A 48139-nucleotide genomic window follows, 5' to 3' on the forward strand; every position below is an offset into this window, starting at 1 on the left:
TGGGCCTCTGGCGTGAGGGTCATAACGACGCTCCTTCGATGCTCGTGGTGTCGCGACGCGGGCTGGGCGCCGGGGTCAGTGGTACGTGGGTGGTGCAGGCGCAGTCCCCGTTGACGATGGTCGCCAACCGCTGCACGTGGGTCCCGAGCACCTCGGCCATGGCCTGCTGCTCGGCCTCGCACAGCTCCGGGAATTCCTCGGCGACGTGCGAAACGGGGCAGTGGTGCTGGCAGATCTGCACGCCGTGGATCGGTCCCCCGACCCGTGTCGTGGTGGCGACGTAGCCGGCTTTGGTCAGCGCGCCGGCAACCCGTTCGGCGGCCGCCTCGACCTCGGCGTCGTCGTCGCTGTCCGCCGCGGGCACGCCGGCCAGGATCGCGTCGATCCGCTGCCGGGCGAAGGTGCGGACGGCGTCCTCCCCGCCGATCTCCCGTAGCTGGCGCATGGCCGCCGACGCGAGGTCGTCGTAGGCGTGCTCGAGCTTGGCGCGGCCCGCCGCGGTGAGCCGGAAGCGCTTGGCGGGGCGCCCGCGCCCCACCTGCTGCCAGGACGCGGCGGGCACCGACTCGGCGTCGCCCGCCTCGATCAGGGCGTCGAGATGGCGCCGCACACCGGCGGCCGCCAACCCGAGCCGGTCGCCGATCTCGCCGGCGGTGATCGATCCGGACTCCACCAGCAGGCGCACGATGGCGCGCCGCGTGTGGCCGTCCCGAACCGCGGCGGCCGCTGCACCCACGGCAGCGTCGTCGAGATCGGTTCGGATTTTCACAACACCAGTGTGACGCAATTCCAGGGATCGGTCTACCAAGGGTGCCCTGAGCGGGCGTTGCGCTGGTCACACTCGCGCATTGGGCGGCACATCCCCCGCAAGCGGGTGGGGTGCCGGGACGCCCCGGCGGCTACGCTGCTCTGATGGCAGCCCGCCACCACGTGCTGAGCTCGTCGATCGCCAGCTTGCATGGCGACGAGCAGGCGGTGGGCACGCCGCTGAACGATACCGAGCTCACCGCGCTGCAGCGCACCCGCCTGTTCGGGGCCACCGGCACCGTCCTGATGGCGATCGGCGCGCTGGGCGCCGGGGCCCGGCCCGTCGTGCAGGACCCCACGTTCGGGGTGCGGTTGCTCAACCTGCCGTCGCGGATCCAGACGGTGTCGTTGACGATGACGACGACCGGCGCGGTGATGATGGCGCTGGCCTGGCTGATGCTCGGCCGGTTCGCGCTGGGCAGCAGGCGGATGTCGCGCGGCGACCTGGACCGCACCTTGCTGCTGTGGACGCTGCCACTGCTGATCGCGCCGCCGATGTACAGCAAGGACGTCTACTCCTACCTGGCCCAGAGCCAGATCTCCCTGGAAGGACTCGACCCCTACCGGGTCGGTCCGGCGTCCGGACTCGGCCTGTCCCACGTCTTCACGCTGTCGGTCCCCACCCTGTGGCGGGAGACCCCGGCGCCCTACGGCCCGCTCTTCCTGTGGATCGGGCGCGGCATCTCGGCGATCACCGGCGAGAACATCGTCGCCGCCGTGCTGTGTCACCGGCTGGTGGAGCTGATCGGCGTGGGCTTGATCGTGTGGGCGACCCCGCGGCTGGCCCGGCGCTGCGGCGTCGCCGAGGTCAGCGCGCTGTGGCTGGGCGCGGCCAATCCGCTGCTGATCATGCATCTGGTCGCCGGCGTGCACAACGAGGCGTTGATGCTCGGGCTGATGCTCGCGGGGGCCGAGTTCGCCCTGCGGGGCATCGATTCTCCGCGACTGTTCCCGGCCTCATGGCGGCCCGGCCCCGACTGGGAACCGTTGGGCATGCTGCTGGCGGGCGCCATCCTGATCACCTTGTCGTCGCAGGTGAAATTGCCGTCGCTGCTGGCGCTCGGGTTCGTCACGATGGCGCTGGCCTACCGCTGCGGGGGCAACCTGCGGGCGCTGCTGCTCGCGGGCGGCGCGATGACGACGTTGTCGCTGGCGGTGATGGCGGCGGTCGGCTGGGCCAGCGGCCTCGGGTTCGGCTGGATCTACACGCTCGGCACCGCCAACGTCGTGCGCAGCTGGATGTCGCCGCCCACCCTGCTCGCACTGGGCACCGGGCAGGTGGGGATCCTGTTGGGACTCGGCGATCACACCACCGCGGTGCTGGGGCTCACCCGCGCCATCGGCGTGCTGATCATCATGGTGATGGTGGGCTGGCTGCTACTGGCCGTCTTCCGCGGCCGGTTGCACCCGATCGGTGGCCTGGGCGTGGCGCTGGGCGTCACTGTGCTGCTGTTTCCCGTCGTGCAGCCCTGGTATCTGTTGTGGGCGATCATTCCGCTGGCCGCCTGGGCGACCCGCAGCGGATTCCGGGTGGCGGTCATCGTCATCACCCTCGTCGTCGGCATCTTCGGCCCGACGGCCAACGGGGACCGCTTCGCGCTGTTCCAGATCGTGGACGCCACCCTCGCCAGCACCGTCATCGTGGCGGCGCTCATCGCGCTGACGTACACCCGCCTGCCCTGGCGGCGGCTCCCGGGCGAGGACGCCGGAACGCCCGAGGCGGTCGTTGAAACCGCACCCACACCGGAGACGCCCCAGACCCCCCTGGCCACCCCGCGTTCCGAGGCGGTGCCCGACGCCTACGCTGATTCCACGTGAGCTCGGACGTTCCTGAAACAGTCGTGCGACTTCGCGGGGTGAGCAAGCACTACGGATCCACCACGGCCGTCGCCGATCTCGACCTCGAGGTGCACGCCGCCGAAGTGCTCGCCCTGCTGGGCCCCAACGGCGCCGGCAAGACCACGACGGTCGAAATGTGCGAGGGTTTCGTGCGCCCGGACGCCGGCACCATCGAGGTGCTCGGGCTGGACCCGATCGCCGACAACGCCCGCCTGCGCACCCGCATCGGGGTGATGTTGCAGGGTGGCGGCGGCTATCCCAGCGCCCGCGCGGGGGAAATGCTCAACCTGGTCGCCTCCTACGCCGCCGACCCGCTGGACCCGGCGTGGCTGCTGGACACCCTGGGCCTCACCGATGCTGCCCGCACCACCTACCGACGGCTGTCCGGTGGGCAGCAGCAGCGGCTCGCGCTGGCGTGCGCGCTGGTCGGCCGCCCGGAACTGGTCTTCCTCGACGAACCGACCGCGGGCATGGACGCGCACGCCCGGCTGCTGGTGTGGGAACTGATCGACGCGTTGCGCCGCGACGGCGTGACGGTGCTGCTGACCACCCACCAACTCAAGGAGGCCGAGGAGCTGGCCGATCGGCTGGTCATCATCGACCACGGCGCGACCGTCGCCGCGGGCACGCCGACCGAGCTGATGCGCGCCGGCGCGAAGGACGAGCTGCGGTTCACCGCGCCGCCGCGGCTCGACCTGTCGCTGCTGACCGCCGCCCTGCCCGAGGAGTACAAGGCATCCGAGGTGACGCCGGGCGAGTATCTGGTCGAGGGCCCGGTCGACCCTCAAGTGCTGGCCACCGTGACAGCGTGGTGCGCGCGGATCGACGTGCTGGCCACCGACATGCGCGTCGAGCAGCGCAGCCTCGAGGACGTGTTCCTCGACCTCACCGGCAGGAAGTTGCGGCCTTGAATCTGGACAAGACCCAATCGAACGTCTTTCCCGCGGGGACGTTCAGCCCCGACCCGCGGCCCAGCACCGTGCCGCGGATGCTGGCCGCGCAGTTCGGCCTCGAGCTCAAGCTGCTGCTGCGCAACGGCGAGCAGCTGCTGCTGACCATGTTCATCCCGATCACGCTGCTAGTCGGGTTGACGCTCTTGCCGTTTGGCTCCTTCGGGCACAACCGCGCCGCCACCTTCGTTCCGGCCATCATGGCCCTCGCGGTCATCTCGACCGCCTTCACCGGGCAGGCCATCGCGGTCGCCTTCGACCGCCGCTACGGCGCGCTCAAGCGGCTGGGGGCGACCCCGCTGCCGGTCTGGGGCATCATCGCCGGCAAGTCGCTGGCCGTGGTCACCGTGGTGTTCCTGCAGGCAATCCTGTTGGGCGCCATCGGGTTTGCGCTGGGCTGGCGACCCGCCCCCGCCGCGTTGGCGTTGGGTGCGGCGGTCATCGCGCTGGGCACCGCGGGCTTCACCGCCCTCGGGCTGTTGCTGGGCGGGACGCTGCGGGCCGAGATCGTGCTCGCGGTCGCCAACCTGCTGTGGTTCGTCTTCGCCGGCCTCGGTGCGCTGACGGTGGAATCCGGGATGATCCCGACCGGCGTCAAGTGGGCGGCCCGGCTCACCCCTTCGGGCGCGCTGACCGAGGCCCTGTCGCGGGCGATGGTCCTGTCGGTGGACTGGTTCGGCGTCGTCGTCCTGGCGGTGTGGGGCGCGGTGGCGGCGCTGGCGGCGCTGCGCTGGTTCCGGTTCACCTGACGGGCGGCCCGAGGGCTTACTACAGGACGTAGTTTTCCTTGGCCTACCATCGGGCCATGCCCGTGGGACGCACGCTGATGCGGTTGGTCGACCTGCTCCCCAACCCGAGCGTGCGCGTCCAGCGCCTCGTCGCCGCGGCCGTCATCCTCACCCAGGGCGGCATCGCCGTCACCGGCGCGATCGTCCGGGTCACGGCGTCGGGGCTCGGTTGTCCCACCTGGCCGCAGTGCTTTCCGGGTAGCTTCGTCCCGGTCGCGCACGCCGAGGTGCCGCGCGTCCACCAGGCGGTCGAGTTCGGCAATCGCATGATCACCTTCGCGGTGGTCGTCGCCGCGGCGCTCGCCGTGCTGGCCGTGACCCGGGCGCGCCGCCGCCGGGAAGTGCTGGTGTACGCGTGGCTGATGCCGGTGTCGACGGTGGTCCAGGCGGTCATCGGCGGCATCACCGTGCGCACCGGGCTGCTGTGGTGGACGGTGGCCATCCACCTGCTCACCTCGATGACGATGGTGTGGCTGTCGGTGCTGCTCTACGTCAAGATCGGCGAGCCCGACGACGGAGTGGTGCACCGGCGCGTGCCCCGGCCGCTACGCGCCCTGACCGCGCTGATCGGCCTGGACCTGGCCGTGGTGCTGGTCACCGGCACGCTGGTGACGGCCGCCGGCCCGCACGCGGGAGACCGCAGCCCCACCCGAACCGTCCCCCGGCTCAAGGTCGCCGTGGACACCCTGGTCCACGCCCACTCCTCGCTGCTGATCGCCTACCTCGCCCTGCTGGTCGGGCTGGGCTTCGGGCTGTTGGCGGTGGGCGCCGCCCGGCCCATCCTGCGGCGGCTGATCGTCCTGCTCGCCCTGGTGTGCGCGCAGGCCGCGGTCGGCACCGCCCAGTACTTCACTGGAGTGCCCGCCGCGCTGGTCGCCCTGCACGTGGCCGGGGCCGCGGCGTGCACCGCCGCGACCGCCGCGCTATGGGCGTCGATGCGAGAGCGGGCCGAGCCCGAGCCGCTCGCAGGCTGACTCCACGGCCAGCGCGAACTCGCGCTGTGCGCGCTCGCGGGTGGTGGCGTCCAGGTGCCGCCAGCCCAGCGAGGGCGCGACGAGGTCGAGCCGCACCAGCCGATCCCCGGCCACGTCGGCGCGTGCGTAGAGCAGGTCGCGCGCCGCGATTCCGGCGCGATCCGCGGCCGCCGCGAGCGCGGTGTAGCCGAGATCCCAAGTTTCGAACTCCGGCTCGTCCGGCCAGGCGTGCGACTGCTTGCCGGCCAGGAAGATCAACGCCGCCCCCGCCGTCCCGCCCGCCAGCGTCGGCACCCCGTCGTTCTCCAGGTCGCGCAGATACCGCTCACCGAGGTTCCAAACGACCGCGTCGGGGGGGTTGAGCAGGTGGCGCACCCGCCGCGTCCAGGCCAGGAATTCGTCGCGCCATTCCGGATCGTCCGCGGTCGCACGCAGGATGACCAGGTCGGCGCGCAGGGTCTCGGGGTCGTCCCAGGACCGCCAGCGGGCGTGCAGCCCACGAGTTCGCAACGCGGGCACCAGGCCGGCGTCGTCGGGGTCGCCGCCCGCGCGCCCGGGAGGACCCGCCAGCACGAGGCGGGGATGGAAGATGTCCGGACGGGCGAGTTTCATGCCCGGGCATGATAAGCACATGCACGCAATCGAAGTCAGCGAAACCGGCGGCCCCGAGGTGCTGCGCTACATCGACGCGCCCCAACCCACACCGGGGTCCGGCGAGGTCTTGATCAAAGCCGAGGCGATCGGCGTCAACTACATCGACACCTACTTCCGCTCGGGCCAGTACCCGCGTGAGCTGCCGTTCATCCTCGGTTCGGAACTGTGCGGCACCGTCGCCGCGGCGGGCGACGGCGTCGACGGGTTCCGCGTCGGCGACCGGGTGGTCAGCGCGTCGGCGTCGGGCGGTTACGCCGAATACGCCACAGCCCCAGCGACTTTGACGGCACACGTGCCGGACGGCGTGGGCTCCGACGTGGCGGCGTCGGTGCTGCTGAAAGGCTTGACCGCGCACTACCTGCTCAAGTCCGTGTATCCGGTGCAGGCCGGCGACACCATCCTGGTGCACGCCGGCGCGGGCGGGGTCGGATTGATCCTGACGCAGTGGGCCCATCTGCTGGGCGCCCGGGTCATCACCACGGTCTCCACGCCGGAGAAGGCCCGGCTGTCCCGGCGGGCGGGTGCCGACGAGGTGCTGCCCTACCCCGACGACGCTGACGAATTCGGCCGGCAGATTCGCGGGCTCACCGACGGCGCCGGCGTCGAGGCGGTGTACGACGGCGTGGGCGCCACGACGTTCGACGCCAGCCTGGCCAGCCTGGCGGTGCGGGGAACGCTGGCGCTGTTCGGAGCGGCCAGCGGACCCGTTCCGCCGTTCGACCCGCAGCGCCTCAACGCCGCCGGCTCGGTGTTCCTGACCCGGCCGTCGCTGGCGCACTTCATCCGCACCGGCCAGGAATTCAGTTGGCGGGCCGAGGAATTGTTCGACGCGATCGCCGGCGGGGCCATCACCGTCGAGGTCGGCGGGCGCTATCCGCTGTCGGAAGCCACGCGCGCCCATCAGGACCTGCAGGGCCGCAAGACCGCCGGCTCCATCGTGCTGCTGCCCTGAGAGCGCAGCCGCGACGCGGCGCGTCAGAACAAATGCGGCAGCGCGATCACCGAGTCGACCGCCAACGCGCAGAACACCACTGCGAGGTAGTTGTTCGATTGCAGGAACAACCGCAGCGGCTTGACGGGCTCGCCGGCGCGAACCCCGGCGTGGAGCTGGTGGGCCATCGCCAGGAACCACACCCCGGCGACCACGGCGACCGCCGCGTAGAGCCAGCCGGTGGCCAGCGCCAGCGCCAGTGTCGCCGCGACCGTCAGCCAGGTGTAGATCAGGATCTGCTTGGTGACCTGACGCTCGGTCGCGACGGCGGGCAGCATCGGGACGCCGGCCGCTTTGTAGTCGTCCTTGTAACGCATCGCCAGCGCCCAGGTGTGTGGCGGCGTCCAGAAGAAGATGATCGCGAACATCACCAGCGCCGGCCAGCCGATGGTGCCGGTGACGGCCGACCAGCCGATCATCACCGGCATGCAGCCGGCGGCGCCGCCCCACACGACGTTCTGCGACGTACGCCGCTTGAGCAGCAGCGTGTAGACCAGCACATAGAAGGCGATGGTGGCGCCGGCCAGGTGTGCCGACAGCATGTTCGTCGTCCACCACAGCCAAAAGAACGACGCCACCGACAGCGCCAATCCGAACACCAGCGCGTGGCTGCGCGGGACCCTGGCGCTGGCCAGTGGCCGGCGCGCCGTGCGCTTCATCACCTTGTCGATGTCGGCGTCGGCCACGCAGTTCAGGGTGTTGGCTCCCCCGGCGGCCAGCATCCCGCCGACCAACGTGTTGAGGATCAGCAGCGGATTCACGGCGCCGCGGTGGGCAAGCAGCATGGCCGGAATGGTGGTGACGAGCAGCAGCTCGATCACCCGCGGCTTGGTCAGTGCCAGATACGCCAGCACCGTGCCCTGTATTCGGCTCGGTGCCCCTCGACTCGGGGCGACGCGCCCGCGAACGCTCACGCAATCACTCCTTGGGGTCGCAGCAGCGCGCAGCATCTACTACACACGATGGTAGACCGCGGCCCGCTTATGGCCCGCCCGCAGGGTCCATTCACCCAGACTTCTCCCAGATTTCCGAACTGAATGTTACGGGTCGACGGCCACCGCGTAATTTTCACACGGGCCGGCTGCGGGTACCCAAAACCTGCACTGCAAGAGCCGGCCCTCCCGCACTAGGGTGGGATTGATCAGCTTGATGACCCCAAGGACTGAGTCTGTGACCACACTCGAAGAGATCTCGACGCTGACCCAACCGCATCTCCCCGACGACTGGTCCGAGCTCGACTCGGCTGCCGTCGACACCGTTCGGGTGCTGGCCGCCGACGCGGTCCAGAAGGTTGGCAACGGACATCCCGGAACGGCGATGAGCCTGGCCCCGCTGGCGTACACCCTGTTCCAGCGCACGATGAAACACGATCCCAGCGACACCTATTGGCTCGGTCGCGACCGGTTCGTGTTGTCCTGCGGGCACAGCAGCCTGACGCTGTACATCCAGCTCTACCTGGGTGGGTTCGGCCTGGAGCTGTCCGACATCGAGTCGTTGCGCACATGGGGTTCCAAGACGCCCGGGCACCCGGAGTTCCGGCACACCAAGGGCGTTGAGATCACCACCGGTCCGCTCGGCCAGGGCCTGGCCTCAGCGGTGGGCATGGCCATGGCCGCGCGCTACGAGCGCGGGTTGTTCGACCCCGACGCCGCCGAGGGCACCAGCCCGTTCGACCACTTCATCTACGTGATCGCCTCCGACGGCGACATCGAGGAGGGCGTCACCTCGGAAGCCTCGTCGCTGGCCGCGGTCCAGCAGCTGGGCAACCTCATCGTGTTCTACGACCACAACCAGATCTCGATCGAGGACGACACCAACATCGCGCTGTGCGAGGACACCGCCGCGCGCTACGAGGCCTACGGCTGGCACGTGCAAAGGGTCGAAGGCGGCGAGAACGTCGTCGGCATCGAGGAGGCCATCGCCAACGCCAGGGCGGTCACCGACCGGCCGTCGTTCATCGAGTTGCGCACCATCATCGGCTTCCCGGCGCCGAAGTTGATGAACACCGGCAAGGCGCACGGCGCGGCGCTGGGCGACGAGGAAGTCGCGGCCGTCAAGGAGATTTTGGGCTTCGATCCCGAGAAGAAGTTCGAGGTGCGCGACGAGGTCATCGCCCACACCCGCAAGCTGGTGGACCGGGGCAAGGAAGCACACGAGAAGTGGCAGGCGGACTTCGACGCGTGGGCGGAGCGCGAACCCGACCGCAAGGCACTGCTGGACCGGTTGACCGCCGAGGAATTGCCCGACGGCTGGGAAGCCGACATCCCGCGCTGGGAACCCGGCGACAAGGCGCTGGCGACCCGTGCGGCGTCCGGCAAGGTGCTCAATGCCGTGGGTCCGAAGCTTCCGGAGTTGTGGGGCGGCTCGGCCGACCTGGCGGGCAGCAACAACACCACCATGGACAACGTCAAATCCTTTGGTCCGCCGTCGATTTCGACCAAGGACTACACGGCGGACTGGTACGGCCGCACGCTGCACTTCGGTGTGCGCGAGCACGCGATGGGCGCCATCCTGTCCGGCATCGTGCTGCACGGCCCGACCAGGGCTTACGGCGGCACGTTCCTGCAGTTCTCCGACTACATGCGCCCGGCGGTGCGGCTGGCCGCGCTGATGGACATCGACACCATCTACGTGTGGACGCACGACTCGATCGGGCTCGGCGAGGACGGACCGACACACCAGCCGATCGAGCACCTCGCGGCGCTGCGCGCCATCCCCAAGCTGTCGGTGGTGCGGCCCGCCGACGCCAACGAGACGGCGTACGCCTGGCGCACAATCCTCGCCCGCGGCAACGGCAGCGGTCCGGTCGGGCTGATCCTGACCCGCCAGGGCGTGCCGATCCTCGAAGGCACCAACGTCGAGGGCGTGGCGAAGGGCGGCTACATCCTCGGTGATCCCGGCGGCGACGAGCCGGACGTCGTCTTGATCGCCACCGGCTCAGAGGTTCAGCTTGCGGTTGAGGCCCAGAAGCTGTTGGCGGACAAGGACATTGTCGCGCGGGTGGTGTCCATGCCGTGCGTGGAGTGGTTCGAATCCCAGCCCGAGGACTACCGCGACAGCGTGCTGCCCCCGTCGGTGTCGGCCCGGGTGGCCGTCGAGGCGGGCGTCGCGCAGCCCTGGCACAAGCTCGTCGGCGACACCGGCAAGATCGTGTCGATCGAGCACTACGGCGAATCCGCCGACTACGAAACTTTGTTCCGTGAATTCGGTTTCACCGCAGACGCCGTCGCGGCCGCTGCGGAACAAGTCGTGGATAACTGAGAAAGGGTGATTCACATGACTCAGAACCCAAACCTCGCGGCGCTGTCCGCCGCGGGCGTTTCCGTTTGGCTTGATGACCTGTCGCGCCAGCGGCTGCAGTCGGGCAATCTGCAGGAGCTGATCGACACGAAAAGCGTTGTGGGGGTGACCACGAACCCGTCGATCTTCCAGAAGGCGTTCGCTGAGGGCGACACCTACAACGATCAGATCGCCGAGCTCGCCGAGCGGGGCGCCGACGTCGACGCCACCGTCCGCACCGTCACCACCGACGATGTCCGCAACGCGTGCGACGTGCTGCGGCCGCAGTGGGAAGCTTCCGACGGCGTCGACGGCCGGGTATCCATCGAGGTGGACCCGCGCCTGGCGGCCGAGACCGACAAGACCACGGCGCAGGCCGTCGAGCTGTGGAAGATCGTCGACCGGCCGAACGCGTACATCAAGATCCCTGCGACCAAGGCCGGCATCCCGGCTATCACGGCCGTCCTGGCGGAAGGGATTTCGGTCAACGTCACGCTCATCTTCTCGGTGGAGCGGCACCGCCAGGTGATGGACGCCTACCTGGCCGGCCTGGAGAAGGCGCGCGAGGCGGGACACGACCTGTCCAAGATCCATTCCGTCGCATCGTTTTTCGTCTCCCGGGTGGACACCGAGGTCGACAAGCGGCTGGAGAAGATCGGTTCCGAGGAGGCGCTGGCGTTGCGCGGTCAGGCCGGGGTGGCGAATGCCCGGCTGGCCTACGCCGCCTACCAGGAGGTGTTCGAGGGCGGCGATCGCTACGAGGCGCTCAAGGGCGACGGCGCCCGAGTGCAGCGCCCGCTGTGGGCGTCCACCGGGGTCAAGAACCCCGACTACTCCGACACCCTCTACGTCACGGAGCTGGTCGCTCCGAACACGGTGAACACCATGCCGGAGAAGACGATTGACGCGGTCGCCGAGCACGGCGAGATCAAGGGTGACACCGTCACCGGCACCGCTTCGGGCGCCCAGGAGGTGTTCGACAAGCTGAGCTCGATCGGGATCGACTTGACCGACGTCTTCCAGGTGCTGGAGAACGAGGGCGTGGAGAAGTTCGTGGACTCGTGGACCGAGCTGCTGGAGGAGACGCAGAAACAGCTGGATTCCGCCTCGAAATGAGCCCGGCTCGTAACGCTGCACAATGGCATAACCCGTTACGGGACAAGCGCGACAAGCGGCTGCCGAGGATCGCCGGCCCATGCGGCATGGTCATTTTCGGTGTCACCGGCGACCTCGCCCGCAAGAAGGTGATGCCGGCCATCTACGACCTGGCCAACCGCGGGCTGCTGCCGCCGAGCTTCTCCCTGGTGGGCTTCGCCCGTCGGGACTGGGAAACCCAGGATTTCCGCAAGGTGGTCTATCAGGCCGTCAAGGATCACTGCCGGACGCCGTTCCGGGAGGAGAACTGGGAGCGGCTGGCCGAGGGATTCCGTTTCGTGCCAGGGTCTTTCGATGACGACACGTCGTTCGCCCGGCTGGCCGAAACCCTGGACAAACTGGACGCCGAGCGCGGTACCGGCGGCAACCACGCCTTCTACCTGGCCATCCCGCCGAAGTCCTTCCCGGTGGTGTGCGAACAGCTGCACAAGTCCGGGCTGGCCCGCCCGCAGGGCGATCGATGGAGCCGGGTGGTCATCGAGAAGCCGTTCGGGCACGACCTGGAGAGCGCGCAGGCGCTCAACCATGCGGTCAATGCCGTCTTCCCCGAGGAGGCGGTGTTCCGCATCGACCACTACCTGGGCAAGGAGACGGTCCGCAACATCCTGGCGCTGCGGTTCGCCAATCAGTTGTTCGACCCGATCTGGAACGCGCACTACGTCGATCACGTGCAGATCACCATGGCCGAGGACATCGGATTGGGCGGGCGCGCCGGCTATTACGACGGTATCGGCGCCGCCCGCGATGTCATCCAGAACCACCTGATGCAGCTGCTGGCGCTCACCGCGATGGAAGAGCCGGTCAGCTTCAATCCCGCGGCGTTGCAGACCGAGAAGATCAAGGTGCTCTCGGCGACCCAGCTGGCCGAACCGCTCGACGAGACCACCAGCCGCGGCCAGTACGCCGGCGGCTGGCAGGGCGGCGAGAAGGTCGTCGGGCTGCTCGACGAGGAGGGGTTCGCTAAGGACTCCACCACCGAGACGTTCGCCGCCATCACGCTGGAGGTCGACACCCGCCGCTGGGCCGGTGTGCCGTTCTATCTGCGGACCGGAAAACGCCTGGGCCGCAGGGTGACCGAGATCGCGCTCGTCTTCAAACGCGCGCCGCACCTGCCGTTCGACGCCACCATGACCGACGAACTGGGCACCAACGCCATGGTCATCCGGGTGCAGCCCGACGAGGGCATCACGCTGCGGTTCGGCTCCAAGGTGCCGGGAACCGCGATGGAGGTCCGCGATGTCAACATGGACTTCTCCTACGGCTCGGCGTTCGCCGAGGAGTCACCGGAAGCCTACGAACAGCTGATCCTCGACGTGCTGCTGGGCGAACCGTCCCTGTTTCCGGTCAACGAAGAGGTCGAATTGGCCTGGCAGATATTGGATCCCGTCCTCGATAATTGGGCGGCCGACGGCAAGCCCGAGCCCTACGAGGCGGGCACCTGGGGTCCGGATTCGGCCTTCGAGATGCTGCGCCGGACCGGCCGGGAATGGCGGCGGCCCTGATGATCATCGACATGCCCGACACCACCACCACCGCGGTCAACAAGAAACTCGAGGAACTGCGGGAGAAGGTCGGCGCCGTGACGATGGGCCGGGTGCTGACGCTGATCATCGCGCCCGACAGCGACGCCATCCTGGAAGAGTCGCTGGAGGCCGCCAACAACGCCAGCCACGAGCACCCCAGCCGGATCATCGTCACGATGCGGGGCGACCCGTACGCCGACGAGCCGCGCCTGGACGCGCAGCTACGCGCGGGCGGAGACACCGGGGCCACCGAGGTGGTGATCCTGAATCTGTCCGGGGCGCTTGCCGGGCACCCCGCCAGCGTGGTCACCCCGTTCCTGCTCCCCGACATCCCCGTGGTGGCATGGTGGCCCGACGTCGCGCCGGCGGTTCCGGCGCAGGACCCGTTGGGCAAGTTGGCGATTCGGCGCATCACCGATGCCACCAATGGAACCGATCCGTTATCGGCCATCAAGGGTCGACTGCCCGGTTACACGGCCGGCGACACCGATCTGGCCTGGGCCCGCATCACCTACTGGCGGGCACTGTTGACCTCCGCGGTCGACCTGGCGCCCCACGAACCGATCGAGTCGGCCCTGGTGTCCGGATTGAAAACCGAACCGGCGCTTGACATCCTGGCGGGCTGGCTGGCCAGCTGCATCGACGGCCCGGTACGCCGCGCGGTCGGCGAGCTCAAGGTGGAACTCGTACGCAAGAGCGAGACCATCGTCCTGAGCCGGCCCCAAGAGGGTAGAACGGCGACCCTGAGTCGCACCGCCAAGCCGGAGGCCCTGCTTCCCTTGGCCCGCAGGGAAACCGGCGAATGCCTCGCCGAAGACCTGCGGCGGCTGGATCCCGATGAGATTTATCAATTAGCGCTAGAGGGCATTGAGAAAGTGCAGTACGTGTGAGCACCATCATCGAAGTTTTTCCGGAAGCTCAGGCGCTGGTCGAGGCCGCGGCGAACCGACTGGCCGATAACATCCGCAACGCCGTGGCCGCCCGGGACCGAGCGCTCATCGTCCTGACCGGCGGTGGCAACGGCATCGGGTTGCTCAAGTCGCTGGCCGGGCACGAGATCGCCTGGCCCAAGGTGCACCTGTTCTGGGGCGACGAGCGCTACGTCCCCGAGGACGACGACGAGCGCAACGACAAGCAGGCCCGGGAGGCGTTGCTGGACCGGATCGACATTCCGTCCAGCCACGTGCACACGATGCCGGCCAGCGACGGCGAATTCGGCACCGACCTCGCCGCCGCCGCGCTGGCCTACGAACAGCTGCTGGCGGCTAACGCCGCACCCGGCCAGCCCGTGCCGAATTTCGACGTGCACCTGTTGGGCATGGGGCCGGAGGGCCATATCAACTCGCTGTTCCCCGACACCCCCGCCGTGCTGGAAACGAGCCGCATGGTGGTCCCGGTGGAGGACTCCCCCAAGCCGCCTCCCCAACGAATCACTCTGACGCTGCCCGCGATCCAGCGTTCACGCGAGGTCTGGCTGATGGTGTCCGGCGCATCCAAGGCCGACGCGGTGGCCGCGGCCGTCGGCGGCGCCCCGCCGGTCTCGGTGCCGGCCGCCGGGGCGATCGGGCAGGAAACCACGCTGTGGCTGCTCGACGAGGAGGCCGCGGCCAAACTGCCCGCTCGCCCGGGTCAGCCAGGCTAACCCCCGCCCGGTTTGATCCGGGTGATAATGACGGTCATGGCAGACAGAACCGTGCGCGGTGGGCAAGAGCGAAGCCGGATCAAGACCCTCACCCAGGCTGCGCTGAACGCCGACAAGACGGTGGAGCAGGTCGAAGACGTCCTCGACGGCCTCAGCACGACCATGAAAGAGCTCAACACGTCCCTTTCCAACCTGAACGCCACGGTCGAGCGCATGGAAAGCGGCCTGGACCACCTGGACGGCACCTTGTCGCGGCTGGACGATCTGGCCAGGCGACTGATCGTGCTGGTCGAGCCCGTGGAGGCGATCGTCGGGCGGATCGACGGCATGGTGAAGGTGGGCGAGACGATGATGACGCCGGTCGCGATGACCGAACACGTCGTGCGCGGGGCACTGGACCGGCTGCGCAACCGCTGAGCTACATCTTCGTCGAGCGGGCCATCACGAAGCTGTACAGCCCGTAGGTGATGAGTCCCACGCCGGCCGCGATCAACAGTGCCGCCCCAAAGTGCTGAGCCCCGAGTGTCTTCAGTGCCCCATCGAGCCCGGTGGCCTTCTTCGGTTCCGAGCGACACGCGGCGATGATCACCAGCGCGCCCGTCAGGGTGATGACGACGCCCTTGCCGACATATCCGGCCACGCCGAGCCGTCGCACCCAGCCGCCCGACTTTCCCCGGAGGTCGTCGACGAAGTTGCGGCTGGCACCCTTGTAGATGTGGTAGCAACCGACCACGACAATGATCAGCCCGCCCGCGATGAGCGCGATGGTGCCGGCGGTCGTCGCCATCAGGTGCGCGCTGATGCTCGAATTCTGTTGATCCGCAGCCCTTCCGGCCCCCCGGGCGAAGCCGAACGCCGAGTACGCGAACGCGAGGTAGACCGCCGCCAGCCCAAGTGCCTTCGCCCGCGAGGCTGCATCCGACGACGAGCCCTCCGGCCCACGGTCGCATGATCGGCCAAGGGCGGTTTCGACCAGCCGCCACAGGCCCATCGCCAGCAGGGCGCCCGTAGCGATCCAGAGTGCCAGCGGTCCGCCCGGCTTGGACGCCAGCGTCGCCAGGGCGCCGGTTTGATCGGCGGTTCCTCCTTCGCCGCACGCGACCCGGATGGCGAGATAGCCGACGATCAGGTGCAGCACCCCGTTGACGACGTACCCGACGCGCGCGAGTCGTTCGAAGACGCCGTTCTGGGCCACTTGTGCCGCGGTGACGGGCGAAGCGGTATCGGACATGGCTTACTAATGCCCATCACCCGCTGTTACGTAACGCGCTGGCCAATCCATTCATCGTCAGCAGGATGCCGCGCTGCACCAGTTCGTCCTCATCGCCGGAGCGGTAGCGGCGCAGCAACTCCACCTGCAGGTGGTTCAGCGGCTCCAGGTAGGGGAAGCGGTTGAACACCGAGCGGGCCAGCGCGGGGTTGTCGGCGAGCAGGTCTTCGTGACCGGTGATGAGCTTGTGCATCGCGATGGTCCGCCGGTGCTCGTCCACGATCTTGTCGAACACCCGGTTCCGCAGTTCTTCGTCCTCGACCAGCTCCGAGTAGTGCGCCGCCAGGCCGAGGTCGCTCTTGGCGAGCACCTGAGCCATGTTGGAGAGTGCGCCCCGGAAGAACGGCCAGCGCTCGTACAGCTCGTGCAGGATCGCCACCCGCTCGGTTTCGCTTTCGGGCCCGGCCGCGATCCACTGCTCGAACGCCGACCCGGTGCCGTACCAGCCCGGAAGCATCACCCGGGACTGGCTCCACGCCAGCACCCATGGGATGGCGCGCAGGTCCGAGATCGATGAAGTGGGTTTGCGTGACGTCGGGCGGCTGCCGATGTTGAGCGAACCGATCTCGCTGACCGGCGTCGAGGCCATGAAGTAGTCGACGAAACCCGGTGTTTCGTGCACCAATTCGGCGTAGGCGCGCTGCGCCAGGGTGGCCACTTCGTCGAGCACCGCGTAGGCCGGCTCCGCAGCATCTCCCAGGCCCTCTACGTCGAGCAGCGTCGACTCCAGCGTCGCGGCCACCAAGCTCTCCAGGTTGCGCCGCGCCGCCTGCGGTTCGGCGTACTTGGCGGCGATCACCTCGCCCTGCTCGGTGAGCCGCAGCGAGCCGTTCACCGCGCCCGGGGGTTGCGCCAGGATGGCCTGATAGCTCGGCCCACCGCCGCGGCCGACGGTACCGCCGCGACCGTGGAAGAGCCGCAAGCGAATTCCGGCCTTGCGGGCCACCTCGACCAGCGCCAGCTCGGCGCGGTAGACGGCCCAGCTGGAGGCGAGGTAACCGCCGTCCTTGTTCGAGTCGGAGTAGCCGAGCATCACCTCCTGGCGCCCGTCCTGCGCGTCGACGACCGCCCGGTACAGCGGAAGCTGCAGCATCGCGTCCAGGATGGCCGCGCCGTTGTGCAGATCGTCGATCGTCTCGAAGAGCGGCGAGATGGCAACCGGGCAATACGGTTCCGGCCCGGAGGCGTCCAGCAGCCCGCCCTCTTTCAGCAGGATCGCCACCTCCAAGACGTCGGACACCGAGCGGCACATGGAGATGACGTAGTTGGGTACCGCCGCCGGGCCGTAGCGTCCGACGGCGTCCGCCGCGGCGCCGACGACCTCGAGCTCCTTGCGGGCCAACTCGGACAGGCCCCCACGGTCGCCGACCAGCGGGCGGCGGGTACTCAGTTCACCGGCCAGCAGCTCGACCCGCTCGTCCTCGGGCAGCGAAGCGTAATCTTGGTGCACCCCGGCCCAGGCCAACAGCTCCCCCACCACCTCTTCGTGGACGTCGGAGTTTTGCCGCATGTCCAGCCCGGACAAGTGAAACCCGAAGACGCTCACGCCTTCTCGCAGCAGGGCCAGGCGGTCGTCGGCCAACAGCGCACTGCCGTGTGCGCGCAGCGACTCGTCGATGGTGTCCAGGTCCGCCTGCAGTTCGGCCGGGCCGGAATACGGCGTCAGGCCGAGGTCCAGCTCGTGCTGCGGTCGGCTGTCCAGAATCTTCGCGCCCGTCGCGGTGAGCCGGGCGCGGATCACCCGCAGCGCCCGCCGGTATGGCTCGTCGGCGCGGGCCTGCTCCCCGCAGCCCTCGGCCAGCTCGGCCAGCGCCGCGGTGACGGGGACGAGCCGCGCCGACATCGACAGATCCTGCTCGAGGGCGGTGAGCTCGGCCAGGTAATGCGACAGCGCGGTGAACGCGGCGCTGCCGGTGGCCTGGCGTACCACCTCGCCGGTCACGTTCGGATTGCCGTCGCGGTCGCCGCCGATCCAGGAGCCGGGCCGCAGGATCGGTGCGGCGAGCAGGTCGGTGTCGGGCCACCGCGCCCGCAACGCATCCCGGACCTCGGCGTTGACCTGCGGAATGACCTGGAAGAACGCCGCGGAGTAATAACGCAGCCCGACCTCGATCTCGTCGGTGATCTGCAAGCGGGACAACCGGATCAGCGCGGTCTGCCACAGGGTGAGGACCTGGCGGCGCAACTCGCGCTCGATGTTGCGCCCGTCGTCGGTTTCGGTGTGCCCCTCGGCGTGCAACCGCATCAGCTGGGTGATGCGGTGCTGGGTGACGAAGACGGTGCGCCGCCGGGTTTCGGTGGGGTGGGCGGTGATCACCGGGGAGATCAAGGCACCTCGCAGCGCGTCGGCCACCGTGGCCGAATCAAGTTCGGCCCCATCGAGTTTGGCGTAGGTCGCGGCTAGGCTGCTGTCCTGCGGCGGCTCGCCGGCGGAGACGTGGATGGCGCGGCGACGCTCCCGGTGGATGTCCTCGGCCACGTTGGCCAGCAGCGCGAAGTGGCTGAACGCCCGGATGACCGGGATCGCTTGGTGAATGTCGATGCCGTCGAACATGCGCGCCAGGTCGACCCGGTCGATCTCGGAGCGGCGCACCCGAAACGACTCCACCCGCGCGCGCTCGACGAGGTCGAAAACCTCGTCCCCGCTCTGCTCGCGCACGGTGTCGCCGAGGATGGCGCCCAGCAGCCGGATGTCGGCGCGCATCGGCTCTGTCGCCTCGCGACCGACGAGCGTGCGTTGCACGGCGCCGATGGGTTCGAGCGCGATGTCGGAAACGTCAACCATGCGTCCCAGTATCGGTGCGGATCACGCGCTCCGCCCGCCGACGGGTCACCGATACTTGATCAGCAGGGCCACCCCGATGATGGAGACCAGCCAGATGCCGGTGATGAACAGCGTCAACCGGTCCAGGTTCTTCTCCACCACGGTCGAGCCGGAGAGGCTGGACTGCACACCGCCGCCGAACAGTGTCGACAGGCCCCCACCCTTGGCGCGGTGCAGCAGCACCAGCAACACCACGAGCACGCTTGTGACCACCAGGGTGATCTGCAGGGCCAGCTCCATGACGCTAAAGCCTACCGGGTGGCGCTCGATGTGCCGCAAATGGCCCGCCGCGTGCTAGGGCAACCTTCCTCGCACTTTTTCAACATGCGTGTAACGATCAGCAATTAGATGCTCGGTGGAGAAATTCAACGTCGGCATCGAGCGATTTCTCGCAACCGTCGCTGTTTACCCTTTTGCACCTTTGCTACGTGCCAGACATTCGGACGTGGCGATGATTGCTGATTTCAGCGAAGTAAAAGACGACGATGCGGTTGTTCGGGCGTTGGCGGCCGGTTCGCCGCAGCGGATGGGAACATTCCGCTTCTATTTCGACGGGCAACGCTGGGAGTGGTGTGAGCAAGTAGCACGGCTTCATGGCTACGAACCGGGCACGGTGACGCCGACAACCGAGCTGGTGCTCGCGCACAAGCATCCCGACGATCGCAGGCAGATCGCGGCGACCCTGGATGACATCCGCCGCGACCACGGTCCGTTCAGCACGCGACATCGGATCATCGATGTGCAGGGCAACGTCCACCACGTTGTCGTGATCGGCAACCAACTCGTCGATGCGGTGGGCGAGGTCGTTGGAACTGAAGGCTTTTACATCGACGTCACGCCCACTGACGACGTCGTTCAGGATGCCTTGACCGCCGAAGTGGAGAAGTTCAGCAAGAACCGTGCCATCATCGAGCGGGCCAAGGGCATGTTGATGGTGATCTACGGGATCGATGAAACGACCGCTTTCGCGCTGCTGAGATGGCGATCTCAGGAGAACAACGTCAGGTTGCGACCATTGGCGCGGCGAATCGTTGCCGAGTTTCTCGCGCTTTCGCGCAGAGAGGTCCACCCGCTCCGATCCGCGTACGACGACATCGTCCTAACCGTCCACCTGCGGATCGTCTCGCGCGACGGCTGACGCCCTACGGCAGGGGCCCGCCGGCGGCGATCGCCGCCAGCGTCGCGAACTGCTCACCGTCCAGGGACGCGCCGCCGACCAGGGCCCCGTCGATGTCGTCGCGGGCGATGAGGTCACCGATGTTCTTGGCGTTCACCGAGCCGCCGTAGAGCACCCGCATGGTGTCGGCGACCTGTGCCGAGGCGAGGGACCCCAGCGTCGCCCGGATCGCGGCGCACACCTCCTGGGCGTCGGCGGCGCTGGCCACCCGCCCGGTGCCGATGGCCCACACGGGCTCGTAGGCGATGACGACCTTGCCGATCTGCTCGGCGGACAGCCCGGCCAGCGAGCCGCGCAGCTGCTCCTCGCAGTGGGCGACGTGCGCGCCGGCCTCGCGGACGTCCAGGTGCTCGCCGATGCACACGATCGGGGTCAGCTCGTGCTTGAGGGCCGCGGCGGCCTTGGCGGCCACCAGCGCGTCGTCCTCGTTGTGGTAGGTGCGCCGTTCGGAGTGCCCGACCACGACGAAGCTGCAGCCCAGCTTGGCCAGAAAGGCCCCGCTGATGTCACCGGTGTAGGCGCCCGAGTCGTGCTGAGACAGATCCTGGCCGCCGTAGGTGAGCCGCAGCTTGTCGCCGTCGACCAGGGTCTGCACGCTGCGCAGGTCGGTGAACGGCGGCAAGACCGTGACGTCGACCTTGTCGTAGTACTTGTCCGGCAGCGCGAACGCGATCTTCTGCACCAGCGCGATCGCCTCGAAGTGATTGAGATTCATCTTCCAGTTGCCGGCGATCAGCGGCTTGCGGCTCACGCGTCTCCTCCACTTGGTTGCGGCCGCCCGAGAACCTCGATGCCCGGCAGCGTCTTGCCCTCAAGGTATTCCAGCGACGCGCCACCGCCGGTGGAAATGTGCGAGAAGTCGCCCTCCGGGATGCCCAGGGCACGCACCGCGGCCGCGGAGTCACCGCCGCCCACCACACTGAACGCGCCCTTGCCGGTCGCCGCGGCGATGGCCTCAGCGACGCCCCGGGTGCCCGTGGCGAATGCCGGGAACTCGAACACGCCCATGGGGCCGTTCCAGAAGACCGTGCGGGCGTTGGACAGCAGGGCCGCGAAGCGCTTCACCGATTCCGGGCCGATGTCCAGCCCGATCATGTCGTCCGGGATGGCGTCGGCGGCCACCGTCTGCGGTGGCGAGTCGGCGGCGAACTGCTGGGCGACCACGACGTCCCTGGGCAGCCGCAGCACGTCGACGTAGGCGTCCAGCAGCCGGCGGCAGGTGTCGACCATCTCCTCTTCCAGCAGCGACTTCCCCACCGAAAAGCCTTGTGCCGCAAGGAAGGTGAAGCACATCCCGCCGCCGATCACGATGCTGTCGGCCTTGGTCGCCAGCGACTCGATGACGCCGAGCTTGTCGGACACCTTCGACCCGCCGAGCACCACCGCGTAGGGGCGGGTGGTCGAGCTCGTCAACTGCTCCAGCACCCGGATCTCGTCGGCCACCAGCGTGCCGGCGTAGTGCGGCAGCAGCGTGGCCACGTCGTAAACCGAGGCCTGCTTGCGGTGCACCACCCCGAACCCGTCGGAGACGAAAGCCCCTCCGGGCGAGACCAATTCGGCGAGTTCGCGGGCGAGCGCGAGTCGCTCGCCGTCGTCCTTGCTGGTTTCGCGCGGATCGAAGCGGATGTTCTCCAGCAGCAGGACGTCGCCGTCCGTGAGTCCCTCGGCCCGGGCCAGCGCGTCGCCGCCGACTACATCACCGGCCAGCTGCACGTGCCGACCGAGCTGCTCACCGAGCGCCGCGGCGACCGGCGCCAGCGACAACTTCGGGTTCGGCCCGTCTTTCGGCCGCCCCAGGTGCGCGGTGACCACCACCTTGGCGCCGGCGTCGACGAGCGCCTGCAACGTCGGCACCGACGCGGTGATGCGGCCCGGGTCGGTGATGGCGCCTTCGTCGTCGAGTGGGACGTTGAGGTCGGAGCGCACCAGCACGCCCCGACCCGAAACACCCTCGGCCAGTAGGTTTTCGAGTGTAGGAACGGCCACGGCTACAGCGACTTGCCGACCAGTGCGACGAGGTCGATGAGGCGGTTGGAGTAGCCCCACTCGTTGTCGTACCAGGACACCACCTTCGCCTGGTTGTCGATCACCTTGGTCAGGCCAGAGTCGAAGATCGAGCTGTGCGGGTCGGTGACGATATCGCTGGAGACGATCGGGGCGTCGTAATACTTCAGGATGCCCTTCAGCTTGCCCTCCGCCGCGGCTTTGAAGGCGGCGTTGATGTCTTCGGCGCTGGCGGATTTGGACAGCTCGGCGGTGAGGTCGGTCACCGAGCCGGTGGGGATCGGCACGCGCAACGCGTAACCGTCGAGCTTGCCCTTCAGCTCCGGGAGCACCAGCCCGATGGCCTTCGCCGCGCCGGTGGAGGTCGGCACGATGTTCAGCGCGGCGGCACGCGCCCGGCGCAGGTCCTTGTGCGGCCCGTCCTGCAGGTTCTGGTCCTGGGTGTAGGCGTGGATGGTGGTCATCAGCCCCTTGACGATGCCGAACTCGTCGTTGAGGACCTTGGCCAGCGGCCCGAGGCAGTTCGTGGTGCACGACGCGTTGGAGATGATGTTCTGGCTGCCGTCGTACTTGTCGTCGTTGACGCCCAGGACGATGGTGATGTCCTCGTCGGTGGCGGGCGCCGAGATGATCACCTTCTTGGCGCCGGCGTCCAGGTGGCCCTTGGCCTTGGCGGCGTTGGTGAACAGGCCGGTGGATTCCACCACGACGTCGACGCCCAGGTCGCCCCACGGCAACGCTGCCGGACCCTCCCGGACCTCGAGCGCCTTGATCTTGTGCGGGCCCACCACGATGGTGTCCTGGCCTTCCAGGCTGACGTCGTAGGGCAGCCGGCCCAGGATCGAGTCGAATTTGAGCAGGTGCGCCAGAGTGTGGTTGTCGGTGATGTCGTTGACCGCCACCACCTCGATGTCGGCGGTGCCCTGCTCCTGTTGGGCCAGTAGGGCCCGGTAGAAGTTGCGTCCGATTCGACCGAAGCCGTTGATGCCTACTCGGACCGTCACTTGATCTCTCCCTGTCTTGGCGATGTCTTTACTGAGTCCGCTGAATACGCGCTCGTGGTCAGCCTAGATGAGCAACATGCGCGGTTGCCGCCCCGGTTCCCGCGGACAATGTGACCTCAGTCGCGGCGGGTCTTCTTCAGCCACTTCAGCGCCGACTCGGCGGCGTGGTAACCGCACAGGCCATGGATGCCGGCCCCCGGCGGCGTGGACTGTGAACACAGGTAGACGCCCGGAACGCCGGTGGCGTAGGGATCGACGGCGATGCGGGGGCGGAAGATCACCTGCAGCCCGTCGTTGGCGCCGCCGATGATGTCGCCGCCGATGAAGTTCGCGTTGTAGGCCTGCAGCTCGGCGGGCCCCTTGCTGACCGTCGCCAGGACGCGGTCGGAGAACCCGGGCGCAAACCGCTCGATCTGGCCGACGACGGCGGCGGTGGCGTCGCCGTCGTAGCCGAACGGCACGTGTGCGTACGCCCAGATCGGGTTGACGTTGCCGGCCGAGCGGGACGGGTCGCTCAGGTACTGCTGCCCGAGGAGCACAAAGGGCCGGTCGGCCATCTTCCCTTGCGCGCGTTGGCGTTCGGTGTCCGCCATCTCGGCGAAGGTGCCGCCCAGGTGCACGGTGCCCGCCCGGGCGCAGTCGGGGTTGGCCCACGGGATGTCGCCCTCGATGGCGAAGTCGACCTTGAATGCCGACGAGCCCTCGCGGTAACGCCGATACGACCGCCGGATCCGGCTCGGCATGGCGTCGCCGTAGATGGCGAGCGCCGCGGCCGGGCTGAGGTCGAGCATGACGATGTCGGCGTCCGGGATGTCCTTGCGACTGCTGACGGTGACCCCGGTGGCCACCGAGCCGCCGTACTCCTGCAGGGCCGCGGACAGCGCTTGGCTGATCGACCCGGATCCCCCTTGCGCGACGGGCCAGCCGTAGCGGTGCCCGCTGGCCAGGATCATCAACCCCAGGGACGCGGTGAGCGGCCGGTCCAGCCGGGTGTAGACGTGCGCGGCCGCGCCGCCGAACAGCGCGCGCGCCTGCTCGGTGCGGAACCAGCGGGCCATGGTGGTGGCCGGCAGCAACGCCCGCGGGCCGAAACCGGCCAGGCGCAGCGGGTGCCGCGGGATGCCAAGCACCGGCCCCATGAGATCCTCGGCCAGTTCGTCGAATCCCACCGCCAGGTCGCCTATCGCCCGCCGCCACCGGGCGCCGTCGGCCCCCATCCGGGCCACGGTTTCATCGAGCGACTGGTAGAGCACGCCGGCGGTGCCGTCGTCGAGCGGGTGCGCGCAGTCGACCTCCGGCCACTTCCACCGCAGCCCGTAGCGCGGCAGGTCGATCTCCTTCCAGAACGGCGAACCGACGCCCAGCGGGTGAAACGCCGAGCAGTGGTCGTGGATGACGCCGGCCATCGTCAGTTCGCCGGAGCGAGCTCCCCCGCCGACGGTGTCGCACGCCTCGAGCACCTGCACGTCGACGCCGTGCCGAGCGAGGTGGATCGCCGCGGCCAGGCCGTTGGGGCCGGCGCCGACCACCACCGCCCTGGTCATCGGGCGGTGCCCGGCGGGTGGCCGCCATTTAGCACATGCACGGGCAACTCGTCGCCGGGCTCCGGCCACGGCTGGCGTGCGAGCATGTCCTCGACGTTGACATAGCCTTCCTCGATCAGTCCAGCCTTGGCGTCGAAGATGCGGTACCACTGCTTCTGGACGTGGATGGGCTGTCCCTCGAGGACGATCACCCGTACGTCACCGTCCTCGAAATGGCAACGGCGCTGCACGGCTTCGAGCAGCTGCTCGTTGTGCAGATGGCCCTCTCCGAAGTTCCAGCCGACGAGCGGCCCGGCGACGATTTCGCCCTCGCGGATCTTGTAATTGGCTTCGTCGGCCTCTCCCCCCAGGGCGCGAGGCACGAGGGCGTTGAGCGCGCGGCCGTGCAGGTGCATGGCCCGGAAGGCGGCGGTCTTGTCCGCCATGATCTCCGCGGTCTCGGGGTCGTAAAGCCGGGCCAGCTGGTTGACGACGAGGGCGGAGCTCTTGACGATCTCGGCGTCGATCTTTTCCTCCGCGCCGGCGCGGAAGCACCACACGCTGGACGCCCAGTTGCCGGCGTAGTACCTCATCGCGGGGAGGAACGAAATCTTCTCGGGGAACATGTTTCCCGCGATCACGAATGCCGCCGCGGCGGCGACGAGGGCCCACAGCAGCGGCGAACGCAGGTCGGTGGCCTGGATCGAGGCGTAGTGCCCGAACAGATAGAACAGCGAGAAGATGAAGAAGACGTTCCACTCCAACGGAACTCCCATCGGGAGGTTGGAAATGATGTTGAGGTGGAAGATCACCATGAATCCGATCAGGAACCACCGCCACGGGTGATCGCCGGCGAAGAAGACCAGCACCGTCGGAACCACGAATTCGGCTGTGGTGCCGCCGACGTGGGCCATCATCTTCGGCAACCAGGTGGGACGCAGATCGTTGATGTGGTCGCGGTACAGCATGTGCTTGATCGGTGTGAACACTTTGGGCCGCAGCAGCGCGTTATTGCTCGTCATCACCGACACCACATACGGGAAGTGGTGGTTGAGCTTGGATGTTGCAGCGCCCCACCACAACAACAGCATGATGAGCTTGTATGCGGCGATCTGATCGGTGAACGGGAAGAAGAACACGAACAGCTTGAGCCAGTAGTGCTCGCCGCGCGCGGCCAGGAAAATGGTCTTGTCGCGCAGGCCCAGTACCGCCAGCGCGACGATCGTCGGGATGACGCGGACGGGATCGATCAGGCCGACGTCGCCGGCCGCGGTGACCGGCCCGCCGTGGCCGGGCGACAGCAGCGCCCACACCCCGCCGGCCAAAACGATTGCGTACAGTGCGACGTCGACGACGGTGCGGCTGTCACCGGCGGTGAACGGCACCTTTCCCGGCCACGCCGGCAGCCGAATCGTGTTGGGCCGCAGCCAGTACAAGATTCCGCCGATGGGCGGCATGAACCGTCCGGTCAGCGGGCCCGACCCACAACCCAGGCCGGTCACCTCGAACAGCAGCGTGAAGACGATGACCTTCTGGTAGACGATCGGCTGCGTCCACCAGTCGCCGATGCGGCCGAGCCCGCCGAGGCCCGGGGTCAGCGAGATGATCGCGGCGGGAACGGCGATGTACAGGGCGATCTTGATCAGGTACAGCAGATAGACGGCATACGGTGTTCCGAAGCCCTGTTCCGCCCAGTGCCGCGTCACGACCTGCAGCCGGGTGGCCCGGGGCAGAGTCGGCCAGGTCTTGCGATCGACGTCGGGAAGGTCCGGGGTCATGAATCCCATGGGCGGCCTCGTTCGGTGTCGGAAGAAACCAGCTGGTCCGTCAAATGTATCGGCACCGCCAAGCGGGTGTGGCCGAATCGGCGCGCCCAACCCTGCGCCGGTCGCCCCAGCGACGAAAACCAATGCGCCGTAGGCGAATAGCTACCGGACCGCGGACCGGGGCCGCGGGGAAAGGGCGGGTGGCTCGGCGGGTACCCGGCGGGCGAATCGGCGGCGCAACTTCTCGAGCATGCCGTCGAGATTGTCCCGGTCCTGTTCCTCGATGCGCGCCATGCGGCGAAGGCTGCAGACGGCGTCGACGTCGCCGCTGGCCTGCGCGGCGACGATCGCCTTCTGGTAGTCGTCGAGCCGCTGTTCGATGAGCCTGCGGTTCTGCGAGAGCAGCCGCACGAAGTAGTCGGCCTGGCGGTGGTCCGCCGCGTCCGGGTTGGCCGGATCGACGTCACCGGCCGGGCGGCCCGTGGTCGGTGCGGACGGCGACGGGCCCTGACCGCGATGGGCCGGTTCGGTGCGAACGACCCCGACGTGGGGCCGCCGGGCGCGGGGGGCACTTCTGCGCGCGGCGCCCGAGCGGGCGTTGCGCTCGGGGGACAAACCGGCAACGTCCATCGGGGTCCCGTTTCTCGAGATTTCACTGAGTGCGTCGTAACAATAGCGGCAGGGCCGGGCCGGCACCATATCGCGGAAGAGGAAAGAGATAAACACCATGACCGCCGCCGCGCCCCGGTCGCTACCATCGAGGAATTCGACGCGGCTCCTCATACCTAGGGCGGCCTCGCGGGAGCGTCTAAGGGAGGAACGTGACCGATAACGATCACTCCGATGTCGGCGACATCGGCAAATTCGACCCCGTCTTGACCCAGCGCCTGATGAGCGTGATGCGCCCGGCCATGAAGACATACTTCCGGTCGGAGGTGCACGGCCTGGATTCGTTCCCGCCCGGCGGGGCGCTCGTCGTGGGCAACCACTCCGGCGGCATGTTCCCGATGGACGTCCCCATCTTCAGCGTCCACTTCTACGAGAAATTCGGCTACGACCGGCCGATCTACACGCTGAGCCACGACATCCTCATGGCCGGCCCCACCGGCGAGCTCTTCCGCCGTACCGGATACATCCGGGCCAACCGGGAGAACGCGGCCAAGGCCCTGCGGTCCGGCGGGGTGGTCATCGTCTTCCCCGGCGGTGACTACGACGCGTACCGGCCCACGCTCTCGGAGAACGTCATCGACTTCGATGGCCGCAAGGGATACGTCAGGACGGCGATCGAGTCCGGCGTCCCCATCGTGCCCGCGGTGTCCATCGGCGGACAGGAGACGCAGCTCTACCTGTCGCGCGGCACCTGGCTGGCCGAGCGCTTGGGGGTGAAGCGCTTGCTGCGCAGCGCGATCCTGCCGTTGTCGTTCGGCTTCCCCTTCGGCTTCAGTGCGGTGATCCCGCCCAATCTGCCGCTGCCCACCAAGATCGTCACGCAGGTGCTGAAGCCGATCGATATCACCGCGCAATTCGGTGACGACCCGGACGTCGACGAGGTCGACGAGCACGTGCGGTCGGTGATGCAGCAGGCCCTCAAGGACCTGGCCGCCAAGCGACGCTTCCCGATCCTGGGCTGAGCCGTGGCCTCTCCGATCAATCAAGCCCTCGGGCTCATCACCACCCTGCGGCGCGCCGGCATGATTGCGCCGATGCGGCCCGACCGCTACCTGAAGATCGCCGCCGCCATGCGCCGCGAGGGCATGGGGATGACCGTGGGCTTCGCCAGCGCGGCGCAACGCTGCCCGGACCGGCCGGGCCTGGTCGACGAGCTCGGCACGCTGACCTGGCGCCAGCTCGACGAGCGGATCAACGCGCTCGCCGCGGCGCTGCAGGCTTTGCCCTCGGGCCAGCCCAAGGTCGTCGGGATCATGTGCCGCAACCACCGCGGCTTCGTCGAGGCGGTGGTGGCGACCAACCGGATCGGCTCCGACGTCGTGCTGCTCAACACGTCATTCGCCGGGCCCGCGCTCGCCGAGGTGGTCAACCGCGAAGGCGTCGACGCCGTCATCTACGACGAGGAGTTCACCGACACGGTGGACCGTGCGCTGGCCGACAAACCGGACGCCACCCGCATCGTGGCCTGGACCGACGGGCAGCACGAGCTGACGGTCGAAAAGCTCATCACCGAGCACACCGGCCGGCAACCCGAGCGCACCGGACGCAAGGGCAGGATGATCCTGCTGACCTCCGGCACCACCGGAACTCCCAAGGGCGCCAATCAAACCGGCGGCAACGCCGGCATCGGCACGCTCAAGGCCATCCTGGACCGCACGCCGTGGCGGGCCGAGGAGACGGTGGTGGTCGTGGCGCCGATGTTCCACGCGTGGGGCTTTTCGCAGTTGATCTTCGCGGCGTCGATGGCGTGCACCGTGGTCACCCGGCGCAAGTTCGACCCGGAGGCGACGCTGGACCTCATCGACCGGCACCAGGCGACCGGCCTGGCAGTGGTGCCGGTGATGTTCGACCGCATCATGGAGTTGCCGCCCGAGGTGCGAAAGCGGTACAGCTGCAAGTCATTGCGATTCGCGGCGGCATCGGGCTCGCGGATGCGGCCCGACGTCGTGACCGCGTTCATGGACGAGTTCGGCGACGTGATCTACAACAACTACAACGCCACCGAGGCCGGCATGATCGCCACGGCCACTCCGCAGGACCTGCGCGCCGCACCCGACACCGCGGGCCGCCCGGCGGGCGGGACCGAAATCCGAATTCTGGACAGCGATTTCAACGAGCTGCCCACCGGCGATGTCGGCACCATCTACGTCCGCAACGACACCCAGTTCGAGGGGTACACCTCGGGCACGACCAAGGATTTTCACGCGGGGTTCATGTCGTCGGGCGACGTCGGCTACCTCGACGAGGCCGGCCGGTTGTTCGTGGTCGGCCGCGACGACGAGATGATCGTCTCCGGCGGCGAGAACGTCTATCCGATCGAGGTGGAGAAGACGCTGGCGGCGCACCCCGACGTGGCCGAGGCCGCGGTCATCGGCGTCGACGACGAGCAGTACGGCCAGCGCCTGGCGGCATTCGTGGTTTTGAACGCGGGCGCCGAGGCCACGCCCGAGACGCTCAAACAGCATGTCCGGGAAAACCTGGCCAACTACAAAGTGCCCCGCGAGATCGCCGTCCTCGACGAACTCCCGCGCGGCAGCACCGGCAAGATCCAACGCAACGAACTGCAAGCTCGGGTCAACGGCTGATGCGCCGCCGCCTCTCGGAACTGCGGCGCCCCCGGCCGCTGGCGCGCGCCGCACTTGAATTGGCTAACGCCGCCAACGGATTACGGCCGCTGGCACGCAAGGGCTACAGCACCGTGTTGGTCTTCTGGTTCGGCTGGCCGACGTCGGAGGTGCCAGGCGTCTACTTCACCGTCTCCTTGGTGGATGCGTTGCGGCGCGCGCGGCGCGGCCACTTCGAGGGACGGCGCGGCAAGGCGGCGCTGGCCCTGACGGCCGCGTCGTGGGCGATACTCGGGGTGATCCGCTACCGCGGCATCACCACCCCCGGCCCGGTGCTCGAGGCGGGCCTACGCGAGCAGCTCGGACACGATTACGAAGAGGCGCTGAGCAGTCTGCCGCACGCCAAGCCCACGCGCAGCGGGCGGCGCAGCCTGCCGCTGGGCAACACCGTGGCCCGCCGGCGCTACGTCGAGAAGACGAACGTGGTGTCCTACGGCCCGAACGGCCGCGCCAACCTCGCCGACATCTGGCGCCGCCGCGACCTGCCGCGGGACGCCAAGGCGCCCGTGCTGCTGCAAGTGCCCGGCGGGGCCTGGATGATCGGGATGCGCCGGCCGCAGGCCTACCCGCTGATGAGCCACCTGGCCGCCCGCGGCTGGGTGTGCGTGTCCATCGGTTATCGCGTCTCGCCCCGCCACACCTGGCCCGACCACATCGTCGACGTCAAACGGGCGCTGGCATGGGTCAAGGAGAACATCGCCGACTACGGTGGTGACCCCGACTTCGTCGCCGTCACCGGCGGCTCCGCGGGCGGACACCTGTGCGCGCTGGCGGCGCTGACCCCCAACGACCCGCAATTTCAGCCGGGCTTCGAAGACGCCGACACGTCGGTGGTGGCGGCGGTCCCGATCTACGGCCGCTACGACTGGTTCTCGACCGAGGGCGAGGGTCGGCCCGAATTCGTCTCGCTGCTCGAAAAGTTCGTAGTGAAGCGGCAATTCGACGCGCACCGCGACGTCTACGTCGACGCCTCGCCGATCCGGCGGCTGCGGGCCGACGCGCCCCCGTTCTTCGTCCTGCACGGCCGCGACGATTCCCTGATCCCCGTCGGCGAAGCTCAGGAATTCATCGAGGAGCTGCGCGCGGTGTCGAAGTCCCCGGTCGCCTACGCCGAATTGCCCAGCGCGCAACACGCTTTCGACATCTTCAGTTCGCCACGGGCGCATCGGTCCGCCGAGGCCGTCGCGCGGTTCCTGTCGTGGGTGTACGCGACGAACCCGCCCGATCGCGACTAAGGACCACGCCGACAACCACTCGGACCGCCTAGCGCGACACCTGATCGCGGAACGCCGTGCGATACGCCTGGGGTGACACCCCGACGAGGCGCTTGAACTGCTCGCGGAAGTTTGCGGCCGACTCGAAACCCACACGACGGCCGATGCTTTCGACGTTGTCGGACGTGCCTTCCAGGAGCTGCTGAGCATGGCGCACCCGCACACCGGTGAGCCATTGGATCGGTGTCTGGCCCGTCTCCGCCTGGAAGCGGCGATTGAGGGTACGAGTGCTGGTGGCCGCGTAGGCGGCGATCTCCTGCAGCGTCAGATTTTCGTGCGCATGTGCTTCGATCCAGGCGAGCACCCCGTCGAGGCGGGTGTTGGCCGGCCGCCGATTGCGCAGGATGAACTGCGCTTGGCCGCCGGCCCGGTGTAGCGGCGCGACGGCCAGGCGTGCGGACTCCGCGGCGACGGCCGACCCGTAGTCGCGGGCGACCAGGTGCAGACACAGGTCCAGACCCGCCGACGCCCCGGCCGACGTCAAGATCTGACCTTCGTCCACGTAAAGCACATCCGGGTCGAGATCGACGGCGGGATAGGTGTTCCGGAAGTCGGCGGCTCCCAGCCAGTGTGTCGTCGCCCGCTTGCCGTCGAGAACACCGGCGGCGGCAAGGACGAAGGCACCGGTGCAGATCGAAGCGATGCGAATCCCGCTGTCGTAAGCCGCCTTCAGCGCGACAATCAGTGCCCGCGGTGCCGGCGCCGACGGATCGTTGGAACCGGGCACCACGATGGTGTCGGCGTCGCAGAGCTCGTCGATCCCGTGGTCGGTCGCGATGCGAATCGGACCCGCACCGACCTCCGCCTCCGTCCCGCACACCCGCACCCGGTAGCCCGCGCGGCCGTCCGAGAGCGTGACCCGGCCGAAGACGTCGACCGGTGTCGCCAGGTCGGAGACCACGCAATCCGGCAGCGCAACCACGGCGACCCGATGCACGTTTGGCAATATACCAGCGAAATGCGTCCTTCTTGCCACTGGTTCTGCGGCACGCGTCCTGCCAGCATTGGCAATCGTGTTCGCACAAATCGTCCTGATCGACAAGTTCGATTTGCTCGACGTCATCGCCCCCTTCGAGGTACTCACGGCGGGCGCTCAGGCGGTGGGTGGGGACTTGATCGTCGAGCTCGTCTCCGCCGAGGGACGCCGCGAAGTACTCAGCGGCACCAAGGATGTCGCATTGCTGGCCAACGGCGGCCTGGACCCGACCAAGCCGGGATACGTAATCGTTCCCGGTGTGAGCGGGGCTATCGCGGGCGACCCGGACCACGGCGCCGAGACCATTCCCGTATTGCTGGCCCGCACACTCGACACTCCCCTCATTCCGTTGCTGCGCAGGTGCTTTGACGAATCCGAGGTCATCGTCGGATCGGTCTGTGGCGGATCGGCATTGCTTGCCATGGCGGGCCTGATCGAGAACCGCTACGCCACAAGCCATTACCTGGGCATCGACCTCCTCGACGCGGCGGGAGTGAACGCTGTCAGGGCCCGCGTCGTCGACGACGGCGACTTCGTCAGCGCGGGCGGAGTCACCTCCGGTCTCGACCTGGCGCTCTACCTATTGGAGCGTTCCTACGGGCCCCGCGTCGCGCACGCCGTTGAGGAGCTGTTCGAATACGAGCGCCGCGGCATCGTGTGGAAGCCGTCGGGGCGCGAACCGGTGGAGATCTGACATGCCCATCGTTGGAGAGTGGGACGTCCTTATCAAGACGCCGATCGGGTCGCTGGTCGTCATCTACGCCTTCAGCCCGGATGAGGACGGCCTTCGCGGCACCGCCACCCTGAACGGCGAAACCACGTCGCTACGGGATATTTCGGTCGACGGCGACAGGGTGACCTGGCGGCAGTCGGTCACCAAGCCGACGCGGTTGAACCTCGAGTTCGATGTGACCGTCACCGGTGACCAGCTGAACGGTCATTCACGGGCAGGGCGGCTGCCCCGCTCGAAGGTGACCGGCACGCGCCGCGGCTGACGCATCGGGCGCGGAGATGAACTTGCTCGATGATCCGAAAACCTCTGCCAACGAGCCTTATACGACGGTAGGCCGAGAGGAACGGTGAGCGCGTTCCTGCTGTCGGTTCACCTGGTGGCGGCGATCCCCCAGTGGCGATCGCGAGCGCGGCGCAGCCGGGCGATGCGGGTCGCCAATCGGGTGCCAACTCGTTGTAATCCCTTGTGTCACTTTGGCTTCAGTGGTCACATAGTGCCGGTTTTTGTCGGTGGGTGTCTCTAGGGTTTGGGGCATGGGTGTCAGTGGTCGTGAGGAGATCGTCGAGGTGTTCGACGCCTTCGACCACGACGTGGACCGGTTGTGCGAGTTGTCTTTTGACGTGCTCACCACCCCGGAGCGGCTGCGCGCCCTGGAGCGCCTGGAACGGGTATACCGCCGGCTGCGCGCTCCCCAGCATGCGTTGATCAACCAGCTCGACGCCCACGCCAGCCCCGCAGAGCTGGGCGGGTCGCTGCGGGTGGGGCTGGCCGACCGGTTGCGCATCACCAAGGCCGAGGCCGCCCGGCGCATCGCCGAAGCCGCCGACCTCGGACAGCGCCGGGGGTTGACCGGCGAGCCGCTGGCCCCGCAACTGAGCGCCACCGCGGCCGGCCAACGCGACGGGGTCATCGGTGACAGCCACGTCAAGGTGATCCGGAGCTTTTTCGCCCAGCTGCCCGCCGCGGTGGACGCATTGACCCGCCAGGCCGCCGAGGCCGACCTGGCCGGCAAAGCCGCCGGATATCGGGCCGACGAGTTGGCCAAATACGCCGGGCGGGTGATGGATTGGCTGCACCCCGACGGGGAATTCAGCGACGCCGAGCGGGCCCGCAAACGCGGCATCACCCTAGGCGCCCAGGAGATCGACGGCATGTCACGCCTGAGCGGCATGATCACCCCGGAGCTGCGGGCCGCGATCGAGGCCATGCTGGCCAAACTGGCCGCCCCCGGGGCGTGCAACCCCGAGGACGACACCCCGATCGTGGATGCGACACCTGATGAGGACGCGGTGCGCCGCGACACCCGCTCGACAGCGCAGCGCAACCACGACGCGTTCCTCGCCGGGCTGCGCGGCCTGTTGGCTTCGGGGAAACTGGGTTCCCACACCGGGTTGCCGGTCTCGATCGTGGTCACCACCACGTTGGAGGACCTGGAGGCCGCCGCCGGCAAGGCCCTGACCGCCGGCGGCACCCTGGTACCCATGAGCGATGTGATCCGCTGGGCCGGCCACGCCCACCACTACCTCGCCATCTTCGATGGCGCCAAATCACTGGCGCTGCATCACACCAAACGAATCGCCTCCCCCGCTCAGCGCATCATGCTCTATGGCAAGGATCGTGGCTGCAGCAAACCCGGCTGCGATGCCCCCGCCTACCACAGCCAGGTCCACCACATCACCGGCTGGACCACCACCCGCCGCACCGACATCGACGACCTCACCCTGGCCTGCGGCCCCGACAACCGCCTCGCCGAACAAGGCTGGACCACCCGCACCAACGCCCGCGGCGAAACCGAATGGCTCCCACCACCTCACCTCGACCGAGGACAACCCCGAACCAACACCTACCACCACCCCGAACGATTCCTCCGCGACCAAGACGACGCAGACGACGACCCCGTTTGACCCATCAACTAGGGCCATAAGTCACAAATCTAGGGGCTTTAGCCTGCGTGTATATCAGCCTGACCGCCGCAAAACTATAACGTGTTCTAGTAGCCGCGCGAGCGACTGGAGGCGTGAAGTGAGTATCGATACCGCCGGCGTCGGGGTGCGAGAGATCGACGTGGGAACGTTGCCGAGCCGGTTTGCCCGCGGCTGGCACTGCCTGGGCGTGGCCAAAGACTTCCTCGACGGAAAGCCTCACCCGGTCAACATCTTCGGCACGAAGCTCGTCATCTTCGCCGACTCGGACGACAATTTGCGAGTCCTCGACGCCTACTGCCGGCACATGGGCGGAGACTTGTCGCAGGGCGTGGTCAAGGGCGACACCGTCGCGTGCCCGTTTCACGACTGGCGGTGGGGCGGCGACGGCAGATGCAAGGAGGTGCCGTATGCCAAGCGCACACCGCGAATGGCCCGCACCCGCTCATGGCCTACCGAGGTGCACAACGGCCTGTTGTTCGTCTGGCACGACCACGAGGGCAATCCGCCGTCACCGCAGTTGCAGATCCCCGACATTCCGGAGGCCGCCAGTGACGCGTGGACCGACTGGCGCTGGCGCAGCGAGCTCATCGAGGGTTCAAATTGCCGCGAGATCGTGGACAACATCGTCGACATGGCACATTTCTTCTATATCCACTACGGCTTCCCGACGTATTTCAAAAACGTCTTCGAGGGGCATATCGCCTCGCAATATCTGCGCACTGTCGGCCGGCCCGATGTGCTGCTCGGCGGGTCGCACTACACCGGTGAACAGACACTGGATTCCGAGGCCTCCTACTTCGGCCCGTCGTTCATGATCAACTGGCTGCACAACAGTTACGGCGGCTACAAAGTGGAATCGATCCTCGTCAACTGTCATTACCCCGTCACGCAGAACTCCTTCATGCTGCAGTGGGGCATCAAGGTGCGGAAGCCGGAAGGCATGGACGACGCCGCCACCGAGAAGCTGTCCGAAGCGTTCACCGAGGGCGTCAGCATGGGCTTCCTGCAGGACGTCGAGATCTGGAAGCACAAGACGCGAATCGAGAACCCGTTGCTGGTGGAAGAGGATGGCCCGGTCTATCAGCTGCGGCGCTGGTATCAGCAGTTCTATGTCGATGCCGCAGAGGTCACGCCGGAGATGACCGACCGCTTTGAGTATGAGGTCGACACGACCACCGCGAACAAGCACTGGCATGCGGAGGTGGAAGAGAATCTTCGGCCCAAGGTCGCGCAGCCGCAATAGGATGCAGCCGCAATAGGAGTCAGCCGCAATAAGATTCAGTGCTCGACCGGACACTTACCGGTGTAGTCGACCTGCCAGTGCTTGATGCCGTTGAGCCAGCCGGACCGGATCCGCTCCGGTCTTGCGATGGGCGTGAGGTCGGGCATGTGGTCGGCGATGGCGTTGAACATCAGGTTGATCGTCAACTTGGCCAGGTTGGCGCCGATACAGTAATGCTCGCCGGTGCCGCCAAATCCGACGTGCGGGTTGGGATTCCGCAAGATGTCGAACGTGAACGGGTCGGTGAAGACGTCCTCGTCGAAGTTGGCGGAGCGGTAGAACATCAACACCCGCTGACCCTTCTTGATCGTCACGCCCGACAGCTCGGTGTCCCGGTTGGCGGTGCGCTGGAACGCGGTGACCGGGGTGGCCCACCGGACGATCTCGTCCGCCGCGGTCTCCGGGCGCTCCTCCTTGTACAGCTCCCACTGGTCGGGGAAGTCGGCGAACGCCATCATGCCCTGGGTGATCGAATTGCGGGTGGTCTCGTTGCCGGCGACCGCCAGCATCATCACGAAGAACCCGAACTCGTCGTCGGACAGCTTCTCGCCGTCGATATCCGCCTGCAGCAGCGTGGAAACGATGTCGTCGCCGGGATTTTCGGCCTTGAGCTCGGCCATTTTCATCGCGTAGGCCAGCACCTCCGCCGAGGACACCTTGGGATCGATATGTGCGTACTCGGGATCCTGGGCGCCGGTCATCTCGTTGGACCACCGGAAGAGCTTGCCGCGGTCCTCTTGCGGCACCCCGAGCAGCCCGGCGATAGCCTGCAGCGGCAATTCGCACGCCACCTGCTCGACGAAATCGCCGGAGCCCTCGGCGGCGGCGGCCTTGGCGATGGCCTGCGCCCGCTCGTTGAGCTGGTCGCGCAGCCGCCCGATCGCGCGTGGCGTGAACCCGCGGGAGATGATCCTGCGCAGCCGGGTGTGGTGCGGCGGGTCCATGTTGAGCAGAACGAACCGCTGCACGTCGATGTCTTCGCGGCTCATGTCGTCGGCGAAGCGCGGGATGGCGCCGTTGAGCCAGCTGGAGAAGACGTCGTTGCGCAGCGACACCTCCTTGACGTCTTTGTGCTTGGTCACCACCCAGAAGCCACCGTCGTTGAAACCACCCTTGCCGACGGGCTGGTCGCACCACCAAATCGGTGCGTTGCGGCGGAGTTCGGCGAGCTCCTCGACGGGTAGGCGCTCGGCGTAGATGTCCGGGTCGGTCGGGTCGAAGCCGGGGGGAAGGTGCGGGCAGGTCATCGATGGCTCCTCTGCGAGTCAGATCAGCATTGAGTCAGACCATGGTGTCGGCGGCCGGCAGCCCGAATTCGTGATTGCCGAAGATCAGGTAGGCCCGCTCGGGATCGTTGGCGGCGTGCACACGGCCGGCGTGCGCGTCGCGCCAGAACCGTTGCATCGGAGCGCTATTGGCCAACGCGGTGGCGCCCGATGCGTCGAACAGCCGGTCGATCGAAGCGACCGCGCGAGCGGTGGCGCGCACCTGGTCGCGACGGGCCCGGGTCCGCAGCTCGAACGGGACCTCCCGGCCCGCCACCAGGCACGAGTATTCGTCGCCGACGTTGCCCATCAGCTGTCGCCAGGCGGCGTCGATGTCGCTGGCCGCCTCGGCGATCCGCACCTTGGCGAAGGGGTCGTCTTTGGATTTCTCGCCCGCGAACGCGGCACGCACCCGCTTGCCTTGATGCTCGACATGCGATTCGTAGGCGCCATAGGCCATGCCGACGATCGGGGCGGTGATCGTGGTGGGATGCATTGTGCCCCATGGCATCTGGTAGACGGGAGCGGTGTTGACGGCCAGCCCGCCCGCGGTGTGATCGTTCATCGACTTGTAGGACAGGAACCGGTGCCGGGGCACGAAGGCGTCCTTGACCACCAGGGTGTTGCTGCCGGTGCCCTTCAGGCCGACCACATGCCAGACGTCGTCGATGCGGTAATCGCTGTTCGGGATCAAGAAGCTGCCGAAGTCGACCGGCTGGCCGTCCTTGAGCACCGGGCCGCCGACGAAGGTCCACGTGGCGTGGTCGCAACCCGACGACCAGTTCCACGAGCCGTTGACCACATAACCACCGTCGACCACCCGACCGGCGCCCATCGGAGCGTACGACGAGGAGATGCGCACGCCCGTGTCCTCGCCCCAGACGTCTTGCTGGGCCTGCTGGTCGAACTGCGCCGCGTGCCAGTTGTGCACGCCAAGGATCGATGCCACCCATCCGGTTGACCCGCACGCGCTGGCCAGGCGCCTGACGGCCTCGAAGAATACCGTCGGATCGCATTGCATCCCGCCCCACTGCGCTGGTTGCAGCAGCCGGAAGAAGCCGATGTCCTGGAGTTCGCTCACGGTGGCGTCCGGCAGTCGCCGCAGATCCTCGGTCTCCTCTGCCCGCTGCCGCAGCTTGGGCAAAAGGTCGTCGATGGCGGCCAACACCGACTGGGCATCAACTTCTCGAACGGACGTCACTGCTTACCTCCTGACGTGCGCACTGATCACCGAACTAGATGACGTTGCAATGGCAGCCAAATATTTCGTTGTTTCCGCAGTACAGCAGCAATAAAACCTGGTCTGTAACTTGTTCTAATTATGGCCCGACGCCGAGTCGGAAATAGGGCATAAAGTCCCATAGCTGTCCCGCGCCGGTCGCCCTCGCTACGGGAATCGTCGTCACACGCCGCGATCCGGTCACCCGGGATCAGGGGCGAAGACCCTGGAAGTGAAGTCGAGAACCTAAGGCGCCAACGACATTCGGAGACTGCTACGCCGCTAGCTCACTCCCGCGCGGCGGCCTTCTCCAGGTCGGTCAACGCCGGCTCGATGCGGTCGGCCATGTCGTCGATGTCGCTGGCCACCTCGGGCGTCGTCACGAAACCGAAGTCCAGGTAGTCGGTGTAGGAGAAGCAGGTGATGTTCAGGGCGACGTCCATGACGGGCGGCCCGAGCGGCACCAGCGAATCGAGCCTGGCGCCGGCCATGTACAACGGGAACGGCGGACCGGGCACGTTGGACACAACCAGGTTGATGGGGGCCAGGTTTCGCGACAGCCCGCTGGCGGTGTAGGCCCGCGCGGCCAGCCCCAGCAGTCCCGGCGGCGTCGTTTCGGTCAGCCCCATGATCTGGTGCGCCGACAACGCCTTGGCCATCAGCTTGGCGTTCTGGGTGCTTTCGTGGATTGCCCGCAGCCGCTCCCCCGGGTCTTCGACGTCGGTGGCCAACGAGACAGTCATCGAGCTCACCTGGTTGCCGACGTCCTCCTTATTGTCGTCGGTGCGAGTGGAGACCGGGATCTGCGCGATGAGCGGCTTGGCCGGCAGCTCGCCGCGCTTCTGCAAGTACTCGCGGGCCGCCCCGGCCACGAGCGCCAGCACCACGTCGTTGAGCTTGACGCCGTAGGCGTCCTTGACGGCCTTGGCCCGGGCCAGCTCGACGCGGCAGCCGGTGATCCGGCGGTGCGGCGACACGGGTGCGTTGAACCGGGTCTTGGGCGCTTCGAAGTACCGCGGGGGCCGGCCGCTCACGCCCAGCGCGGCGATCTGCTGGCGCACGGTCTGCTCCACGAGCCTAGCGATGCGGAAGGGCGTCTTGACGCCGACGTTGATGAGCGCGCCCACCGCCCGGCGTTCGATGCCCGGGATGCGCGAGCCCACCAGGGATCCGACCGTTTCCTGTTGCGGCGGGCGCGGTTCCGGCGTGACGTCCAAGAGGATCTCACCCAGGCCGGCCCCGGAGACGCCGTCGACGATGGCGTGGTGCATCTTGGTCAGCGACGCGACCCGGCCACCCTCGACGCCCTCGATCACCCACATCTCCCACAGCGGCCGGGCACGGTCCAGCTTGTAGGACATCAACCGGCCAACCAGCTCCTCGAGCTCACGCCGCCCGCCCGGCGCCGGCACGGCGATGCGCCGGATGTGGAAGTCGATGTCCAATTCCTCGTCTTCGACGAACCACGGCCGGTCCAGCCCGAGCGGCGCACCGGTGACCCGCCACCGCAGCTGCGGCAGCTCGGGCAGCCGCTCGATGATCAGTTCGCGGAGCCGCTGAAAGCTGTACTCGGGTGTTTCCTTCGGGTCACAGATCGCCAGTGCCCCCACATGCATGTGCCAGCCCGCAGTCTCGGCCGACCAAAACGCCGCATCAACGCTCGAAAGCCGCTTCATCCCCCGACCGTAGCCCCCGCCTACTCGTTGCGAACAGCGATTCGCGCGTCCAGTTACGCGTCTTCCAGCAAATCAGGTGTCACTGCCGACTCGGTGTCCGGAATGCCCTCGATCTTGGCCTTGCGGTCGGCCATCGACAGCAGCCGGCGAATGCGGCCCGCCACAGCGTCTTTCGTCATCGGCGGGTCGGCGAGCCGGCCGAGCTCCTCCAGCGAGGCCTGCCGGTGCTCGACGCGCAGCTTGCCGGCCGAGGCCAGGTGGTCGGGGACGGTGTCGCCGAGAATCTCCAATGCGCGTTCCACGCGGGCCGCTGCCGCGACCGCCGCCCGCGCCGAGCGGCGCAGGTTGGCGTCGTCGAAGTTGGCGAGCCGGTTGGCAGTCGCCCGCACCTCGCGGCGCATCCGGCGCTCCTCCCAGATCAGCCGGGTGTCCTGGGCGCCCATCCGGGTCAGCAACGCGCCGATCGCCTCGCCGTCGCGCACCACCACCCGATCGGCGCCACGCACCTCGCGTGCCTTGGCGCTGACCCCGAGCCGTCGCGCCGCGCCCACCAACGCCAGCGCGGCCTCCGGGCCGGGGCAGCTGACCTCCAGAGCCGACGACCGTCCCGGCTCGGTCAGCGACCCGTGCGCGAGGAAGGCTCCGCGCCAGGCGGCCTCGGCGTCGGCGACGCTGCCCCCCACGACTTGGGCGGGCAGACCGCGCACGGGCCGGCCGCGGTTGTCGAGCAGTCCGGTCTGGCGTGCCAGCGCCTCGCCGTCGTTGGCCACGCGCAACACGTAACGGGTGGTCTTGCGAATCCCGCTGGCCGACAACACATGCACGACCGCGTTATAGCCGTAGAGCTCGAAGATGTCCTTGCGCAGTCGGCGCGCGACGTTGCCCAGGTCCACCTCGGCCTCCACCACCACCCGACCGCCGACGATGTGCAATCCACCGGCGAACCTCAGCAGGGACGTGACCTCCGCGCGACGCGCACTGACCGACTTCACGACCAGGCGGCTGAGCTCGTCCTTGACTTCGGTCGTCATCGCCACGCGTCGTCACTCCTCGGTCCGCTGCCGCCCGGTCCATCTCCACCGGTCTGTGGACTTGCACCGTCGACCCGAATTTCCGCGGTGGCCGTGACCGGAGGCGCTCCCGGACCCTTGTGGGCCGCCCGGACCCCGTCCAGGGCCGCCGCGAGTTTGCCTGGATCATGTAAAGGTGTACCAGGTCGGGCCACATCGGCGAAGTGGACCTCGGCCGAAAGCAGCGTCGCGGTGCGGCGCAGGTGCTCGCGCTCCCGCTCACTGGGCACGCGCTCGGCGTCGATGATGATGTCGTGCACGGTGAACCCCGGTGCGTGCTGGGCCAACACGTGCAGATGACGCTCGACGGAGAAGCCAGCCGTCTCCCCCGGCTCGGCCATCAGATTGAGCACCAGCGCCCGCCGGGCGGTGGTGGCCCGCAGCGCCGCCGCCAGACCCGGCACCAGCACGTGCGGGATCACGCTGGTGAACCACGAGCCGGGACCGAGGACCACCAGGTCGGCGGCCATGATGGCGTCGACGGCCTGACGGGTCGCCGGCGGATCGGACGGCAGTAGGCGCACCCGTCGGACCTTGCCCGGTGTGGTGGCGATCGCCACCTGGCCGCGAATCAGCCGGAATATCCGCGGGTCGGTCTCCAGGCCCGACACGTCCGCCTCGATCTGCAGAGCGATCGGACACATCGGCAGCACCCGGCCCTTGACGCCCAGGATGCGGCCCAGCTCGTCGAGGGCGGCCACCGGATCGGCCAGCACTTCCGACAGCCCGGCGAGCAGCAGATTGCCGATCGGGTGCCCGGCCAACGCCCCATTGCCGCCGAAGCGGTGCTGCAGAATGGTCGCCCACAGCCGCCCGTGCGGGCTGTCGGATGCCAAGGCCGCCAACGCCATTCGCAGATCACCCGGTGGCACCACATCCAATTCGCTGCGCAGCCGCCCGGAGGAACCACCGTCGTCGGCGACGGTCACCACGGCGGTGACGTGCGGCGTCAGCCGGCGGGCCGCGGACAGCGTCGCGTACAGACCGTGTCCGCCGCCCAGCGCGACGATGCCCTTATTCGTCGGCGCGTTCATTCGCGCCCCAGATCCCGGTGCAACACCCGCACCGAAAGTTGTGCTTCGCCCTCATCGGCCTTGAGGATCTGCATCAGCGCCTCGGCGATCGCAACGCTGCGGTGCTTACCACCGGTGCAGCCGATTCCGACCGTCATGTACCGCTTGCCCTCCCGGCGGTAACCGTCGACGACCAGAGACAGCAACCGATGGTAGGCGTCGAGAAACTCCGCGGCGCCGGGCTGGCTCAACACGTATTCACTGACGGCCGGGTCCTGTCCGGTGAGCGGGCGCAGCTCGTCCACCCAGTGCGGGTTCGGCAGGAACCGCACGTCCATCACCATGTCGGCGTCCATCGGCAGGCCGTACTTGAAGCCGAACGATTCGACGGTGACGCTGATCGACGTGCTGGCTTCGCCGCCGAACGCGCGCTCGATGCTCTCCCGCAAGCCCCGCACCGACAGTGTCGACGTGTCGATGATCAGGTCGGCGGTGGCGCGCACCGGGGCCAGCATCCGGCGCTCGGCGGCGATGCCCTCGGCCAGGGTCTGGTCGCCCTGCAGCGGATGACTGCGGCGATTCTGTTCATAGCGGCGCACCAGCATGTCGTCGGATGCCTCCATGAACACCACCCGCGGGCTGATGTTTCGGGTGGCCAGCTCGTTGCGCACCTCATCGAGGTCACCGGTGAAGCCGCGCGACCGCACGTCCATCACCACCGCCAGCCGGGTGATCCGCGACCCGGCGTCCATGCCGAAATCCACCATCCGCGTGATCAGCTGGGGCGGCAGGTTGTCGGCCACATACCAGCCCAGGTCCTCGAGCACCTTGGCCGCAGTACCCCGCCCCGCGCCCGATAATCCGGTCACCAGAACGACATCGATGCCGGCCGGGGCACCCCGGGTGTGGCCCTCCGCCAATTCACCCGTCATTCGGCTTCTCCGGGTGGGTCAGGTCGCAACGCCTCCAGGACGGCGGTGGCGGTGGCCACACCGATACCGGGAACGGCCGTGATCTGGTCGACGGTGGCCTCCTTGAGGCGGGCTATGGATCCGAAATGGGTTACCAGCGCCTTGCGGCGATGCTCCCCCAATCCTGGCACCGAATCCAGCGCCGAGGCGGTCATTCGCTTGGATCGCTTGCTGCGATGGTAGGTGATGGCGAACCGATGCGCCTCGTCACGAATCCGTTGCAACAGATAAAGGCCTTCGCTGTTGCGCGGCATGATGACGGGATCCGGCTCGGACGGCACCCAAATCTCTTCCAGCCGCTTGGCCAGACCGATCACCGCGACGTCGGTGATGCCGAGGTCTTCGAGCACGGCGCTGGCCGCGTTGACCTGCGGTGCGCCTCCGTCGACGACGTAGAGGTTGGGCGGATAGGCGAATCGGCGCGACTTTCCTTCGGGTGAAAGCATATTCGGATCGTTTTGTTCACTCAGGTGGCGAGCGAACCGACGCCGCGTCACCTCGGCGATCGAGGCGACGTCGTCCGAGCGCCCCTGCCCGGCGGCTTCGCGGATCCCGAAGTGGCGGTAGTCGGACTTGCGCGGCAGGCCGTCCTCGAACACCACCAACGAGCCCACCACGTCGGTGCCCTGCACGTGGCTGATGTCGACGCATTCGATGCGCAGCGGCGCATCAGCCAACCCGAGAGCTTCCTGAATGTTCTGCAGCGCAGCCGATCTGGCGTTGAAGTCGCCGGCCCTTCTCAGCTTGTGTTGCTGCAGAGCCTCTTTGGCGTTGCGCTGTACGGTTTCGGCGAGTGCCCGCTTGTCGCCGCGGCGGGGCACCCGCAGCGCGACGCGCGAACCGCGCAGGCCGGACAGCCAGCTGGTCAGTTCGTCGGAGTTGGACGGCAGGCAGGGCACCAGCACCTCGCGCGGCACCGGGTTGGCGGCCTCGTCGGCCGCACCACCCAGTTCGGCCTGCTCGCCGTAGAACTGCGTCAGAAACTGCTCGACCAACTGCTCCTCGCCGGAATCACCCGCCTCCGCGGACTTTTCGACGATCCAGCCGCGCTGGCCGCGCACTCGGCCGCCGCGGACGTGGAACACCTGCACCGCCGCCTCCAGCTCGTCGTCGGCGAAGGCGACCACGTCGGCATCGGTGCCGTCGCCGAGCACCACGGCCTGCTTCTCCATGGCGCGTTTGAGCGCACCCAGGTCGTCCCTCAGGCGAGCGGCCCGCTCGAAGTCGAGTTCGTCGGACGCGGCGTGCATTCGCTGTTCCAACTCGCGCGCGAAGCGGTCCGTCTTGCCGGACAGGAAGTCGCAGAAATCGTCGACGATCTGGCGGTGCTGCTCGGCGCTGACCCGGCCGATGCAAGGCGCCGAGCACTTGTCGATGTATCCGAGCAGGCACGGACGGTCGATCTGCTTGTGCCGCTTGAACACACCGGCCGAACAGGTGCGGGCCGGAAACACGCGGGTGAGCAGGTCCAGCGTCTCCCGAATCGCCCAGGCATGGGAGTAGGGCCCGAAATAGCGCACGCCCTTGCGGCGCGGCCCGCGGTAGACCATCAGCCGCGGAAATTCCTCGTTGAGGGTGACGGCCAGCACCGGGTACGACTTGTCGTCGCGGTAGCGGACGTTGAACCGCGGGTCGAACTCCTTGATCCAGTTGTATTCGAGCTGCAGCGCCTCGACTTCGGTGTTGACCACCGTCCACTCGACCTTGGCGGCGGTGGTCACCATCTGCCGGGTGCGCGGGTGCAGGGCGGAGATGTCCTGGAAGTAGGACGTCAGCCTGCTCCGCAGGCTCTTCGCCTTGCCGACGTAGATGACCCGTCCGTGCGTATCCCGGAATCGGTAGACGCCCGGCTCGACCGGGATGGACCCGGGCGGAGGGCGATACGTGGCGGGATCTGGCACCCATCCAGGCTAGTAGCCGTCGGGCGGATGCCGGCCCCTCGGGATCACGGCTCGACGCGCCGAGAACGGCGCCCCTGGTTCGACCGCTGCCTGTAACGCATTCGAGCGCTTGTTCGATAAATAGGTCAGCCGCCGAGAGATCCGCCAACTCCCAGAAAAGGGCCGACGACCTCGGGTTACGACGACTAACCCACGGTGTGGGCGGTTTGGACGGCTCTCGTTCTGGTTACCAAGGTGGTAGCTGGACGTTACAGTGGGTGGCAATCAATGGAGGGAGTCCACAGATGTTCAAGCGCTCGTTGACCAGGATCGCGATGGGGGTTGGCGGCCTGGCATTGGCGTCGACCGCCGCAGCTGGGGTCGCATCCGCTGCCCCTGACTACGGCCCGATGATCAACACGACCTGCAGCTACGACCAGGCGATGCGGGCGGTGCACGCGGAAAACCCGATGGCCGCTCAGTACCTCGACCAGTCGCCGCCGAACCAGCAGTTCTTGCAGCAGTACCTGGCGTCGTCGCCGGATCAGCGCGTGAACCTGCTGCACGCCATCGAGCACAACCAGGGCGCGCAACAGGCTTTGCCGATCTTCCAGCAGATGATGACCGACTGTAAGAACTTCTGACCGATCCACCTGACGGGCTATCCGTGCTCGCACGGATAGCCCGTTCAGTGGCTATGCAGGTCGGGCCGATACCGCGCCAATAGCGATCGCACGGTGTCCATGGCGTCGATCGCGCGTTCCTTGTCGACGGCCTGGATGGCCATCACGGGAATGTACTCGTCGTCGGGCAGGTCGATGCGCGCCCAGCGGTTCCCCACCGGGAACGAGACACCGGCGACGTCCGGCCACTCGATCAATTTGTCGCCCAGCAGGTTACGCACCGATATGCCGGCGGCCCCGATGCGCAGCCGGGGCCGGGCGAACAGCAGCACCACGCCCGCGAGGACCAGACCGAGCAGCGCCATCGCCACCTGGTCGCTGGTCTGGAACACCACCCCGGTCGATCCGGCCTTGAGCAAGAATCCGATCGCGATGTGCACCGCGGCGATGATGATCGCCGCCCCGTAAACGAATTTAGGTGTGCGGTAGGGACGCAACTCGACGTCCCAGCCCCCCTGGTCGGTCACGACCGAGCGCGCAGGTCACGCAGCGTCAGCGCGGTCTGCAGCGCCGCACCGGTCGCCTGAGCACCCTTGTCCTCGGCTGATTCGGGAAGACCGGCGCGGTCGAGGGCCTGCTCCTCAGTGTCGGTGGTCAGCACCCCATTGGCCACCGGCGTCGAAGAGTCCAGCGACACGCGGGTCAAGCCCTGCGTCACGGCGTCGCACACATAGTCGAAATGCGGTGTCTGGCCACGGATTACCACACCCAGGGCGACCACCGCATCGTGATTGCGGGTCAGTTCCTGCGCCACCACCGGGATCTCGATCGCGCCGAGCACGCGGACCACCGTCGGGTCGTCGATGCCCCACGCGGCGGCCACCTTGCGAGCACCGGCCAGTAGCGCGTCGCAGATCTCGGTGTGCCAGGTGCTCGCAACGATGGCCAACCGCAGACCGGATGCATCCAGGGGCCGAACCTCCGGCACGCCCGCGGCAGGACTCACAGAGCGCCGCCGAATTCGCCTGGCAGATGGACCGATTCGTGAAAGTCGTCGAGGCCGGCCAGGTCATGGCCCATCTTGTCGCGCTTGGTCATCAGGTAGCGGATGTTCTCCGCGTTGGCGCGCACCGGCAGCGGCACCCGCTCGATGATGTGCAGGCCGTAGCCGTCCAGCCCGACCCGTTTGGCCGGGTTGTTGGTCAGTAGCCGCATCGAGCGGACGCCGAGGTCGACCAGGATCTGCGCCCCGATTCCGTAATCCCTTGCGTCCGCTGGCAATCCGAGTTTGAGGTTGGCGTCGACGGTGTCCTCGCCGGCGTCCTGCAGCTGATAGGCCTGCAGTTTGTGCATCAGGCCGATACCGCGGCCCTCGTGGCCACGCATGTACAGCACGATGCCGCGGCCCTCCCGCGCGACCATCGCCATCGCGGCGTCGAGCTGAGGCCCGCAATCGCACCGGCGGGAACCGAACACGTCACCGGTCAGGCACTCGGAGTGCACCCGGACCAGCACGTCGTCGCCGTCGGCGTTGGGCCCGGCGATCTCGCCACGCACCAGCGCGACGTGTTCGACGTCCTCATAGATGCTGGCGTAGCCGATGGCGCGAAACTCTCCGTGCCGGGTCGGTATGCGGGCCTCGGCGATTCGCTCGATGTGTTTCTCGTGCTTGCGCCGCCACTCGATCAGATCGGCGATGGTGATCATCGCGAGGTCGTGCTCGTCGGCGAAGACCCGCAGCTCGTCGGTCTGCGCCATCGCGCCTTCGTCCTTTTGGCTGACGATTTCGCAAATCGCGCCCGCGGGTTGCAATCCGGCCATCCGGGCCAGGTCGACGGCGGCCTCGGTGTGGCCGGGGCGGCGCAGCACGCCGCCGTCCTTGGCGCGCAACGGAACCACGTGACCGGGGCGCGTGAAATCGTTGGCGATGCTGGCGGGATCGGCCAGCAGGCGCATGGTGGTCGCGCGATCGGAGGCCGAAATACCGGTGCCCACACCGTTCTTCGCGTCGACGGTGACGGTGTAGGCCGTCCCGTGCTTGTCCTGGTTCACCGCGTACATGGGCAGCAGCCCCAGCCGGTCGCAGATGGCGCCGTCCAGCGGGACGCACAGGTACCCCGAGGTGTAGCGGACCATGAACGCCACCAGCTCCGGCGTCGCCTTTTCCGCGGCGAAGATCAGGTCGCCTTCGTTCTCGCGATCCTCGTCGTCGATGACGACCACGGCCTTTCCGGCCGCAATGTCGGCAACCGCCCTCTCGACGGAGTCCAACCTCGTCATCGTCGCTACCTTGCTGTCTCAGGGGTCCGCAGGAAGAGCCCAAGTGTTGCATTCAGTATGAACCACCGCGCGGGCCACGTTATTGCCGCGGAGTTCGCGACGGACCGGCACGGCGCCTGTGCACCTTCGGAACGATGGGGACGGGCGCGGCAAAACGACCCCTGATCCGGTCCCAGCAATCTACGCTGGGCGCATGAGAATCGCGGTAAGACTGGCGGTACCGGCCGTGACCTTGATGTTCGCGGCCGGACTAGCAGCGGGCGTCGCCTCCCCGCAACGGGCGACGGCCGACGCGTGCGCCGACGTCGGCGGTCGGCATGTGAGCGTCGGCGGGTGCACGGATCCGGGTCGCTGGGGTAACTGGGTCCTTCCGGCCGGCGCGATGACGGTCCCGCCACCCGACGCACCACCGCCGTGCTACACCCCATCCGGCGAGCCCTACTGGACGCCTCCGGGCGAGCCCTGCTGAGCGAACCGGCGCGGCGCGCA

Annotated in this window: 44 protein-coding genes; 21 read left to right on the forward strand and 23 right to left on the reverse strand. The window is 67.9% G+C overall.

From position 1 onward, the window contains the following. Window positions 1–19 precede the first annotated feature (19 nt). On the reverse strand, window positions 20–808 hold the full coding sequence (locus tag A5697_RS00210; protein ID WP_082953168.1) for a metalloregulator ArsR/SmtB family transcription factor: 789 nt from the start codon (window positions 806–808) through the stop codon (window positions 20–22). Between the two features lie 104 nt (window positions 809–912). Between A5697_RS00210 and mptB the strand changes: the two genes are divergently transcribed. From mptB to A5697_RS00230, 4 genes are all read left to right on the forward strand, one after another. Further along, window positions 913–2625 (forward strand): polyprenol phosphomannose-dependent alpha 1,6 mannosyltransferase MptB, encoded by a 1713-nt coding sequence (gene mptB, locus A5697_RS00215; RefSeq protein WP_068006933.1) that lies wholly within the window; start codon window positions 913–915, stop codon window positions 2623–2625. Continuing rightward, window positions 2622–3557: an ABC transporter ATP-binding protein gene (locus tag A5697_RS00220; protein WP_156673017.1), complete on the forward strand. Its 936-nt coding sequence runs from the start codon at window positions 2622–2624 to the stop codon at window positions 3555–3557. The genes mptB and A5697_RS00220 overlap by 4 nt, the downstream gene beginning before the upstream one ends. Before the next feature lie 77 nt (window positions 3558–3634). Next, window positions 3635–4345 carry an ABC transporter permease gene (locus A5697_RS00225; RefSeq protein ID WP_231971926.1) on the forward strand — a complete coding sequence of 237 codons (711 nt, stop codon included), beginning with the start codon at window positions 3635–3637 and terminating at the stop codon, window positions 4343–4345. Between the two features lie 77 nt (window positions 4346–4422). Then, on the forward strand, window positions 4423–5358 hold the full coding sequence (locus tag A5697_RS00230) for a heme A synthase (RefSeq protein ID WP_197500867.1): 936 nt from the start codon (window positions 4423–4425) through the stop codon (window positions 5356–5358). Here A5697_RS00230 and A5697_RS00235 read toward each other — a convergent pair. Further along, complete coding sequence (locus tag A5697_RS00235) at window positions 5308–5970, reverse strand: hypothetical protein (RefSeq protein WP_068006941.1); 663 nt, start codon at window positions 5968–5970, stop codon at window positions 5308–5310. The two genes, A5697_RS00230 and A5697_RS00235, sit on opposite strands and share 51 nt — an antisense overlap. A gap of 19 nt (window positions 5971–5989) precedes the next feature. Between A5697_RS00235 and A5697_RS00240 the strand changes: the two genes are divergently transcribed. After that, the gene (locus tag A5697_RS00240) at window positions 5990–6964 is read left to right on the forward strand and encodes a quinone oxidoreductase (RefSeq protein ID WP_068006943.1); all 975 of its coding nucleotides are present in this window, start codon (window positions 5990–5992) and stop codon (window positions 6962–6964) included. A 23-nt stretch (window positions 6965–6987) separates the two neighbouring features. Here A5697_RS00240 and A5697_RS00245 read toward each other — a convergent pair whose 3' ends face one another. Next, window positions 6988–7917, reverse strand: coding sequence for a heme o synthase (locus tag A5697_RS00245; protein WP_067944583.1), 930 nt, complete (start codon window positions 7915–7917; stop codon window positions 6988–6990). A gap of 256 nt (window positions 7918–8173) precedes the next feature. Here A5697_RS00245 and tkt point away from each other — a divergent pair, with 256 nt between their 5' ends. Genes tkt through A5697_RS00275 form a run of 6 tightly spaced genes read left to right on the forward strand, consistent with a single transcriptional unit; the run spans window position 8174 to window position 15019 of the window. Then, on the forward strand, window positions 8174–10264 hold the full coding sequence (tkt, locus tag A5697_RS00250) for a transketolase (RefSeq protein WP_067944584.1): 2091 nt from the start codon (window positions 8174–8176) through the stop codon (window positions 10262–10264). A 15-nt stretch (window positions 10265–10279) separates the two neighbouring features. Continuing rightward, window positions 10280–11398: a transaldolase gene (tal, locus tag A5697_RS00255; protein ID WP_067944585.1), complete on the forward strand. Its 1119-nt coding sequence runs from the start codon at window positions 10280–10282 to the stop codon at window positions 11396–11398. Next, window positions 11395–12939 carry a glucose-6-phosphate dehydrogenase gene (gene zwf / locus A5697_RS00260; RefSeq protein ID WP_067944586.1) on the forward strand — a complete coding sequence of 515 codons (1545 nt, stop codon included), beginning with the start codon at window positions 11395–11397 and terminating at the stop codon, window positions 12937–12939. The genes tal and zwf overlap by 4 nt, the downstream gene beginning before the upstream one ends. After that, on the forward strand, window positions 12939–13850 hold the full coding sequence (opcA, locus tag A5697_RS00265; protein ID WP_067944615.1) for a glucose-6-phosphate dehydrogenase assembly protein OpcA: 912 nt from the start codon (window positions 12939–12941) through the stop codon (window positions 13848–13850). The genes zwf and opcA overlap by 1 nt, the downstream gene beginning before the upstream one ends. Continuing rightward, window positions 13847–14602, forward strand: coding sequence for a 6-phosphogluconolactonase (gene pgl / locus A5697_RS00270; protein ID WP_068006945.1), 756 nt, complete (start codon window positions 13847–13849; stop codon window positions 14600–14602). The genes opcA and pgl overlap by 4 nt, the downstream gene beginning before the upstream one ends. A 27-nt stretch (window positions 14603–14629) precedes the next feature. Continuing rightward, window positions 14630–15019 (forward strand): ATPase, encoded by a 390-nt coding sequence (locus A5697_RS00275; RefSeq protein WP_068006946.1) that lies wholly within the window; start codon window positions 14630–14632, stop codon window positions 15017–15019. Window position 15020: 1 nt separating this feature from the next. On the opposite strand, the gene A5697_RS00280 is transcribed toward A5697_RS00275, so the two are convergent. From A5697_RS00280 to secG, 3 genes are read right to left on the reverse strand one after another with little or no spacing between them, the layout of a single operon-like run. Further along, entirely contained in the window at window positions 15021–15833 is an 813-nt protein-coding gene (locus tag A5697_RS00280) for a DUF1206 domain-containing protein (protein ID WP_068006949.1), read from the reverse strand. A gap of 16 nt (window positions 15834–15849) precedes the next feature. Then, window positions 15850–18657 carry a phosphoenolpyruvate carboxylase gene (gene ppc, locus A5697_RS00285; protein WP_067944590.1) on the reverse strand — a complete coding sequence of 936 codons (2808 nt, stop codon included), beginning with the start codon at window positions 18655–18657 and terminating at the stop codon, window positions 15850–15852. Window positions 18658–18702: 45 nt separating this feature from the next. Then, complete coding sequence (gene secG, locus A5697_RS00290; protein ID WP_040624202.1) at window positions 18703–18936, reverse strand: preprotein translocase subunit SecG; 234 nt, start codon at window positions 18934–18936, stop codon at window positions 18703–18705. 211 nt (window positions 18937–19147) lie between these two features. Here secG and A5697_RS00295 point away from each other — a divergent pair, with 211 nt between their 5' ends. Further along, window positions 19148–19834 (forward strand): PAS and ANTAR domain-containing protein, encoded by a 687-nt coding sequence (locus A5697_RS00295; RefSeq protein ID WP_068006990.1) that lies wholly within the window; start codon window positions 19148–19150, stop codon window positions 19832–19834. A gap of 4 nt (window positions 19835–19838) precedes the next feature. On the opposite strand, the gene tpiA is transcribed toward A5697_RS00295, so the two are convergent. From tpiA to A5697_RS00325, 6 genes are all read right to left on the reverse strand, one after another. Next, a complete protein-coding gene (gene tpiA, locus A5697_RS00300) occupies window positions 19839–20624 on the reverse strand; it encodes a triose-phosphate isomerase (protein ID WP_068006952.1) in 786 nt (261 codons plus the stop codon). Next, a complete protein-coding gene (gene pgk, locus A5697_RS00305) occupies window positions 20621–21859 on the reverse strand; it encodes a phosphoglycerate kinase (protein ID WP_068006955.1) in 1239 nt (412 codons plus the stop codon). Before pgk ends, tpiA begins: the two co-directional genes overlap by 4 nt. Window positions 21860–21861: 2 nt before the next feature. After that, window positions 21862–22881 (reverse strand): type I glyceraldehyde-3-phosphate dehydrogenase, encoded by a 1020-nt coding sequence (gene gap, locus A5697_RS00310; protein WP_067944593.1) that lies wholly within the window; start codon window positions 22879–22881, stop codon window positions 21862–21864. Window positions 22882–22997: 116 nt separating this feature from the next. Beyond that, window positions 22998–24425 carry an NAD(P)/FAD-dependent oxidoreductase gene (locus tag A5697_RS00315; protein WP_068006959.1) on the reverse strand — a complete coding sequence of 476 codons (1428 nt, stop codon included), beginning with the start codon at window positions 24423–24425 and terminating at the stop codon, window positions 22998–23000. Then, a complete protein-coding gene (locus A5697_RS00320; protein ID WP_068006962.1) occupies window positions 24422–26191 on the reverse strand; it encodes a DUF3556 domain-containing protein in 1770 nt (589 codons plus the stop codon). Before A5697_RS00320 ends, A5697_RS00315 begins: the two co-directional genes overlap by 4 nt. A 141-nt stretch (window positions 26192–26332) precedes the next feature. Continuing rightward, entirely contained in the window at window positions 26333–26800 is a 468-nt protein-coding gene (locus tag A5697_RS00325; RefSeq protein ID WP_067944596.1) for a hypothetical protein, read from the reverse strand. A 260-nt stretch (window positions 26801–27060) separates the two neighbouring features. On the opposite strand from A5697_RS00325, the gene A5697_RS00330 reads away from it, so the two are divergent. The 3 genes from A5697_RS00330 to A5697_RS00340 are packed head-to-tail and all read left to right on the forward strand — an operon-like array spanning window position 27061 to window position 30698. After that, a complete protein-coding gene (locus A5697_RS00330; RefSeq protein ID WP_156673020.1) occupies window positions 27061–27801 on the forward strand; it encodes a lysophospholipid acyltransferase family protein in 741 nt (246 codons plus the stop codon). 15 nt (window positions 27802–27816) lie between these two features. After that, a complete protein-coding gene (gene fadD12, locus A5697_RS00335) occupies window positions 27817–29424 on the forward strand; it encodes an acyl-CoA ligase FadD12 (protein WP_197500868.1) in 1608 nt (535 codons plus the stop codon). After that, a complete protein-coding gene (locus tag A5697_RS00340; RefSeq protein ID WP_068006969.1) occupies window positions 29424–30698 on the forward strand; it encodes an alpha/beta hydrolase in 1275 nt (424 codons plus the stop codon). The genes fadD12 and A5697_RS00340 overlap by 1 nt, the downstream gene beginning before the upstream one ends. A 28-nt stretch (window positions 30699–30726) precedes the next feature. Here the strand turns inward: A5697_RS00340 and A5697_RS00345 are convergent, their stop codons facing one another. Further along, the gene (locus tag A5697_RS00345) at window positions 30727–31674 is read right to left on the reverse strand and encodes a GlxA family transcriptional regulator (RefSeq protein WP_068006971.1); all 948 of its coding nucleotides are present in this window, start codon (window positions 31672–31674) and stop codon (window positions 30727–30729) included. A gap of 76 nt (window positions 31675–31750) precedes the next feature. On the opposite strand from A5697_RS00345, the gene A5697_RS00350 reads away from it, so the two are divergent. From A5697_RS00350 to A5697_RS00365, 4 genes are all read left to right on the forward strand, one after another. Beyond that, window positions 31751–32407, forward strand: a complete 657-nt coding sequence (locus A5697_RS00350) for a DJ-1/PfpI family protein (RefSeq protein ID WP_068006972.1) — start codon at window positions 31751–31753, stop codon at window positions 32405–32407. Between the two features lies 1 nt (window position 32408). Further along, window positions 32409–32708, forward strand: a complete 300-nt coding sequence (locus A5697_RS00355; protein WP_068006974.1) for a hypothetical protein — start codon at window positions 32409–32411, stop codon at window positions 32706–32708. Window positions 32709–32979: 271 nt separating this feature from the next. Beyond that, a complete protein-coding gene (locus A5697_RS00360) occupies window positions 32980–34350 on the forward strand; it encodes an HNH endonuclease signature motif containing protein (RefSeq protein WP_068006978.1) in 1371 nt (456 codons plus the stop codon). A 118-nt stretch (window positions 34351–34468) separates the two neighbouring features. Then, window positions 34469–35614 carry a Rieske 2Fe-2S domain-containing protein gene (locus tag A5697_RS00365; RefSeq protein WP_068006981.1) on the forward strand — a complete coding sequence of 382 codons (1146 nt, stop codon included), beginning with the start codon at window positions 34469–34471 and terminating at the stop codon, window positions 35612–35614. Between the two features lie 35 nt (window positions 35615–35649). Here the strand turns inward: A5697_RS00365 and A5697_RS00370 are convergent, their stop codons facing one another. From A5697_RS00370 to uvrC, 7 genes are all read right to left on the reverse strand, one after another. After that, window positions 35650–36900, reverse strand: coding sequence for a cytochrome P450 (locus A5697_RS00370; protein WP_068006983.1), 1251 nt, complete (start codon window positions 36898–36900; stop codon window positions 35650–35652). A 34-nt stretch (window positions 36901–36934) separates the two neighbouring features. Next, the gene (hsaA, locus tag A5697_RS00375; RefSeq protein ID WP_067944604.1) at window positions 36935–38119 is read right to left on the reverse strand and encodes a 3-hydroxy-9,10-secoandrosta-1,3,5(10)-triene-9,17-dione monooxygenase oxygenase subunit; all 1185 of its coding nucleotides are present in this window, start codon (window positions 38117–38119) and stop codon (window positions 36935–36937) included. Between the two features lie 305 nt (window positions 38120–38424). Continuing rightward, window positions 38425–39813: a wax ester/triacylglycerol synthase family O-acyltransferase gene (locus A5697_RS00380; protein ID WP_067944605.1), complete on the reverse strand. Its 1389-nt coding sequence runs from the start codon at window positions 39811–39813 to the stop codon at window positions 38425–38427. Between the two features lie 53 nt (window positions 39814–39866). After that, complete coding sequence (gene whiA, locus A5697_RS00385; RefSeq protein ID WP_139272911.1) at window positions 39867–40844, reverse strand: DNA-binding protein WhiA; 978 nt, start codon at window positions 40842–40844, stop codon at window positions 39867–39869. After that, window positions 40841–41917 carry a uridine diphosphate-N-acetylglucosamine-binding protein YvcK gene (gene yvcK / locus A5697_RS00390; RefSeq protein ID WP_067944606.1) on the reverse strand — a complete coding sequence of 359 codons (1077 nt, stop codon included), beginning with the start codon at window positions 41915–41917 and terminating at the stop codon, window positions 40841–40843. Before yvcK ends, whiA begins: the two co-directional genes overlap by 4 nt. After that, window positions 41914–42828 carry an RNase adapter RapZ gene (rapZ, locus tag A5697_RS00395; RefSeq protein WP_067944607.1) on the reverse strand — a complete coding sequence of 305 codons (915 nt, stop codon included), beginning with the start codon at window positions 42826–42828 and terminating at the stop codon, window positions 41914–41916. Before rapZ ends, yvcK begins: the two co-directional genes overlap by 4 nt. Further along, entirely contained in the window at window positions 42825–44768 is a 1944-nt protein-coding gene (uvrC, locus tag A5697_RS00400; RefSeq protein WP_067944608.1) for an excinuclease ABC subunit UvrC, read from the reverse strand. Before uvrC ends, rapZ begins: the two co-directional genes overlap by 4 nt. Before the next feature lie 284 nt (window positions 44769–45052). Between uvrC and A5697_RS00405 the strand changes: the two genes are divergently transcribed. After that, window positions 45053–45391: a hemophore-related protein gene (locus tag A5697_RS00405; protein WP_067275840.1), complete on the forward strand. Its 339-nt coding sequence runs from the start codon at window positions 45053–45055 to the stop codon at window positions 45389–45391. Window positions 45392–45435: 44 nt separating this feature from the next. Here A5697_RS00405 and A5697_RS00410 read toward each other — a convergent pair whose 3' ends face one another. Genes A5697_RS00410 through A5697_RS00420 form a run of 3 tightly spaced genes read right to left on the reverse strand, consistent with a single transcriptional unit; the run spans window position 45436 to window position 47650 of the window. Further along, the gene (locus tag A5697_RS00410; protein WP_068006987.1) at window positions 45436–45897 is read right to left on the reverse strand and encodes a PH domain-containing protein; all 462 of its coding nucleotides are present in this window, start codon (window positions 45895–45897) and stop codon (window positions 45436–45438) included. Next, a complete protein-coding gene (gene ribH / locus A5697_RS00415) occupies window positions 45894–46376 on the reverse strand; it encodes a 6,7-dimethyl-8-ribityllumazine synthase (protein ID WP_067944610.1) in 483 nt (160 codons plus the stop codon). The genes A5697_RS00410 and ribH overlap by 4 nt, the downstream gene beginning before the upstream one ends. Beyond that, window positions 46373–47650: a bifunctional 3,4-dihydroxy-2-butanone-4-phosphate synthase/GTP cyclohydrolase II gene (locus tag A5697_RS00420; protein WP_067944611.1), complete on the reverse strand. Its 1278-nt coding sequence runs from the start codon at window positions 47648–47650 to the stop codon at window positions 46373–46375. Before A5697_RS00420 ends, ribH begins: the two co-directional genes overlap by 4 nt. A gap of 193 nt (window positions 47651–47843) precedes the next feature. On the opposite strand from A5697_RS00420, the gene A5697_RS26805 reads away from it, so the two are divergent. Further along, on the forward strand, window positions 47844–48119 hold the full coding sequence (locus A5697_RS26805) for a hypothetical protein (protein WP_082953169.1): 276 nt from the start codon (window positions 47844–47846) through the stop codon (window positions 48117–48119). Window positions 48120–48139 lie beyond the last annotated feature (20 nt).

Origin of the sequence: Mycobacterium sp. E3251 (genome assembly GCF_001666835.1) — a bacterium.
Classification (GTDB): domain Bacteria; phylum Actinomycetota; class Actinomycetes; order Mycobacteriales; family Mycobacteriaceae; genus Mycobacterium.

Coding starts and splice junctions, on each gene's coding strand:
- mptB (WP_068006933.1), top strand. CDS start 913: ATGGCAGCCCGCCACCACGTGCTGAGCTCGTCGATCGCCAGCTTGCAT.
- A5697_RS00225 (WP_231971926.1), top strand. CDS start 3,635: ATGCTGGCCGCGCAGTTCGGCCTCGAGCTCAAGCTGCTGCTGCGCAAC.
- A5697_RS00230 (WP_197500867.1), top strand. CDS start 4,423: ATGCGGTTGGTCGACCTGCTCCCCAACCCGAGCGTGCGCGTCCAGCGC.
- A5697_RS00235 (WP_068006941.1), bottom strand. CDS start 5,970: ATGAAACTCGCCCGTCCGGACATCTTCCATCCCCGCCTCGTGCTGGCG.
- A5697_RS00240 (WP_068006943.1), top strand. CDS start 5,990: ATGCACGCAATCGAAGTCAGCGAAACCGGCGGCCCCGAGGTGCTGCGC.
- tal (WP_067944585.1), top strand. CDS start 10,280: ATGACTCAGAACCCAAACCTCGCGGCGCTGTCCGCCGCGGGCGTTTCC.
- zwf (WP_067944586.1), top strand. CDS start 11,395: ATGAGCCCGGCTCGTAACGCTGCACAATGGCATAACCCGTTACGGGAC.
- opcA (WP_067944615.1), top strand. CDS start 12,939: ATGATCATCGACATGCCCGACACCACCACCACCGCGGTCAACAAGAAA.
- A5697_RS00275 (WP_068006946.1), top strand. CDS start 14,630: ATGACGGTCATGGCAGACAGAACCGTGCGCGGTGGGCAAGAGCGAAGC.
- A5697_RS00280 (WP_068006949.1), bottom strand. CDS start 15,833: ATGTCCGATACCGCTTCGCCCGTCACCGCGGCACAAGTGGCCCAGAAC.
- ppc (WP_067944590.1), bottom strand. CDS start 18,657: ATGGTTGACGTTTCCGACATCGCGCTCGAACCCATCGGCGCCGTGCAA.
- secG (WP_040624202.1), bottom strand. CDS start 18,936: ATGGAGCTGGCCCTGCAGATCACCCTGGTGGTCACAAGCGTGCTCGTG.
- A5697_RS00295 (WP_068006990.1), top strand. CDS start 19,148: ATGATTGCTGATTTCAGCGAAGTAAAAGACGACGATGCGGTTGTTCGG.
- A5697_RS00315 (WP_068006959.1), bottom strand. CDS start 24,425: ATGACCAGGGCGGTGGTGGTCGGCGCCGGCCCCAACGGCCTGGCCGCG.
- A5697_RS00320 (WP_068006962.1), bottom strand. CDS start 26,191: ATGGGATTCATGACCCCGGACCTTCCCGACGTCGATCGCAAGACCTGG.
- A5697_RS00325 (WP_067944596.1), bottom strand. CDS start 26,800: ATGGACGTTGCCGGTTTGTCCCCCGAGCGCAACGCCCGCTCGGGCGCC.
- A5697_RS00330 (WP_156673020.1), top strand. CDS start 27,061: ATGAGCGTGATGCGCCCGGCCATGAAGACATACTTCCGGTCGGAGGTG.
- A5697_RS00340 (WP_068006969.1), top strand. CDS start 29,424: ATGCGCCGCCGCCTCTCGGAACTGCGGCGCCCCCGGCCGCTGGCGCGC.
- A5697_RS00355 (WP_068006974.1), top strand. CDS start 32,409: ATGCCCATCGTTGGAGAGTGGGACGTCCTTATCAAGACGCCGATCGGG.
- A5697_RS00360 (WP_068006978.1), top strand. CDS start 32,980: ATGGGTGTCAGTGGTCGTGAGGAGATCGTCGAGGTGTTCGACGCCTTC.
- A5697_RS00370 (WP_068006983.1), bottom strand. CDS start 36,900: ATGACCTGCCCGCACCTTCCCCCCGGCTTCGACCCGACCGACCCGGAC.
- A5697_RS00380 (WP_067944605.1), bottom strand. CDS start 39,813: ATGAAGCGGCTTTCGAGCGTTGATGCGGCGTTTTGGTCGGCCGAGACT.
- whiA (WP_139272911.1), bottom strand. CDS start 40,844: ATGACGACCGAAGTCAAGGACGAGCTCAGCCGCCTGGTCGTGAAGTCG.
- yvcK (WP_067944606.1), bottom strand. CDS start 41,917: ATGAACGCGCCGACGAATAAGGGCATCGTCGCGCTGGGCGGCGGACAC.
- rapZ (WP_067944607.1), bottom strand. CDS start 42,828: ATGACGGGTGAATTGGCGGAGGGCCACACCCGGGGTGCCCCGGCCGGC.
- A5697_RS00405 (WP_067275840.1), top strand. CDS start 45,053: ATGTTCAAGCGCTCGTTGACCAGGATCGCGATGGGGGTTGGCGGCCTG.
- A5697_RS00420 (WP_067944611.1), bottom strand. CDS start 47,650: ATGACGAGGTTGGACTCCGTCGAGAGGGCGGTTGCCGACATTGCGGCC.
- A5697_RS26805 (WP_082953169.1), top strand. CDS start 47,844: ATGAGAATCGCGGTAAGACTGGCGGTACCGGCCGTGACCTTGATGTTC.